We start from the raw sequence: 57,671 nt of genomic DNA on the forward strand, positions 1-57,671 counted from the left end.
TAAGGTTGGCGGACCATCAAAGGTCTCGCCAGATTGTGCGGGATGGGACCGCCTTACTGATACTTGCTTGCGAGCTGGTGATGGCCTGGGTGCTACTTACTTGCGGGCTGCTGATGGAGTTGGCGATAGACTGGGTGCTACTTGCTTGCGGGCTGCTGATGGACTTGCTGATGGGGCTGGTGATAGGCTTGGTGCTACTTGCTTGCGACCTGCTGATGGGCTTGCTCCTATACAAGTATTGGTGAATGTGGACATCTTCTCGGAGGGATTTGATTGCCCGGATGTGGAGTTTGTACAGTTGGCTCGACCAACGTTGTCACTTGCCAAGTATCTGCAGATGGTGGGACGTGGATTGCGAGTAGCTAAGGGGAAGAAGAGCTGCGTAATTATAGATAATGTGGGACTATATCGGGTGTTCGGGTTGCCTTCGCAAGTATGGAACTGGAATGCTATGTTCGAGGGAAAGCTGAAAGTTGGTAAGAAAAAGGAGACTCCGAAGGATAGAGAGTTTTTCCTGATGAACGAGAAGCAAGACGATATTCAGATTCATCCAGACTCGGAAATGATGATGGTGATGAGCCATGAAGAATTGCTCCAAACGATACAGTATCGTGAGTTTGTAGATAGCAAAGGGGAGTTTGCCATCATCAAGCTGCCTGATGGAAAGATGACGGTAGTGAACCGACAAGGAGAACAGGTACTGGAGCCAGGCGATTACTATGACATGAAGCTGTTGGATGGCAACATCCTGTTCTACCGACCTCGCAGAAAGGCGAAATGCTATTATGACCTGTTGGCAAAAGCTGTCATCGACGATGGCACTAACGTAGCAGAAGCTCCCCATGTTGTCAACATAAAAGGATGGGAGTTTATAGAATATAACGACATCTTCATGTCTCGAACCCAAGAAGATTTTTCTCTGCCCTATCATCCTTCACAATATGATTTTCTGAATTATGGGTACTATATGATATTCAGATTCAGACCTTCTGCTCCCGGTTGTCAGGTATGGTACTATTGTGAGGGTGATGAAGGGAAGATGCGCATGAGCAATGAAGAGAGCAGGAATGTATGTTTCCTACGTAATGATTACGAACATGTGTATTGGTTATGTGCAGTCCTGTATGGTGAAAGTATCGTGGTTATGGACAGCAAAGAGGACTACTACCTGGTGGATTCAAATTTGAAGAAGACTTATATAGGATGCAATCATCCAAAAAATGAAAATGAAGATTTGAATTTTGTGATGCCTCGCCTTGGCAAGAAATACTATCATGAGGCGATGTTGCAAAAAAAGGAAATGGAAGCAAACGAGATGCTTCTTTTGCATGAGAAGTCAGAAGCAGGACATGTGGAATTGTACCAAGCAGGAAAGAAATGGGGCGTGAAGGTAGATGGTAAAGTTGTCGTGCCACCCCTCTACTGCAGTATAGCGCAACCTGTTGGTGCCTATTGCGCCTTTGAAGAGATTCCCAGACATTGGGGCGTTATGACATTGAAAGGAAAAGTGATTGTTGATGCCAAATATGAGAAGGTGGAGATTCGTGACAATGGAATCGCCGTGGTAACAGGCATCACGGGTAAAACACAGACAATCAATCTTTTAAAGGTAAAAGAGTAAAAAAGTAAAAAGGTAAAAGAGTAAAAAGGTAAAAAGGATTTTTGCTTTTTGAAATGGCAATGAAGAAGATAAAGTTCAATATGAAGTAAAATAAAAGCCGAAACAGATAGCTGGATATAGCTTCTGGTTCGGCTTTTTTTCTTTATTCTTCCTTTATTTTCCAATCTCTGATAGTTCTCTGGGTACTGTCGAAGCTGATACCGATTTTAACCAGTCGCTTACCTTCAGAATGATAAGGCAACATGTAGCCTTTTTCGTCTATCTGAGCCAAAGCTTCATCAAATCAATGAATTGAGCAGTCCGTCGCGTACCTCTTTGTTTGGGATGCCCAGGGTATATTCCTGAAACATCGGCTCATATTTCTTGATGGTCAGATAGCCACTCTGGTAAAGCAATGGCAAGGCATCTGTCATTTCTTCTGTAGATTGGTCGAAGGAACTCAATACTGTCTCTTGACTCTCTAAAGTAGAAAGATTGACATGATACTTATCAAGAAGTTTCAAGAGGAAGGACGGCGTGCCGGAACCAAACCAGTAAGAAGCAATCTTGCCTGCATTCAGTGCCTTTACCAGGCTGAACGGATTAAAGATATCTTCTGATTTCTTGCTGAAATGATAACCGTCGTAGAATTGCGTCAGCTCTTTCAGACACTCCTCATATGTCATATTCAGTGCTTCACCCATAGCTTCAATGTCCAGTTTCATCTGCGTGGTAAGTTCTGTCTTGCTGATGCCGCAGATGGCTGAATACTGGTCGAACAGACTGATATTGTCGAGGTTGTTGAGTTCGCTGAAAATGCTGAGCTGCGAGAACTTGGTGATACCCGTGATGAAAGTGAACTCCAGATATGGGTCGAGCATCTTCAGAGGACTATAGAAGTTCTGCATGATGCGACGAAGCGGCTGCAGGTTCTCTTTTTCATGCACTACGTCCAGCAAAGGGGCATCATATTCATCAATGATGACAACCGCCTTTTCGCCCGTCTTCTCGTAAGCTTTCTTCACTAGGTCTTTTAGGCGGAGGTTTGCATCCACCTGATGAGTCTTGTAGCCCCAGATGGTCTCCTGCTCTTCAAGCATATCAGCCAGGTATCTTTCCAGTTGCTCTATGCTCATGTGCTTGGCACCGCTCAAGTCGAAATGAAATACAGGATGCTTCACCCAATCCTTTTCATAATCTGCAATGGCTAATCCCTCGAAAAGTTCCTTTCTTCCCTCGAAATAGGCTTGGAGGGTAGAGGCAAAAAGCGATTTGCCGAATCGTCTTGGGCGACTCAGAAAAACATATTTCATCCCTTTTTCTCTAAAATCCACGATGTATTTGGTCTTATCTATATAGAGATAACCTTTCTCGCGGATATCTTCAAAGGTCTGAATTCCTACAGGATATTTATTTACTATTTTTGCCATATTCTTATGCACTTTACGTTTTGCGCTGCTAAGGTACGAAGAAAATCTGAATTAGCCAAGCATAAATGCAAATATTTATTCTGCAACGATTATTGCATTCTAGGTAGCCTGGTTTAGATAAATAAAAAAGCGGAGCGTGATTTCACAACCACACTCCGCGCAAACTTAAACAACCAATAAAAGAAATAGATTGATCGTTCAATTGTTATATCTGATGAAGAGTAGCTCTTGTTAGAGCTTTGTTTTTTTTATCTGTCAGAAATATGTCTTATCTATCTTGAAGACATTGCTGATTAGCGGATGAACAAGAGTTCACGATACTTAGGCAATGTCCAGAGCTCATCGGCTACAGTCAACTCCAACTTATCAATCTGATAACGGATTTCCTCCATCTTTGGAGCTACCGTGTCATGATAAGCTATCGCCTTATCGTGCTCATTCTCAATCTTGTTGGCAACCTTGCGGGCATTTACCAACTCCTCAACACCGGTCTCGATAATCTGAGTGCGCTCGGCAATCTTCTTGATGATATTGATGTTGCGGGCTGTCAACTTCTTGCCTTCCTCGTCGCCGAAGATGTCAATCATGTTCTCCACATTCTTAGCCAACTGGCTCTGATAGTGAGTAGCCACAGGGATGATGTGGTTCATGCTCAAGTCACCCATTACACGAGCCTCAATCTGAATCTTCTTGGTGTAGGTCTCCCATTTCACCTCGTTACGGGCTTCCAACTCGTTCTTCTTCATGACACCCATATCCTCGAACATCTTGATAGTGGCAGGGTCGAGATAACGCTCGAAAATCTTAGGACAGCTCTTCTCGCAGTCCAGACCACGCTTAGCTGCTTCCTCTACCCACTCATCTGAGTAACCATTACCGTCGAAACGGATAGGCTTGCAGGTCTTCAAATCCTGACGAACGATATCGATGATGGCAGATGTCTTGTCCTCACCCTTGGCAATCAACTCATCCACACGCTTCTTGAAGTCGGTCAATGCCTCGGCTACGGCTGTGTTCAATACAATCATTGCTGATGCACAGTTAGCCTCAGAACCTACGGCACGGAACTCGAAACGGTTACCGGTGAAGGCGAATGGTGATGTACGGTTACGGTCGGTGTTATCAATCATCAACTCTGGAATCTCAGGGATATCCAACTTCATGCCCTGCTTGCCAGCTACGGTGAAGAGATCCTTCTTGTCGGCTTTCTCAATGTGCTCGAGAAGGTCGGTCAACTGCTTGCCGAGGAATGAAGAGATGATTGCTGGAGGTGCCTCGTTGGCGCCCAGACGATGCGCATTGGTAGCACTCATGATAGATGCCTTGAGCAAACCGTTGTGCTTGTATACACCCATCAAAGTCTCTGTGATGAAGACTACGAAACGGAGGTTATCCTCTGGTGTCTTGCCAGGACCATGAAGCAGAATGCCGGTATCAGTAGCGAGACTCCAGTTGTTGTGCTTACCGGAACCGTTGATGCCTGCGAATGGCTTCTCATGGAGAAGTACGCGGAAACCATGATGGCGAGCTACCTTCTTCATCAAGCTCATCAGGAGCATATTGTGGTCAACGGCAAGGTTGGTCTCCTCGAAGATAGGTGCCAACTCAAACTGGTTTGGTGCTACCTCGTTGTGACGGGTCTTGCAAGGAATACCGAGTTCAAGAGCCTGGATTTCCAAATCCTTCATGAATGCCTGAACACGCTCTGGGATGGCGCCGAAGTAGTGGTCGTCCATCTGCTGGTTCTTGGCTGAATCGTGACCCATCAGGGTGCGGCCTGTCAGCATCAGGTCAGGACGTGCTGCATACAAACTTTCATCTACCAGGAAGTACTCCTGCTCCCAACCGAGGTTAGAAATAACTTTCTTGACATCTGGGTTGAAGTAGTGGCAAACCTCTGTTGCTGCTACGTTTACAGCGTGCAATGAACGGAGCAATGGAGCTTTATAGTCGAGTGCCTCACCTGTGTAAGAGATGAAGACAGTAGGGATACAGAGTGTATCGTCGATGATAAATACAGGAGATGTAGGATCCCATGCAGAATAACCGCGAGCCTCGAAGGTTGAGCGGATACCGCCAGATGGGAAAGATGATGCATCAGGCTCCTGCTGAACGAGCAACTTGCCTGAAAATTCCTCGATCATACCACCCTTGCCATCATGCTCGATGAAGGCATCGTGCTTCTCGGCAGTACCTTCTGTCAGTGGCTGGAACCAGTGGGTGTAGTGGGTTACGCCATTCTCGTCAGCCCACTGCTTGATGCCTTTGGCTACGGCGTTGGCGATGTTACGGTCGAGACGTGCTCCGTTGTCGATGACGTCTACCAGTTTCTCATAGACATCTGCAGGGAGATACTTGTACATCTTCTGTCGGTTGAATACCTTCTTTCCGAAGAATTCACTTGGTCGCTCGCTAGGAGCGGTTACCTCAACAGGCTTTCTCTTGGAAGCCTCTGAAACAGCTTCAAATCTTAAGTTGCTCATACCTTATATAATTTAAAATTTCTGATTTTCAATGTTTTTATAATCTGTTGGAACGTTTATTTTCCCAGCCATTTGGCAATTCTCTCCATGGCTTCCTTGCAGTCCTCATGCTCTCCGAAGGCGGTAAGACGGATGTAGCCTTCGCCCGAAGGACCGAAGCCGACACCTGGAGTGCAGACTACGCTGGCACCATAAAGCATCTCTTCGAAGAATTTCCAGCTTGGCGTGTTGTTTGGCGTCTTCACCCAGAGATAAGGTGCATTCTCACCGCCATATACTCTCAAGCCGAGTTTCTGGAGTTCTGCTCTCATGAAGTGGGCATTCTCCATATAGTAATTGATGGTTGCCTTAACCTGTTCCTTACCCTCTGGGGTGTAGATGGCTTCGGCAGCACGCTGGCTGATATAGCTTGTACCATTAAACTTGGTGCACTGGCGGCGGTCCCAGATAGGATTCAATGCCACTTCCTCACCTCCCAATGTCTTTGCCTTCAACTCCTTAGGAACGATGGTGTAACCACAACGCACACCGGTGAATCCGGCAGTCTTCGAATAACTGTGGAATTCTATCGCTACCTTTCTGGCTCCACGAATCTCGTAGATAGAATGAGGAATTGATGGGTCGGTGATATATGCCTCGTAGGCTGCATCATAGAGAATGATACTCTCGTTTCTGATGGCATAGTTTACCCATTTTCTGAGTTCCTCTTTCGAGATGACCGTACCCGTTGGGTTGTTTGGATAGCAGAGATAAATCATATCCACACGGTGGTCTGGAATCTGAGGGATGAAGTCGTCGCTCTCATCGCAAGGCATGTAGGTTACGTTACTCCACTTGCCGTTCTCGAAGATTCCCGCTCTACCTATCATCACGTTAGAGTCTATATAAACCGGATAAATCGGGTCGGTAACGCCGATGTTGTTATCCCATCTCAAAATCTCCTGGATATTTCCCGTATCGCTCTTGGCTCCATCGTTTACGAATACCTCGTTGGCGTCGAGATGAATGCCACGTGGCAGAAAGTCGTTCTTGATGATAGCCTCTCGGAGGAAGTCGTAGCCTCGCTCCGGACCGTAGCCTCTGAAAGAAGCCTGCTCAGCCATCTCGTCTACAGCCTTGTGCATCGCCTTGATGACGGCAGGGCAGAGAGGCTGGGTTACGTCTCCGATGCCCAGACTGATTACACGCTGCTTTGGATGTGCAATCTTGTAGGCGTTCACCTTCTTTGCGATGTCGGCAAACAAGTAGTTGTTGGCCAACTTCAGGAAATGTTCATTAACTAATGCCATATTTTGTTTCTCCTTTTATTTGTGGTCATTATCGACCATTTGTTATTTAAGTTTGCGTCTATTTTTAATGTTGAGTGTTGAATGTTGAATGTTGACTTTGTGGGTGTAGTTAAATTCAACATTCAACATTCCACATTCAACACTCCAGAGACTTTGTGGGTGCAGCTAAATTCAACATTCAACATTCCACATTCAACACTCCAGAGACTTTGTTGGTACTGCTAAATTCAACATTCAACATTCAACATTCAACACTCAAACCTCCAACTGGATTTCTCCTTCAAAGGCGAATGCTGCAGGCCCTGTCATGTAAACATGATCATCAGCCTCGCTATATTCTATTTCCAGCGTTCCGCCATCCATCACGATACTGCTTTTTCTGCCGGTACGGTTGGTAAGGGCTGCGGCTACGGCTGTGGCACAGGCTCCTGTTCCGCAAGCCATTGTTATTCCGCTTCCCCTTTCCCAAACTCGTGTCCTTATGGCGTCTGTGTCAGTTACTTGTGCAAATTCTATGTTGCATCTCTGGGGAAATGCCTTGTCTCTTTCCAGAATTTTACCATAGTGGGCGATGTCGATGGTGTCGATGTCATCCACGAAGGTAACGAAATGCGGATTACCCATACATACATAGGTGCCTTCAAATTTTCTGCCGTCAGCTTCGAGCACCGAAGGGCCTAAGAATTGCTCAGGATTTTCAAGTTCGGGTTTCAGCATGTCTACTGTTACCGATTCCACAACTTTCTTATTATCCTGAAGATGAAGTTTCAATATCTTGATACCCGAAAGCGTTTCCAGTCGGATGGTGTCCTTTCGGGTCAATCCTTTTTCGTAAAGATACTTACCGATGCATCGGCTTGCATTGCCGCACATCATCGCTTCTGAACCATCGGCGTTGAAGATACGCATCGAATAATCTGCTCTTCTGCCGTCGTGCGGCTTTCCGATGAGAACCAGTCCGTCGCTTCCTATGCCCGTGTGATAAGCACTCCAGGCAATGGCCGCCTTCTCTGGGTCAGGGATGTCGTATTGTTGGGTATCTACATATATATAATCGTTACCCGCTCCCTGCATCTTTGTAAAATGAACTGTTTCTTTCATCTGCGTTGTTCTTTATGTTTGAATACTCTTCTTTTATCTCTCATGTCTTATCTCTTTTGAGATTTGACTTTTTGCTAGTCTTTCGAATGTTTCGATGACTATTTGTTTGATTTCGGTTGCAAAGGTACGACGATTTGTTGAGATATGCAAGAAAATAGATACAGAAATCTTGATTATTTTTTGCTTTCTTACAATTTGTGTTATAAAAATGCTTTCTGCCTTACAAATTGTAAGGAGAATGCGATAAGCCCGGATAAATTTAAAATATTCAATAAAAAGTAGGAACGAAATGTTTGCTTTTTCTTTAAAATACTGACAAAATGTATTAATTTTGCAGCCGAAAACGAGCATAATGCAAAGGATGACTTGATTTGAATGACAATCAAAGATGGTCCGTTTTCAGTAGAGACAATCAATAAAAGTATTAACACATTATTAATTATTAGGATTTATGAAGAAGATAGAGGCGATTATCCGTAAGTCTAGATTTGAGGATGTCAAGAAGGCGCTTTTAGCAGCAGACATCGAGTGGTTCTCTTATTATAATGTAAGAGGAGAGGGAAAGATGCGCCAGGCCCGCATTTATCGTGGTGTGATGTACGATACGAGCAGCATTGAGCGAGTGCTCCTGAATATTGTAGTTCGTGATAAAAACGTGGAACCAACCATCGCAGCCATCCAGGGAGCTGCACAGACTGGCGAAGTAGGAGATGGCCGAATCTTCGTGATTCCTGTACTGGATACCGTCAGAATCCGAACCGGCGAACGAGGTGATATCGCATTGTATAATGCTGAGAAAGAGGAATAATTTAAAATGTTTAATGTTAAGTGTTGAATGTTGAATTAGGCATTCTTACTTATCTTTTATAAATATTATTTAGTATTCTAATTTAACTATAAGATATATATATGAGCAGTTTATTGTTGACAACACTCGATACGGGTAACACAGCGTGGATGATCATGGCAACCATCTTGGTGCTCTTGATGTCAATCCCAGGTATTGCACTCTTTTATGGCGGTCTGGTTCGCCAGAAGAATATCCTGAGCATTCTGATGCAGACGGTATTCATCGTGGCAGTAGTCAGTCTGATATGGGTAGCCTTCGGATATTCCTGGGCTTTTTCTACGGAATATGCGGATTCGGGCAATCCTCTGGCTTGCGTCATCGGTGGTTTTGATAAATGTTTTCTCCACGGCATCGGCTTGGATGCCATCATGCCTACAGGCATTCCGGAACTCACCTTTGCAATGTTCCAGTGCATGTTCGCCCTTATTACTCCAGCCTTGATTCTCGGTGCTTTTGCCGAGCGTGTGAAGTTCAGCGGATATGTACTTTTCACCATCCTCTGGGTTATCATCGCTTATCTTCCAATGGCCCACTGGGTATGGGGTGGCGGTTTCCTGCAGGAGATGGGAGCCATCGACTTTGCGGGTGGTACCGTGGTTCATATCAATGCCGGTGTAGCTGCTCTGGTCATGGCACTTTGTGTAGGCAAGCGAGATGATTACCGTGCGGGTCATCCTATCACACCTCACAATATCACCTTCGTGTTCATGGGTATGTCATTCCTCTGGTTGGGATGGTTCGGTTTCAATGCCGGTAGCGGATTGGCAGCTGATGGTCTGGCAGCCAATGCCTTCCTCGTAACCCATATCGCAACAGCTGCAGCAGCCACCACCTGGATGCTCATCGACTGGATTGTGAACAAGAAGCCAACTACAGTAGGTGCTTGTACCGGTGCTGTAGCCGGATTGGTAGCCATCACTCCTGCAGCCGGCAGTACCGATATTTTCGGAGCTTTCTGCATCGGTATCATTTCCACCATCGTCTGCTTCTTCATGGTAGCTGTAGTAAAGGAGAAGTTCAAGTATGATGATGCCCTCGATGCCTTTGGTGTTCATGGTATGGGTGGTATTCTGGGATCTATCCTCACCGGTGTCTTCGCCACTCAGTATGTAACAGGAGCCGAAGGTGTACAGGGTGCCCTCTATGGCGACTGGCATCAGCTCTGGATTCAGGTTGTAGCCACCGTGGTAAGCATCATCTACAGCGTAGTAGTTACCTATATTATCTTCAAGGTAGTAGATAAGAGTGTAGGTGTACGTGTAGACAAGCGAGTAGAGGAGGAAGGTCTCGACATCTACGAGCATGGTGAGAGTGCTTATAGCAACTAATTGCGAAATTCGATTATCAGCATAAAATTTAGGTCAATGGTGTTTCATTTTGAGGAATGAAACACCATTTTTTATGAGAAATCCTCAACTTGCACAATGAAATAGCCACAACTTGCACAATGAAAATGCCTCAACTTGCATAATAAAAATGCCTCAACTTGCATAATTTAACGTTTAAAATGCTAGTATTCAGTAACTTTTGATTATCTTTGCAGCGGTGCTTAAAAAATATGATTATGAAGAAATATAAGGCAAGAATAGCAGATAAAATGTTAAGTCGGAGACTTTTGGGGAGTGGTGCCGTTTTGATACAAGGCCCCAAGTGGTGTGGAAAGACGACAACTGCAGAACAGCAAGCAAAAAGCGTTGTGTATATGGATGATCCTGAATACATGGAGCAGAATGTGGAACTTGCAAATCTTTCTCCCAAAAAGTTGCTTTCAGGAGAAGTGCCTCGTCTTATTGATGAATGGCAATTAGCCCCGCAACTTTGGGATGCTGCTCGTTTTGAGGTTGATCATAGAGATGAACTAGGGCAATTCATCTTTACTGGTTCTGCAGTCCCTGTTGATACAAGCAAAATTCACCATTCAGGGACTGGTCGATTTGCATGGTTGACAATGAGAACAATGAGTCTTTCTGAATCTGGCGATTCTACAAATGAAGTCAGTCTTGAAGAATTGTTTGCCAATCCCGTAGCAGATGTTTTTGCAACTAATCCTCTCAACATTGATTCTTTGGCATGGTTGATATGTCGGGGTGGTTGGCCAAAGGCAACGATGGTTAGTAAGGAGGTAGCACTTGATATGGCATATAGATATTATGAAGCCGTGGTGCACTCTGACATTTCTCGTGTAGATAATGTGAGCCGTGATCCGGAAAGAGCAAAAAGAATATTGCGTTCTCTAGCAAGAAACCAATGTGCTCAGATAACGGTAAATACAATCTGTGCTGATTTGGAGAATAATGATGTTGTAGCCACCAATCGCAATACGGTGGCTTCCTATATAGAGGCTTTGAAGAAAATCTTCGTGTTGGAAGATTCCTTAGCATGGAATCCAAATTTGCGAAGTAAAACGGCTATTCGCACTTCGGATACCCGATATTTTTCTGATCCTTCTATTGGTGTTGCAGCTTTAGGTATAGGTCCAAATGATTTGGTGAATGACCTCAGTACGATGGGCTTGTTCTTTGAATCAATGTGTATCAGAGACTTGCGTGTTTATGCCGATGCTATTGATGGAACAGTGTATCATTATCGTGATGGTAATGGTTTGGAGTGTGATGCTGTAGTTCATTTGCGTAATGGGAATTATGGACTGATAGAAGTTAAATTGGGTGGTGAGAAGAACATCGAAGAAGGAGCAAAGAATCTAAAGCTCTTGGCTTCTAAAATCGATGATACGAAAATGAAATCCCCATCTTTCCTTATGGTTCTGACAGGTACATCTCGTTATGCAGTTCGTAGACCTGATGGTGTGTACGTTGTGCCAATTGGTTGTTTGAAAGATTAATCAAAATACAGAATCTTTGTACTCTAGCACCTTGACTGTATGTTTAGTACGGTCGGGGTGCTATCTTTATATAATAAGGTGTAAACCGTTTTTTTACTGTAATCTCCTGATTCTTCTTTCTTTGGGGATAATTTGGGGAAAGTAATCAATTTGCAGTTGGTCTGTGAACGCTGAAGGTTGCTGCTGTTTTGTCGGTGTAAATGTCGGTGTAAAATGTCGGTGCAAATATTGTTTTGGCGGTAATGTGGCGGTAATGCCGATGTAAATGTCGGAGAAAAATGTCGGAGACTTTGTCGGTAACCATGTCGGAGACTTCAAGGGTGGTAAAAAGAGATTTGGCGGTGATGCAAAAAGTGGGTATTCTAAGGCATGAAGGTAAGGGTAATGTCGGTGTTTGTTGTTTACTTGCTAAACTGGCATTTCGATAGGATAAAATGAAATATTAGTATAATAATTCTTAAAGAAAATAACAACGTATAAGTTTTTTTATTAACTTTGTGTGCATAAAACAAATATTTATGAAATTTAAAATAACCTTGAAGATAGATAGAAAATATGGTGACTTGCTGCCCTTTAATTATCAGTATGAGCAGTCTGCTGTCATTTATCGCATATTGGCGCAAGCTGATACGCAATATTCGTCATGGCTCCATGAAAATGGTTATCAATTGAATGGAAGCAAGAGATTTAAGCTATTTTGCTGTTCGCCTTTTATCTTTGAAAAGGTAAGACCTTTGCCGAAAGAAGGATGTCTTAATATCATGGGTGAAAGAGCTACTTGGTACATTAGTTTCATTCCAGAGAAAAGCACCATGGAGTTCATTCAAGGAATATTTGCTCATCAAAGTTTTACCATTGGCAATAGGAAATATCAAGTTGCATTTGATGTTGTTGGAGTAGAGGCTATGCCCATGCCGCCTTTGTCCGGAGTTATGACTTTCCAAGCCTTGTCTCCTATTTGTGTTAAGCTTCATGAAGACAACAAGACTCAATATCTATCTCCTGACAATCCTATGTTCGCTGAAGGTGTATTAAAGGGATTGATGGCGAGATATGAGAGCATTCATGGTCAGCCATTTGATATGGAAGACAAGGAGTTTTCATTTGAATTGATTGATAAAAAGGTCAAGTCAAAGTTGATAACAATAAAAGCCAATACTCCATACGAATCAAGAGTACGTGGATATCTTTGTTCCTTCCGTCTGAAAGCACCTTTAGAGTTGATGAAGATAGCTTATGAAGGAGGAGTCGGAGAACAATGTTCACAGGGATTTGGATTTATTGAAATAAAGAAAGAAACAATATGATAAGAGAATTAATCAATTTTATGAATGACCTTATGTCTGACATTCCTGACATTATGGAATGGAAAAGTCAGCCTGATAAGGGACTTCATGTCTTTATAGATATTGACAGTAAAGGTGTTTGGATTAACAAAGACCTTAAGAAGGGTATTGATTATGATTATTTCGATGGAAAAAATAAAAATATCCGACTATGGGATGATTGTATAAGGTATCAAGAGGCAACCACATATATTACGATGAATAAAGTTAAGAGATTCGATGGGGAAAAGAAAATACATTCTTGTTCTCCTTTCGCAATAGCTTACAACTTTAATTTCAGTGATAAAGATAAACAATCTCATGGCATTAAGACATTTAAAAAGAAAGACAAAACAAACAACGATAAAATAAAAGAAAATAATCAATTAATACGGAATAAACGTTTTGAGGTTGTAAGTGACCGACTAAATGATTATTACGACAACTGTATCCGTGTCTATAATCTAAACATGTTAGAGGCTAACAATAGCCAAACATATAAATATAAAGCGGAGATTGAAGGTTTCTTCGCTTCCTTCAAGGACATCATTTCGTGTTTGAAAAGACTTAAGGCATATAAGCAATTAACGGAAAAGGATTATCTTCATCTGTATCTTAGAAGTGTTCCTATAGAAGAAATTGAAAAAAAACACAAAGAATATATTGAACAGCAAATTTTCAACGGGGAGTTTCTTCCTGATAAAAAACATGGAGTAGTTGAATTTCTTACGGCATACAATAAAAAGAAGCCTTTTTTGAAACATCAAACATGTTATCTTAAGAATGGAATAAGCCAAAGGTTTTCAATCAACGATGCTATAGCTTTATTCTATTTGGACAAGTTGCTTAAACGCAAATCGAAATGTCTCCCTAATCCACTCCCTATCGTGGTGGACCAACGTGAAATAAATACGGCTATCGTGAAAATATTCAACGATAAAAAGGAACCATTATCGTACAGACAGTTGTTAGAAAGCCTCTTTACAAGTACGAATAAAAAATATCTTTCAGATTATTATCTTCTGAACTATTCAAATACAAGGTCAGGGATGGTCTTAAATGATTTTGATTTCGTTCCAATGTTTAGATATGAGCTTGGTCAACCTGTAACCGTGTCTAATGTAACAGATGCTGGTTTTTTTGAAAATAAAGTCTTCAACAAGGATTCCGATATCAATATCAGGACGATATTTGATTTTGAAAGAATTGTGATAAAGATTATATTTAACAATACCTTGGTCAAGATCAAAGATGACGATTACGCATGTTCTTATTTTGGAGATCTTCCTAAGCCAGAGTATATACAAGGAGGTAGCCTGATGGTTAATTTAATCCTCAAATATAGGCAAGCTGTATACGCTTATATATATAAATCTGATTTAAAGGCGATAACCCAGAACATGTTTGAGGACATGATGTTCAATTCAATTCTAACGAACATCAAATCAGAGATAATAAAGAATCGATGTGAATGGAATAATAATATAAAAAGAAAGATAAATTTATGGTTTAGCCTTCAAGGAATGTTTAACCATTTAGACAATAAAAATATGGAAAAAAATGTAACAGAGTTAAGAGACAGAATTAGAGACGTTGCCAATGGCAAGGCAACCCTCAATAGTTCAGAAGAACTTGCCTTTGCTGCTGGTCAACTTGTATCATTCATTATAGACCGTAGCGAAGCAAAGAACAAGACTTATGCCATGCTTGAGCCTTACTTGCAGAAAAGCACTTCGCCTCAACTACAGGATGAAATAGCTCAGTCTATAGCTATTTACAAGCATGATATAAGAGTAAACGACCAACGTAAAGGAAAGTTTGAAAGACTTGCATCAGAGACACTTGCATACGGCAATAATGTAAAAATGAAAACATTGCTTAAGTTCTTTCTTGCTGGTTGTTTCAGTCCTTGCGTGATATATGAGACAAATAACAATACAACTAATAAATAAAATATGTATAATATGGCAGAGTTCAAAAAAAGAGTGTATGGTTGCGCAATTGTGAAAGCCATCAATTCAAATTACAATGCAGATTTCTCAGGACAGCCTCGCACACTTCCTGACGGAATCGTGTATGCAACAGACAAAGCTTTCAAGTATTCTATCAAAAAATATTTGAAGGATGCTTATGAAAATGTTGATGTATAATCCGCAAAACGAAATGTTACCGTTTCACAAAACGAAATGTTCCGAAACGCAAAACGAAGCGTCTTCGTTATAGATGTCCTCCTGAACCATACTCAAATAGCGTTAGAACGGATTTCTTTTCCTATTCTAACGCTATTATATTAGAAAACCAACAAATAAACACTAGCATATGATGTAAAAACATCAAAGAAACCTGCTACCTCAGCCCGATCTCGTATTATGATACGTTTAGAGTTCTCTTGCAAGAACTTCTTGGGCTATCTGCTTGGCTTGTATTCTCCAGGCCTGATAAGCATCGAACTCTGCTTCGTGGCTCTTATCTCCATCTCCTCGATTGGCCAAGATTGCCTCTACCTGATTCTGGCTGTATTTGGTTCGTACCAAACCTGCCGTGAAATCACCATAAGTAGCAGACTTTGCCTTAATCTTGGTAGAACCATCGGCTTCATCACCTTCGTAACTGAAGGCGGTTTTACCCGAATCTGAAACTTCAGATTTTGTATCTGAAGTACCGGAAGTCTCGGGATGATAGTTTTCTACTTTCTGCTCACCAATGTAAAGCAGGAAATGGTCATCGTCAAATCTGACGTAACTTTTGCGAGATAAATATACCTTTTTCATCGTTAAGTAAATTTATAAAACTTCTTTTTAAACTTGTTGTGCAGTTCTGCGACAACGGTGGAGAATGGAAGTTCATCACGACAGAAGTCATTTAGGGCTTGATCTATGAGAATCTTGGAACCTGTATATAGATAGTGCTCTACAGTTTGCCAGACCTCGCTCTCTCCTTCAAAATGGTCGATGATACGATAGCGCAGTGAGAGACGTTTCTTAGGCATCTCTTTGCTGACCAAATGAGTGCTGCCATCGGCAGCGGTCTCTTCTACCTGTACGACCTCTTTTTCTATGACAGAGTCGTCAACCTTGTAATCAATCACTTGGATGAGGAATTTGTTCTCATCCTGTCCCTCATGGCAGATAATGTCCTCAATGGACTGCTGCTGTGATTTTTGCATTCCCTCGAAAGGCACACGAGATTTGCGAGCCTTAACGAGTTTTCCGAATCTTTCCATACCGATTTTTTTATATAAGTTTTTTGAATTGGCGTGAATTCCTAACCCAAGGCGTGAAGCTGCCTTGAGCTCTATTTGTCTTTGTGTAAACCCATGTTTGCGAAGATTAGCCACCTGCTTGCAGAGATCATGCTTAAACCGTTTTCGCAAGAGTGCGTGGTCGGAATAGATGACCTGCCCACAAAAATCTATACCATCGCAAGTTCGATGGATTCCCCACGACTTGTTTATTGAGAGATGCCAATCACGAGCTAGGTGCATGACAGCTAACTCCGCCATCAGACGCAGGAAAACTTTGTCTTCATGGAGAATATAGATGTTATCCATGAAACGATAATAATGATGGAGTCCATGGCGGCAGAACTTTTCGAAACGCTCATTAAGAAAGCTGACCCCCCACATAGTAGTTGAGCCTGTTGCTGAGTGCGACAGGTAACAAGCATGTCGCTCACATAGCGAGCTTGCCAATAGTGGAATTTTTCAGGGTCGTCGATGATATCGAAGCATCTGAGTGCCAGATAGTCGAAGCGGGCGAGAAAGAGCTGCCCCAGTAGCTGGGCTAGTTTTACTCCAAGTACGATTCCTGGGTTGAACGAGTCAACTACCTCATCTATAAAGGAGAGGAGTTTTCTGTCTTTAATCTTGCGGCGATATTCACTCTTGAGCAAGTTGTGATCTATACACTGAAAATAGTGGTGAATATCAATAGGAAGGCAATAAAATGTATCTTGCTGTGGAGAGTTGAATATATCTCTCTTAATAAGATTGTAGAAATAATGAGTGCCCTTGCCCTTAGAGCCTGCAGGGCAATGGTAGTAGATGGTGTTACGTATATCATCCTCTACAGGATTGAGGGCTGCGTGTTGCATGACATGATCTATGACTGGCAACTTGTTAAGCTGGCGATGCTTCGGGTATTCTATATCCTTAGATACATACCCTGATGTATGCCAAGTCTGGGCTGCATATGCTTCAAGCATACGCTCTATGTTATGATCTAGATTGGCATCAAATTTCTGCACACCCCTGCGAGACATCTTTTGTCGGGCATAATTATAGAAAGCCCGACGAAAGTTGTCATTTGTCTCGACTTGTGGAGAAATGTTACCAAATCTTTTCATAAGCGGTGTAATGTCTGTGTAATTGTGTGAAACTGTGTAATGTCTGTTGTCTGCTATTTTTTTATCCTATAACCTTCGACCGGATGACCCTATTGTCATCATCTACCAGCTAGATGAACTATGTGTATGTTTCGCCATGGGGCGAGGTCTGACCCTGTTGTCTCGAACGGAGAGCAAACACCCCGTATTGAGATATGTTAAAGTTGAGAGCGGCGCCGTAGTTCACGTTGGCATTCGAGACATCATTGTTATCGTTGAGCGTCGAAAGACCGCATTGACCACCATTGTTAACACTACCACCACGAAGGCAGAGACGGAAACCAGCACCTAGGGTCACAACCTGGTATTATTATGAATACCGCTGCAAAGATACTAAAAATAATCGGTATGGAAGTATGTCAAAGAACTTTTTTCTAAAATTTTTTATCGCCGACCGCCAAAGGCGGTTATTGAAGCGAGCAGAGCTCGCTGGGTGCTTCGGCTTCGCCGTGTGTACTCAGGTCTCTTATGTACACCCAGTAATCTTATGTACACCCAGCAAACTCATGAAATCTTTAGGCCGCCACGTACACTGGTTCGACTGGCCACTCCTCTACTGCTTCGCAGAGAGCGGCGCCGAAGTTCACGTAGGCACTCGAGACATCACCGTCATCGTAGAGCGACGAAAGACCGCAAGGACCACCATCGTGAACACTACCACCACGAAGGCAGAGACGGAAACCGCTTGTTGCGCCAGACGTATTCCAATAATAAGCACACCAGTAGGTAGTCTGGCTGCCTCCGACGGCCGTTGGAAAATTCTCCAGGTTGTCCATGGAGAGCATGGTCGCCCATCCTTCACCTTTTTTGATGGAGGTGCTGTAGGCCTTCATACCCGTCTCGTTGCCGATTGTCCATGTGCCATAGATAGATGGTGCCACGAGGTGGGTGACTGTCGTATCTTCGTTGACCCTTACGAACTCATCATCCATATGATACCAGAGATGACCGTAAGAGTTTTTAAGACCGAAGAAGGAGTTGACCTTGGCCGCATACCAGGTAGAGCCGTCATCGTTGAGTACATTGACGGTAGTCTCTCCGCAGCTATCGCCCAGGTCGAGACCGGCATCCATCGGGACGATCGGGCGGCAGCCGTTGTAGCTATTCCACGCACTCCAGTCTTTTTGTGTCACGCCAGGACCAAGACCACCCTGATAGAGTCCGTTTGCATCTCGCTTTGTGTTGACTGCCGCCTGTGCGTAGTGGGTGCCGAAGATAACCCCGAAGAGCGCAGCGGTCACGGCGAAGTGGCGCATCGAGGAACAGAGCCACCCCGTGCCGTTCTTTCTGGCCGCAGCTCGCCAGTACTCTGTGCTTTGGTTGCAGGCTGGCTTGCCGAGGAACGAGCGGTTGGTGTTGTCGAGGGTGGCATCGTTATTGCCACCTCTGTAGTCTGCGCCTGTATTAAGGAAGCTAACCAGACGACCTGTGCTGCGCTCTAAAGTGGCATGGCCAGAAGCAGAACGTGATCCGATAGGGATTGTGTAGTTATATTCACCTTTGATTGGAGTAAGTCCAACCTTCATATAGAACAAGCGGCCTACGGTCTTGAATACCAGATAGAACTTACGGTTCCATCCCCACTGGTAATGTCCCTCTGATCCGTCTAACTTTGCAGCCTCTCCTGTGGCATATTTGTGATGATCTTTGGAGTCGAGTTTTCGGCGGCTATGGTCATTCTTGACCAGGTAGCAACCGAGACCAAGCTGAATTGGCAGCTCTCTCAAGAGCTCAAGCGATCCCACATAGGTTGCTGCCTGAGGGGTTGCGTTGTCTAGATTCCAGACACGCCCGCACCAAAGATTCTGTCCCATATCTACAGCGTCTTTGAGCGACATCTGCTGTGCCGTGCCCGTCTTTCTATCGTAGACCTCAATCTGTTTGTCTGTCGAGGAAGTGTCGGCAGCAGGGAGGTCTGCCACCTGCTGCGCCCCGTCGAAGGCTGCGATGATAGCCTTGACCTTAGCCTCTTCTTCTGATGTTAATGCCATAATTAAACTGTATTTAATTGATTAAACAATGTGATTTAAATGATGCGTAATGATGAGCCCACCTTGCGTAGCTTTCCCGATGCCGACAGGCGAAGGCGTGGCTGGTGTATAGTGATGCTCACCTCTTGCCAAAGCGGTGTGTTGGCTGTGGGGATGACCCAGAACTTGGTCGTGCCCTCGCCCTTGACGATGAGGTTGCCGCTTGGGTCTGCCACCAGCGAGTCGCCCTCGGCACGCTGGAAGAGCACGCTCTGAGGGAGGTAGCTCGGTATGAGTTGGGCTGTGATGCGCTGTGCCACCTTGTTGCGTAGGCTTATCTCCGGGAGATAGGTCAGGTTCATACGCGATGGTGCGATGAAGCCTGTGGCTATCTGACCTGCCAATCCATCCATTTGTGCAATCTTGGCATCGGCTCGTTTGGCGGCAGCATCTGCCTCAGTAGCCTTTGTCTCAGCTAGAGCTGCTTGTGCTGCTGCAGCTGTAGCCTGCTCTTGTGCAGTATTGGCTGCACTCTGAGCGAGATTTGCTGCCTTGTTGGCATCGTCGGCTGCACTCTGTGCCTTGATGGTTGGTGTCTTATCGAGCCATCTGCGCCATTTGGTGTTTGTATCCGAAGGAGTTGTTGTGTTACCATCCTCCAGTGACGCATAGACTCCTGTAGATGTATGAACTATATCCCCTTCATCGTAGCCTCTAACAGTCTGTCCATCCTCTTCATATGAGTAGTCCGACTTCCAGGTACCTTGATCGGTGAAGGCGACATTACCAACAACAATGATATTTGTATTATCTGCCATATTTATTAAACTTTAATGACTAACTTGTTTCTGCGCTTGACAACATGTTCTGCGACATGGCTTCCGTAATCAATCATAAGTAACTTGTTACGATGCTGGCGGAATGACGGATACATAGCGCCGCCTCGAGCAATGACACCCGTATCGACATATTCATGCTTGGAGAGGTCCCATTGCCACCAGTTTCCGTTGCTTCCCATTTTGGGTGGATGATCGTTCATTTCCTTAGCGAGGTCGGTCTGCGTCTTTGAGTTGGTAATGGCGGCGGAGGTATCCTGCTGTCGCTTGGTTTCTGCCGTCTTGCGTGCCGTCTCGTTATTATTGCGAGTAGTTTCGGCGTTCTGACGTGCGGCTTCGTTGCTATTACGAGTACTTTCAGCCTTCACTCGGTCAGCTTCGCCATGCGTTACCTTGGTATAAGCCGCGGCAAGAGCTTCCAGGTCTGGGTCTATATCGGTATAGGCTACTACCTGAGACCACGTTTTGCCATTATCATAGCTCACCTCGATACCCATCGTGCCGCCACGAAACTGAGGGGTCTTTCCCTCGGCTACTACACCGAGATCTTCGCCACCTATCTCCCAATGGCCGTTGCCGTTGATTGCTGGCTTAATACCTGCGATCAGATAAGCCCTTGCGAACTCGGCAGGTATCTTAACCTGCGAGCCGTTAGCCACGTAGATCCAGAAGAAGTCGGTACTCACCACTAGGCGAGACGCCGTATTCAGCTGGCTGGCTACGTCGTTGATGTTTACTGCTGCCATAATACTATTCTGGTTTTATCTGCTTCATAACTCCTTCGCCTGCAGCCGGGGTAAGCAGTTGCTCGGCTACACGACTTATGATTTCCTTCTCGCTATCGTCAATCTCCACCTCGCCCTGCGTTTCGTAGAGTTTATGGGCGAGCACGGAGCAGGCTAATCCCTGCCCGCGCTCATAGATGACGTTAGCTATCTCCTTGCGCATATCCATTACTGCGCATTGTGTCTTACTGAGGTCAGTAAAGACCTCTACTCTTTCTAAATTAATTTTCATCTGTCTTTTCTTTTTTACATGACTCCGTATGCGAGCCATATTCCCTTGTTTAAAACTGCGTTCTTCGAAACGACCTGCCATCGTGGGCAATATACAAGAATACAAGAGCCGTATGCGCTGAAAAAATCTGTATCAAATCCACTCCTGGTGTAGCGTCTACCCTTGTTGTAGATGTAGGTCTCATACCTCTTTCCGCTCTTGTCGTAGCAGTACCCTGGCTTGACTTTAAAGGAGTAATCTCCGACCGCTTCTCTCGAAAGCATGACAAAGTGCCCCTCGTCGTACCATTGCATGTCTGGTAACGCGAATTCTACCCAATCACCGTTTTCGCTTGAGTCGCTTATGTAACTTACCACATTCTCGTCTCTGCTGATGGTGTAGGTCTTAGTTGTGATGATTTTCGTGTTGAGTGCAAATCCTTTGATGCAGCCTCCGAGAATTTGCAATGCCACGTTTCTGTCTGCGTTCTTTGCCGACAGCAACATTGCGATGTTCTGTCCGAGATTGCTGTACTCAAACCATCTGCTTTTGTTTTCGTTCTCGAATCGTGCCACGGCTCTCAGTCCACTCGATGCTGGAAGCAAGTTGCCTCCGATTCCTGCAAATGCTCCTGCGTTGTCGTTTCTAAGGATGATGTAGGCATCGTTGTTGAAGTTACTGTCGTTTGTCAGTCCATTTCCGCTGATGGTGAATCCTGCGATTTTACCACTGCTGATTGTAACGTTGTTGAAGATTCCGCTTGTTGCAGTAATCTTACCCGTAATATCCGCATCGGTCGTCTTGAACTTGCCGCCCCTAGTGATTGAAGTAGTAGCCTTGCTGCCTTCAGTACCGCCTATCCAGAACGCATAATCCGCATCATCCTTCACCCACCGGAACGAGCCAAAGATATTGTTGCCCTCTATCAGGTTGAACTGCTGGCCCTGAGCAAACTTCAGAACCGCATTCTTTCCCACGATAAGAGGACAATACATAGGACCGGCATCGCTCAGTTTTACCCATAGCTTATTGTTGTTAGAGCCAACTGCTGAAGGGTCGAAGGAACTGCCCGTAGCTGTATGCGTAACGTTACATTGGTAGACAGACCAGCCATCGTTAGCATTATTATCCTCGATGTAAATCAGGTCGATATACTTCTGTTCCAGGGTCAGGGCAGAATCATTATGATACGTTGCCCCGCTCTTCCATCCTTCGGAATTCCGGACGATACAACCGTTCTTACCCATCTTTCCGGCTTCGGCAAAGTTGGCTACCACAACAGGCTGGCTCCAATCATCCTGAACAGAGTCAGTACCATGTTTTCCTGCACGAACAGACTCCCAGATAAACCGGTTCGTAGACGATACAGTCAGCCGTTTTGCCGTCCATCCTCCCTGTAGGATACCATTTGTACGGTAAGGCTTGGCGGGCACTGCCGTATCGTTAGCGGTAGCGATGTAGGCGTGCTCCATAACGATGGACTCAGCCTGCATCGGCATCGCCTTGCTCCAGGTTATGTTGCCTGCAGCATCTACGGTTCCGTCGGTACGCCATAAACTCTCAGTAAGAGCTATCATCGATTGCCAGGCAAAGAGACCATAGTCGCCGTAGCTGTCTGTACCGCCATCCTTGAAATATCCAACGAAGAAATAATATTCTCCTGCATCAGGCATGGATAATTTAGCAACATAACTCTGACCATCGCCGCTTACTGCATAGGTATGCTCCGATCTGTTGATATATTCGCTATCTTCCTTTATCTGCCTGCCCTCGCTGTTGATAACCTCAGACGGCAGATAGAGACGAGAGATACATACCAGGTCCCAGTTGGTTTCAGAGTAAGACTTCAGCATTACTCTGAGATAGCTATCCCGGAAATGGTTGACAACCTTAATACGACGTATGCACTTGCCGTTGTTACCCAGAGAGGAAGGAGTCTTATAGAAAGTTTTCTTCTGCTTGATGCCATCTAACAGAATTTCGCTTTCTTCTGTTCCCCATGCGCTAGTAGTACTGCTGTTGTAGCGGTCGACAATCTCATCTGTTGTAATCTTACCACCCAGCACGATACTCTTACCGCCAGTAGCAGGAGCCTTCTTCGTCCAGCCGTGGCCAATATTATCCTGCGCTTTATCATATTCGGCAAGCGTTTTCAGGAAAGGAAGATCTGATGGTTCTGAAGCTGAAGACTGATAGCCTACGATAAGACCATCGCCATCCTTCGCTTTATAACCTCCGCATGAAAAGTTTATAACTTCGTCCCCATCCGTAAACCATGTGATTTTCATTATCCACAGCCACGGAGTTTCATCGTTTAAGGTAATTTCGCTAAAGTCTTTACTACCATAGTCTCTGAATAATGCCGGACTCAGGTTTACTTCAGAACTATTTCCAGCATAATACCAGGTTTCGATGCTTGAAATGCTCTTCGGGTAACGGTTGAAGAGCTTAGGTTCAGAGAAACTGCCATCCGCTCCTACCTCTCCCGTCTTGTATGCTACATATACATACTGCTTCTCCCGAGTCGGCTCCATCGGATCATCCTGCCACCCCATAGGCTGCAAAACGCCATTCCGACGATAAGGCTGTGTAATGAAATTCGATTCAGACTGATCAGAGAGATAATAGATATACTCATATCCATCACCATCTGCACCACAGGTGAGTATCGGAACGCTTTCTTTATCCAGCACATTTCCGGAAGCATCGTATAGAGCGAACACTACCTGACGGGCATCACTCTGCACAGATACCTCTGCGCCTATCTCTATGTCGGTATCAGGAGTATCAGTAGTTCCATGCTTCAGATGATACCCTGCCGGTAATTCTGTCAGCTTATATCTCTTGTCGTCGGATGATGTTGCCCATATATCGCATGAGATACTTTCTGTACTCATATTACCCTGATTGTCTATAATCACGCTATCGGCAGATGGTATCAGCTCGTAGATTACGGTATCAGACGATTTCAAAATGGTAAGCTCTCGGGTATACTCGTAGCTGGCTCCAGCATATTTGCCCACAACCGTGATATTCATCTTCGTAATCTGGTCAAGCGTATCGGCAGTAAGATTATCAGCATCAATGGTGATTATCTTTGCCTTGCCGTCAATGCTCATCGAAGTCTTTAAACCTGCTACACTAGAGATATTGAGCGAGGATATCGCCCATGGTTCGTTATGATACATGAGGGAAACCTTGGTCTTGATAGGGAAACCTATATACTTACCGGCTCTGGTATTCCATGCCACCGATGCACTCTCATTGCTCAGGTCGCACACCATAAAAGGAAGGCTGTCATGCTGAATGCGGATAGGCATCTGCACCGTTTTCGAGGTCTTTCCCTCCAGTTCTACGACGATGGTCACCATCGCATCCGACATTTTGCGCATAGCTGCGTAATCGAATTCGGTATCATCTGCAGTACCGGCAACACCATCCTTAATATTATTGATACCCTTGATAAAGACGGTAGAGTTCTTTACCTCTACATCGCAATCCTCGCTTATCACATGCAGGCGATAATGACCTTCAGTCACGTCCTCGCTGTTCGCATCTTCCTCAAGGAGAATATCCATACCCTTGCGTACAAAGACAGCCGTCGAGATACGGTACTGCTTGGTTGCCTTCCCCTCGTCCTGAGTATAGAGACCATTAATAACATTACCCATATCATCCACCGTGATGACACTCTGATACTGAGAGAGACTCACATCATAAGCCTTCGCCTCGTTCTTCAGATCATCAAGACCGAGGATATCACCCAGATACTCCACGTTGCCGCCGAAGTATACATTATCCTGCACGAAGATACCATTGCCTGAAGGGTGGATATACGATCCGTCTCTTCGCTGGATAGCAAGCCCCTCGAGCCATCCATAACGACATACGCGGTTCTGAGGATATATTTCCCAGTTGCATACGCCATCCAGAACCTCGATATAGCTGTTTCCCCTTGAGGAGAAATACATGCTGCTCTGGCGCTTGTCATCGACGAAACTACCATACTGAGCAAAATCCATATAGGCACAAGGATCCGGAGTCGCCTCCGAACGTTTACCATATTCGAACACGAACTTACCCTTCTCGCTAGTGATGATTTTCTTCACATAAAAGTAAGTAGTGAAAAAACCTTTATGCAGAACGAAATTGCAATCATCCAGCGCACCTTCAGTATTTTTATCCGCACCATGGACGTTATCTATATCGGCATAGATACCGCGGCAGATATCTCCCACCTGCAGAGATCCGTAATCGTTTCCCTCCAGATGAAGAGAGATGATGTGTTTCTTGGTATCTACACTCTCGATGGTTCCATAGCCGTTGGTATTCCATTGCTCCGCTTTGGTTACAGAGATTTCGTTGAAGACGAACTTAGGAGCAGAGATGAACTGACGGACGAACAGGCTGTTCATTTCTGCGTCACCATTATTATCGATACTTGCGCCGGAACCATAAGCTCCGGAAACGAAATTGTATGTCATGAAGGCATAGAGTTTCGCCAATCCCTTGGCAGATATCTGGCTCTTTCCATCTCCAAGCTGCAACCCTTTCAGCAGAGTTATCACATCCTCGAAGGTAATCTTACCTTTAGCCGTATCGTCTATATCCTTGCGAATGTATCTCTGTAAGACCTCTGCTTCTTCGTCAAGTTCTCCCGCCTTGTCGGCGTACTTTGCACGATCAGCTGTATTAGCCGTATTGGCGCGCATTGCCAGATCCGCAGACTCCGCCTTCTTAGCCTTACCGGCTCTAGCTGCATAATCAGCTTCAGACACATACTCACCTCCATAGCCAGCCGCTCCGGAACTATTGCCAGTTCCGGAATTTCCTTTGGGTTTAACTATGATTTTTGTTTCTATCATACGACTTTATAATATTGTTAGAATATAATTAGAATATCTCTTTAATCGTCATCTGAGCAGTGCCACTGGTTAGATTATAGCTGATACCTTGTACATGAAAGGTCTTGCCGATCGCAGGATGTCGATACAAATCGAATGGAGAAACATTACCGTGCTCATCCATCAGATTTTGTTCCATAACGACTCTTGGTTCATGCCATTCCTGCCAATAATCATTAACATAATGCTGTTCCGGCTTTGCCAGCTCACCGTTGCTACGATTATAAATACCCAGCAAACTCAACTCCGTAACAACATTCAGCGGTGCAGAAAGACTAATACCATTCTTTACACCAAGCGTCTTGCATTCTTCAGATGTCAAAGCGGTAGTAATTTTTATCTCGAGATCATCCTTGGTATTTACAAAATCTTCTTTCGTGTCACTCAGATATATCAGATCGTTCTCCGCGCCATCGCTGCCAACTTTTCCATGATCGCTTACAACCTTTATCTCAAGCTCTTCCAATAAGATGTCGCTCACATGGGAGAGAATCGGCTTCGTATTGCTCGACCACTTGGTATGCCGGAAGGCTGTAGGATGTCGCCGGGTAATCTCTTCCCACACACTGTTGACGGGGCCGAGGATAATGAACTTAACAGCACCATGTACCTTGTCGGTCATGCGAACCGGAATGGCGGTCCCATCCGCATCCACACTATCTGTATATCTCAGATTATTCTGTATGGAAAACTCCGTACCAATGATTTTATCCCCAATCTTAGGGTCGAAACCAACAGAAAAACTCTGCTGATAATATTCATCATCAGAAGAGCATTCCTCCCTGGTCTTATACTTCATCCAGACATAATCAGACAGCTGCCCGTTACCTGTCCCTGCCACCTTGTCGCTTCCTAGAAACTGCCCTGGACGTTTTTCGACTACGCATTTATCACCTATTATCAACATACACTGAATCACGCCGACCTTCGATAATTTGTCCGTACTGTCACCGAACGCACTATATTTGAATTCAAACTCCTGCGGACCTTCACCCGTAAATGGCATAAATCCACCATCATTCTTCTTATCCATAGCGTCATCTGACACTACCTCGTTTCTCCAGCTCTTCGTTTTCCAATATCTGCGCGTGTAATAGCGGCCGTCTCCGTTATTGCGACTTGGCACAGTCTGATGCCAGACATAAATCTCGTTAGGTTTGCCAATTATACCAGATACCCAAGGCTTATTTTTTAGGTTATAATAATTAGCAGTCATCCTCATTAGTGGATTCATTACCATTTTCCCTGAAATCACAATATAATTGGTTGTATTTCCGTCGCTTGGCGAGAACACACCGCCAACTTCATTGCCTACATATTCTGCGCATGGTATCGCCTCTAAGAGGTCCGAGTCATTAGGATAGAATTCGCTTTCTCCATCCTTGCCATTGCCATTTACGCTTATTACTAGATAATCGGTCATGGATATTTTTGACACGAGCGAATTGTCCTGTCCGCCACTCGTCTTCTTAACACTACCAACAGATAGCAGCATCGAGGCGCCTGGCACAGTTCCCAGATAGTTTACGGCATCCTGTTGATTTGAACCCTGGCATAAGTCCTTTACAAGATCTTTTTTCTTAGCTCCATAGAAGCGCCAGTCCTGACATTTCCTTACTTGGACATACCAATCGACCACCGAACCAGCATCATAACTAGTACCACCATGCCCCACCAGTTCGGAAAATCCATTATAGGCTCTTTTACCCTCACCATCGGAAGCATACTCTGTCATATACTTCTGCATGCCGAGAAACGCATTACACAACGCATCACTATCGAGTGGACTTTTGACGACATTCTCCATTTCTTTCACATCAGCTGTCAGCTTGAGTTGATTGTACGTCTCCGCTACGCTAATTTGCGTATCACAGTCTGCTACGATAGATGTAGTAATATCTAATATCTTAGGATCGATGAACAAATTATCGACACCCTTGAGATTATGCCACTGGTGAGATTTACCGCTCCTGATAGTCTCCCAGGAGAACAGATAGAGACTTAATCCATCCTGTCTTATATGGAGATTGAGATATCTCAGAATCTCAGTCAATACATCCTCCTGAGTCCAGACATCATCCTCCTCATCACCCAGAAAGAGAAGCTCCGAAATACTAATATCCTGTAGTATGGAATACTGTTTGTCCTTTTCCGCGGCCACATATTTGCTACCATCATAGTATAATGGCTTATCATGACCGCCGAGAATATCAATACCATCCATCACACCATTCAGTATATCCATCACGATATCATGGAAGGTACGCTGCTGCGCCTCTGCCTTTACCTTATTATATAGTACTAAAGGCGAACCGACATTCTTATATTTTGAATACTGAAGGGCTGAGAGTGCATCCACACAAGTCAGTTCTACTTCATCCTCACACTCATTATATCCCTGCGAGAAAGTCTGAGGCTCGATATATCCGGCAAATAGGCATTTTGTTCCCCGATAGATATTCACCACAGCATCCCTACATGACCCCGAGAAAAATTCTTTTATATAGTTCTTACAGAGCAAGCGGATAGAAGCCTGTGAACAGAGTAGATGGTCGAACGTATCATTCACCTGCGAGGTAATTTCCACTGGGTCATCAGAGAAGGTGATTCCACTACCATCGCCGCCTATCTCCACTTTCTCCGATCGGTCTCCTCGAATAAGAATATAAACGGAGATTTTCTCTTCTAGCCTGTTATAATAATAACCGTGTATATACATAACCTACTAATGCTTTTATAATAATGTTATAATACTATTATCTGATACGGATATTACTCCGCTTGCGATTACTTCTTGTCTCATTCGCTACAGAGCCTACAATATCTCTTCCCCGCAGGCGCAGGTTGATATCTATCGGTGTCTGGTCGTTCTCGACAAGGATACCCTGCAAGCGACTTGTAGAAGCCTTTACTCCCGGAGCAAATCCATCAGAGATTCCAGAACCAACCTGAGCAGCAGCTCCGTAGAGGGATGCGCCATTGGCGATTGCAAAAAGCCTAGCCTGCTGTGCTGCATTCAGGATCATCTCTCCCGAATTAACACGAACCAGGATATTATCACCGCTTTTCTGATTACCTCCAACAATACCACCTGTAGCAAACTTGCTTATCATACCAATAATGCTAGCCAACTGTGCTGCACCTGTAATACCGAAGGCAAGCCAGTCTATCCAGGTCTTGGTAGAGGTCATCGCTTGTGCGAAGGAAAGAACAATCTGACCTACAGCGGCCATCATTATACCAGCCTTGGCTGCCGCACTGTCGGAACCAAGTTGCTGCATGGCGCTTCCAAGCGCTGCACAGCTCTCTCCGGCTACTGCAAGTCCTTTGGCTGTAGAATTAGAGATTCCATTAATGGTATGCAGCTGCTGCTGGACGTTCTGAAAACTCGAGAGATCGATATTACCGAGAGATTGCAATTTCCCCAGATCTTCTAGTCCTTCAACTTTAATCTCTATTGGTTTTAGCTTGAGATGGTCAATTTGCCCATCTATATCCGATAATATATCTTCAGCCTTTTTCTTAACCTCGATATCAGGAACACTTTCGATACCTAGCCTTACCTTCAGCATTCCTAGCTCCCTTTGCTTTCCTTCCATGATCTTCTGAAGACTCTTGGCGGCAGCTTCATCAGCCGAAGCATTGATTTTCTTCTGCAATTCCCTAATTTCCTCCTCATAGAAATCAATACTACCCTCTAGAGCCTTCTCCTTCACTTCCGGCTTCGTTGTAGTTGTCGCTCCGCCTTTTGTTGTATTGCCGGAAGATGATGGTGGAGGAGTCGAACTATACCCGGCAGTATGCTTGAAGCTTATTTTCTGTCCATTCTTGACGATGGACTCCATTTGCTTTTTCACATTCTGCTGCCGACGGTAAAGCGAAGTCATCTTTCTGTTAGCATCATCAAGCTGGCTAGTACCCTCGATTTCAACCCTTTGCTTAATAGGAATAATCTTGCCGTCACCAGCATCTATCTGACCTACTGTCTTGGTTTTAGTTTTATTTTTCTTGCTATATTTCTTCAGCTTCCCGTTTTCATCATATTTAATATCGTGCTGCTGCTTGATCAGGTCTGCTGCCTGGTTAGCAAGTTCCCTCAATCTAATCTCATTGATCATCTGGTTACAGTACGCCTCAGAATTTGCGGTAAGAGCCTGATACCATTGTGATACGGTCGAATAATAGCCCATGACCTCCCCATACTTGCTATTCATCTGCTGCACCAGAGTCTTCTCCTGTTCCTTGCTACCCTTGAAATCTTTGAGCTTGGCGATATTCAGCGACATTTCACTACGTACGGATGATATCTGCTGAGCAGTTTGCTCGTGCGCCTGCTTAGCCTTCTCTTCTGCTTGCGATAGGTTATCCACACTACTTGCTGCCTGGTCATTGCTAGCAGACAGATGATTAATCACTTCTGTAAGAGCAGCAATAGCTATTCCAACACCAGCTGTTATATATAAGCTTCTAATTGCTAGTCTTAAGGTTTCAGCGCTTACAGCTGCACCTGTAAAAGCAGCAGACGCCACCTTACAGATAGGACTAAACATAGCTACAATCGCAGAAGTAACCTTGGACGTAACTCCAAGATTAGTAATAGTTCTAGTCAGAGTCCAAGCTGCATTGGTAGTAATAATCAGCTGAGACGCAAAATTTGCGTACGGAAGAGTATTACCAATACTTCCCTGTATTACGTCTGTGAATTCACCAAGTTTATTGTTCAGAAGTTGAATCTTAGCGCTTCCTGTACTACCCATGATATCAAAGGACTTGCTAACCGTTCCTGCGCTGTTTTGCATTTCTGTAGCATTACTTCTGAATTTATCTGCCAGATTACCTACCAAAGGAGTGATAGCACGAAGGCTTTCCGCACTACCGAAAAGTTTGCCGTAGATTTCCTGTTCCAACATACCGCTCGATGCAGAGAATCGCTTTACGTCTGCACTAAGAGACTCAAGGAATTGTTGCATTCCACCAGCCGCCTTAATAGCCGCTGCATCAAACTGAATACCCATTTGCTGGGCCATTTCTGTAGCTTCGCTCGAAGGTTTAATAAGAGCCGTAAAAATAGCGGCAAGCTGAGTACTAACCTCTGCGGTATTTCCACTTACGTTGGTAAGAGTAGCGAATGAAGCCATCAGCTCATCTATCGACACTCCTAACGTCGAAGCTTGAGCCGTAACACGCGGCAAGGCTTGCGCCATCTGTTCGAACGAGGTAACACCGTTCTTTGCGGTTAACTGTATCTTGTCCTGTATCTCTCCAGCATCACTCCATTCCAGTCCGTAATTCTTGATAATGTTAGAAGTAACCTTTACCACTTCTCCTAGATTGGCAATACCTCCCACAGAGGATTTTGCCGAAGAACGGAGATAATCAATCCAGTTGTCTTCCGGAACTCCATTCGAGATAACCTGATAAAGACCGCCTGCAAGTTCATCACGCGCAATTGGTATTTCCTCGGCAAGTTCTGCTACCTGTTGCTTCATTGCCGCAAATTCCTTTCCGCTCTTACCAGCCATGGTATTAGCCGCAGCCATGGCCGCTCCAAAAGTCCGGCTTTCCGCTGTAACCTGATTAAGGTCACCCACCATCTGCTGGAAGGCATCAGTAACATTTCTCCACGCCTCCGTAATCTGATTGGTATTAATAAGCTTACCCTTCAAATCTTCTGTGGCTTCATTGACACTATTCACCACGTGTCTCAGGTTATCTACAGCAGTTGTGGCAACAACCACTCTATCTTTACCGTCTATATTGAGCCGAATGTTAAATTTTACCTCATTAGCCATTTTTGCGATATTTAATTTGGATTATTGCGTCTTTTTTATTATATTTGCAGCGTGTTTAAAATAAAACGAAAATTATGAAATACGAAGTAAAACCCAACACAACAAGAACCGCTATTGGTTTGATTTCCGTACTGAGCTTTCTGTTCGGTATGTATTTTTGCGACTTAGCCATGAGACATGGTTCGCCTTCATGGTTAGCAGAAGCCATGGTTTGGTGTCTCGCTGTCTTTTTCGTATCTCTTCTACTTTGGGGATTCATGACAATAAAAGACGACAATATCTAAGCTAATGTAATCCAGCCCTCTTTGCTGCTATCTTGTATCTTTTCATGATTTCCTCACGACTGAGTTCCTCTTTCGCTTCTGGAATCTCAGTCTGCACTTCCTTATCCCAGGCAAACTGCATAATATCTCTAGCCTTGAGCTTATCCTTCGAGTAGGGTTGCAGGATGCACAGGCATTGCATTCTTACCCGTTCCCACTTGCCACGTTCCGCAGCATCTACAGCATCATGCCAAGCTTCATACGCTGCATAGTATTCAGATGGGGTGCATCGGCAAAAGTCATCCATGCTCATCCCCATACACCCCATAGCTATACCCAGAAGATGTTCCACATCCACCGGATCATCATTGCCCGATTCGGAATTTACTGTTCCTTCTCGCTTTTTTTTTCATTCGCTTCAGCTATTGCGGAATTCCACTTAGCCATATCTGCCGGAGACACTAAGTCGCAGAACATCGTGAAGTCAATGGAGAATTCAATGTTATCGGCTCGGCAGGCGCTCGATACGCAGCACCACATAAGCGTTAACAGTTCTTCCATATCCTCCCAGTTCATCTGACTGACATCCTTACCGACAGTGCGTTTGAACTGGAGCATCGCTCCCATAGTGAGGCGACAAGGAAACTCCATGTCACCAACTTTAATCATGATTTTATTCATCCGTTTCAGATTCTAAAGACGTTTCACTTACGGCCGAAACCGGGGATTCGTCATTCCCGGCATCATCGGTATTCAGTCATTCGGTTGCTGTCCCCTGCAAGCCTGCGCCGATTTTTTCAACCTTACCACAATTCTCAAGCTGTACACTGTACTTCGCATCCTCACCAGCCTGCGCATCGAGATCGAGCGAGGTAATGATGTATTTACCCTTGTACTGTCCGGCAGTCTTGCCTTCACGGCCATCACCTTCTCGAGCAGAATAGGTTCCCTCGACAGGAGTTCCTGCCAGCTGGAGATCCTTCAGCTGATCATAGGTAGGCATTTCTGCATTACTACCCGTCAGCACGACACCATCAGCGCTGATACTCTCAGAGAAGCTCTTTACATACTTCTCCTTCCACTTGCCTGCGGAAGCTTCCTTTGTTACACGCTCGCCAGTCTCTGTGCTGGTTGTAATCTTGCACCCGGTACTGTAACCCAATGCCTTACCCCCAACTGAAAGAATAAGGTCTGTTCCGTCTAATACGTTACCCATATTTTTTTCTGATTAAATAGATTAAAAACAAGCAGGTCATAATACCTGCGATAATAAAAAACAAATCCAGGCAAACGCCGTTAGGAGGCTTTTTCTGCTCCGTTCTATTATTATTGCTGTACGACATTTCCATCTGTCTGCTAAGCAGACTTACCTGGTTTCGTAAGGAGTCTCGCTCACTCTCATACCGAAGGCACAGCTGCTGCAAGCTGTCACACGATGCCTCTACGATGATCGTTGGCATTTCGCCACCGTCATTCGGCTGTACGTACGCCTTCACGTTAGCACGGCCATGCTTACCATTATAGCTTGCGCCCTGCGGCAGAGAGAGAAGATTATTCATCGGAATGCTCAACCGAACCGTGTCGCTCGCTATCGGCTGGGACCACATCGCCATTGTCTTCACCTGGCTTACCATCTGACTCAGACTTTGGCTTGCACTGTCGGCGCTTTGTACGCTTTGCACCAGGTTCTGTTCCTTCCTGGTCGTCTTCGTCGTGGCGCAGCTCACCACTGACAGGGCAGCTAGCACGATGAGGACAAAGCTGAATAGCCTCAATAGCCCGCGTGAGCCTATTAAGTGCATAGCGGGTGCGGGCGTTCTCCTTGTTGAGTTCCTCGATAGCCTTTGCATTATCTTCTGCTGCATCATTCAGTTCTTTTTGTTTTGCCAGGAGCTCCTTGCTCACGTCGCCATACATCTCCTTGAAGGTGTCATGTATGCGCTTCGCCTGCTCAGCCTCCTTCACCTTTCGATTGGCTATCCAGGCGATGGCAGTACCAATGCCGCCCGGTAGGATAGCCCACTGCAGTATGTTTAGTATGATGTCTGTCATCGCCTTTCAAACCTTTCTTAACCTAATAAACTATCAACTATTACTGAAAAAATCTACACTTGCCTGATACCTAACGAGCGAAGCCATTCCTGGACATCAAAAGACGGGCAGGCTTTCCTTGGATTCAACTCGTTATGTCCAACAATACGGATTTGAGGGAAGCGGTTGTGGAAGTTTCTCACATAATCGGCAAGAGCCTTCTTCTGCTCCAGGGTGCGGGTGTCGAGCGGTTTACCGTTGTACTTGCTCACACCTCCTGCATAGACAACATGCCGGCTCACGGCATTATAGCCAGCAGCACCATTGGTAATCTCCCATGGGTCCACCTCCGCATCCTCGTTGTTATCCACCAGGCGCTCTATGCTGCCATCCAGATGCACAAGATCAGTATAGCCCACCTGCTTCCATCCTCTGCCGCCCTTGGCTGGAGGGTCGCAGTGCCAGTGCCGGATGTCGGCGGCTGTCACCTCCCGACCTTCCGGCGTAGCAGTGCAGTGGATTACCAGATATTTCATTTTTGCCATCGGTTAACCTGCGTTATAGCCTGAACGGATTACGCCGCCAGCGTCTTCCTTCATAGGCAGACAGATGAAATAATGACGGTATGAGATGAGATTGCGCTGCTGCTGTGGATCGTTCTCTGCGGCGCTATAATACATCTTGGTGCTACCTGTAGCCTTGAACACACGAGGCACGTAGAATGCGAATGAGCATTGGAACTCGCCAGCCTTAGGCACTGCACCCAGCGCATTTTTCTTGCCTGTGATGCTATAGGTAGGGTTGGCGCCGAACTCGTAGATATCGAAACCGTACAACTTACCGACCTTGCCGTCATTGCGGTCAACGTTGTACTGCTCCTTGAAAGTCTGCTCCGTCTCGAGCAGGTCGTTCACGTGATCAGTACAGAGCACAAGTCGGCGGTTGGTTGGAGGAACACCCAGTTCATCAAGCTTTCGCTTCAGATTCACCAGATCGTTCATACAGAGCTTAACTCGCTTGGTCACAGGATCCACGGCGCCAGACGTTACCAATACAGGAGTCTTGGCGGTGTCCTCATTGGCACAGAGCGCATGGGCAGCCTTGGCATACTTGGTGTCATTGATTGCGTTGGCGCAACTCTCCTTGACACGAGCCATCTTGGGGTAACTCAGTGCATACAATTCGTCGTCGGTAACAGGAACAACCTTTGTCTGGAATTTATCGAGAGAGAAGGTCTTGTCTCCATCCTCGAGTTCCTGGACTTCGATAGGATATGTCTTGTTATTAACCAGCACCTGAGGGTCCGCACCGACATCCACCATATGAATTACATCATTATCCACGACAGAACTCTGGTCTGGCACGCCTACAAGCCAAGAAGCATCCAGGTAGGCACGCAGAGCCCTGATAAGCTCTCCAGTCCATACTTCTTTAAGAACGCCTGCGTAAGCAGACCCCTTTGGCATAAACGTTCCTGCTGCGATAGCAACAAGGGAGGCAACAGCTGCACCCCAGAATGGATTATATCCCAACAAGAGTGCAATGAGAGCACCCATAATTGCATTGAACAACAATGCGGAAAACACTTTAATCAATTTATTCATAATTATAAAATATTTTTATGTTACCTTGAAATTAAGCTGGTTCGAATCCGTACTCAGCCTTGTAGAGGCGAACGAACTCATCAGGATGATTGTCGTGCAGATCCATCATTTTGCCGGATGGAACGGCACTCAGCTTCTCGTACTTGGAGAAGTCTGTTTCCTCTGCCACGATTTGACCAGTATCGGTACGGTGCAACTGTGCGGAGAGCTTACCCTGTGGCTGCATAGCCGACAAGGTCAACTTCAATGTGTCAATACCTACCTTTTTGCCAAGCTCGACAAAATGGTTCTTCATACTGGCATCGATACGCTTCTCGCTTACGGCCTGATCCACGGCGGCTGTAATACCGGCAAGAGCAAGCGCCTCCTGCGCCGCCTTCAACTCGTCAACCTGCTTCTGGAGTGCTGCTGCACCCTCGGCCTTCAACTTCAACTCACTAACCTTCTGCAAGACGGTAGCTTCGTCAGCTGTTTCGCTAAGCCCCAGCTGAAGGGCTAAAGTTTTCAATTCCATTTCTACTTCTTTTTTAAGAGGATTAATATTACTATTTAACAAAGGCAGGAAAGTACTTCCGTTCTCTTCGCCTTTCATCAACGGCAACTGTTCTCCATCCGGAGAGTATAACACGATGGCGTTATCATTGCCACCGATATCAACGGCACTCACCTCGAAGAGGCGGCTCTTGGTAATTGTCTGCGCAGTCTGTCCTTCCAGCACAAGACTCTTATCATCGGAAGTCTCCAAAATCTGCAAGTTGGCGCTTACCATGCGCATCGACCCGAACTCATACTGTTTCTTCAGTCGCTGGCTCAGCTCAGTGGCTCCGTCAAACTCGATTTCTCCAGTCAGCTCTCCGTTTTCCACCTTCAGGTTCTTCACCAGCCCGACTACACCTTGACTGCGGTCATGCATATACAGTAATACAGGATTGCGCTCGTACTGTGTCAGGTCAATACCTGATGTAATGATGCGCGTACCATAGCAGTTCACGCTCTCATCGCTAATTCTAACTTTCTTTCCCATTTGCGATTCGTTTTTGAATTTCGACTGCAATATTACGAACTTTCCACGAACCCTCCAAAAAACGCTGCAATCGTTTCATAAAGGTATGCAATTATTTCATACTTTTTTGGCAGACTCCCTAAAAAATGCCAATTTTGCAGTGGGTTTCAACATAGCCCGCCATTTTATTCACATTAAAACACAGTTATAACATGACAAAAGCAGAATTAGAAAAGAAGAAAAAGCTCGCCAGAACATTATATATGGCAGGCAAGGATCAGAACGAGATAGCAGACCAGATAGACATCTCCCGTCAGACTCTCTCTAAATGGGCCAACCAGGAAGGATGGAAGGAGCAGCGGGCTGCCACAAGCGTGACCCGCCCGGAGCTGGTAAACAAGCTGCTCCATAGCATCGACACCCTCATTACCGATGTCAATGCTTCCGGTGACGCTGCGAAGATTGCCGGACTGGGTGACAAGCTGGCTAAAATGTCAGCCGTTATAGAGAAGCTTGACAAGAAGGCTAACGTAGTAGATGCCATCGAGGTATTTATGGCATTCAGCAAATGGATGCAGTTCCGGGCACAGAATGATCCGAATATCACACCGGAACTCCTCAAGACATTTAATTATTACCAGGATCTCTTCATCTCCGACAAGATGCAGAACGGTTTTTCCTGCGATCTTTAATACATATATATAATGGCAACACTAGCAGAAAAGAAAAAGGCCATAGAGGAATGGAAGGAGCACTGCAAGCAGATTGCGGCGCTCACAGATACATCGCTCATGGCTCCAGAAGGCAAGAGCGAGAAGGAAGCTCGCATCCACAGGCTACAGCAGAACTATGCTGCTTTCTGCGAGTATTACTTTCCTCACTTCCTGCAACTCAAGGACAAGACTACCGGAAAGGTGATCCGTACTATCCACAATGCGCCATTCCACAACCAGGCGGCAAGCAAGGTCAAGCGCACCGCTAACCTGAAGGCTGTATTCATGTGGCCGCGCGGTCATGCCAAGAGTACCCACATGGATGTATTCACCCCCTTGTGGCTCATGTTCCAGCCGCTACGCCTGATAAACTTCATGGTAGTAGTCGGCAAGAGTGAAGATGCCGCCTGCCGCCTCCTTGGTGATATCCAGGCAGAACTGGAGTACAACGATCGCCTCAAGCGTGACTTCGGAGAACAGAAGCCTGCCGGAGGAGACTGGACCGACGGAGAATTCAAGGCGAACTGCGGTGTCAAGTTCCTGGCATGCGGTCGCGGTCAGAGTCCCCGAGGTCTCCGTGATAGGGAAGCCCGCCCTGATTACATCGTCATCGATGACCTTGATGACGATGAGCTCTGCAAGAACGAAAAACGAGTTCGTGAACTTACATCCTGGGTAAAGTCTGCCCTCTTCGGTTCTCTCGATGTAGGCCGCGGCCGTTTCATCATGGTCGGCAACCTGATTTCCAAGAACTCCGTACTCTATAACATCGCCAATACCAAAGGTGTTTTCTTGAGTAAGGTGTATGCCGTAGATAAGAACGGAGAACCGACATGGAAGGAGAAATGGACACGGGAGGAGGTAGATGCTTACCGGGAATTCGTTGGTTACAGGGATTGGAATAAGGAGATGATGCATAACCCTATCATCGACGGTTCTATCTTCCGTCACGAATGGATCAAGTATAAGCGTATGCCTAAACTCACCAAGTATGATGCCCTGGTCTGCTATACAGACCCATCCTGGAAATCCACGACAGCCAACGACTACAAGGCATGCAGGCTCTGGGGTAAGCTGGGCAGCGAACTTCACCTGATAGACTGCTTCGTGCGCCAGGCCACCACCGGAGAGATGGTAAGGTGGCAATATAACCTCTATGAAAGGGCCATGGAGCAGGGAACCAGTATCCAGTTTTATATGGAAGCAAACCTGATGCAGGATACAGCTCTCGACGAATTCTACAAAGAGGGAGAGCTTCGGGGTTATCAGCTTCCGATATCTGCTGATAACCGGAAAAAGCCCGATAAGCTACAACGTATCGAGAGTGTCGCCCCTTTATGGGAACGAGGTCTGGTGTTCTACAATGAGAACCTTAAAGACTCAGAGGATATGCAGGTGGGAATCGAGCAGACGCTGGCTCTGGAACATGGAAGCAGGGCACACGATGACGCTCCTGATGCTGACGAAGGAGCCATCTTCATCCTTCAGCGACAAGGACGCGTCGATGCTTTTAAGCCACGCATAGGCAAGCGGAGATCTCCTAAAAATGGTTGGTAATTAAAAAGTATTTTATATGTTTATTACTCAAGAAGATTTCAAGGTGGTGGCTTCTGAAGCCGCACTCAAGGTCATCACCCAGGCAGACGACGCTAACGCCGACAATGCCATTCAGGAAGCGGTGGAAGAGATAGCAGGCTATCTCCGTCCTAAATATGACTGCGACAAGGTCTTCTCCGCCATAGGAAATGACCGCAACCGACAGATAGTGATGTATGCAGCGGATATTGCTCTCTATAATATGATTGCAGCACAACCGCAGAGAATGGGCAGCGATGTGCGCAAGGAACGCTACGAGCGTGCCATCAAGTGGCTAGAAGGGGTTGCGGCTGGAAAAATAGTTCCGGACCTGCCTGTAGCCACAGACGAGGCTACAGGTGAGGCTAACACTAATGGCGTTAAGTGGGGAAACGGACCAAACCGTCACTCCTGGTAATCCGTATTCAAGTTTAATATTCAAAAAATAAAGCAAGATGAATCTATTTGACAAGACATTACAGGGCATCTACGACATCCGGCGTGCCGTCAAGGGTGAGCCACGGCTGCTGCATACCAAGTTCGGCGACATCATCCTCGCCGACAAGACAACCCGCAGAAATGCCCAGCATATCATATCCAAGCTTCAGCGCACCACCGAAGCTCTTACCAAGAGTGATATCCAGAAATGGCGCAAGGCTTGGCAGCAGGCTATCAGCATAGAGAGTCCAAACAGACAGATGCTCTACGATATCTACAGAGATACCGCCACGGATGCCCATGTTACCGGATGTATTGGCCAGCGCACAGGCTTCGTCCTTTCCAAGTCTTTTAACATCGAAGACAAAAGCGGCAAGCCTTGTGATGAACTCAAGCATTATTTCGACCAGGAATGGTTCTACGAACTCTGCCGCCTCATTCTTGATTCTATCTATTACGGGCATTCCCTGATAGAACTGGGAGATATCAGGAAGGATGGAGACGGATGTCCCTGCTACTCGGAAGTAAAGCTTATCGACCGTAAATTCGTAATTCCGGAACATCATCGTGTAGTTACAGACCTCGGACAGGATTGGACTACGGGAATAGACTATAGGGAGCCGGAATGGTACAACAACCTTATCGAGGCAGGAAAGCCCGACGACCTCGGTCTCTATCTCAAGGCTGCACTCCACGCCATCCCGAAAAAGAACGTTCTCGCAGCATGGGATGTCTTCAGCGAGGTTTTCGGAATGCCTATGCGAGTAGCCAAGACTGCTTCCAGAGATAAGGCAGACCAGCAGCGCATCGAAGAAATGCTCAAGGGCATGGATATCGCTCCATGGGCATTATTCCCCGAAGGAACGGATATTCAAATCATCGAAAGCACCAAGAGCGATGCGTTCAACGTCTATGACAAGCGTGTGGACCGTTCCAACAGCGAAATCTCCAAGCTTATCATTGGGCAAACTATGACTATCGAGGATGGCAGCTCCTTATCCCAGAGTCAGACTCACCTCAAAGTGTTTGAAAACCTGGTCGAGAGCGATGCGAAGATGCTGGCAAGCATTATCAATAATCAGCTCATACCCCGCATGATCCGTCACGGATATCCGCTTAAAGGCTATCATTTTTCATGGGATGAAAGCGTTGATTATACACCGGAACAGCAGATGGAATACGAGAAAATGATCTCCGACCGTTACGAAGTAGATCCTAAGTATTTCGCAGACAAATACAACATGCCTGTAGGAGAACGCATACAGCAGCCTGGACTGCAACTCTCCAGACCTTTTTTCGACTAAGCCCCGATGACTACAAGGGGCTGCACAGCCGATACGAAGCCATCATTGGCAAAATGAATATTCAACTCACATCAGCCGACGAAAAAAAACTGAGATACCAGGAAATATCCTCCCGTTTCGACAAGCTGATGAAAGCGCTCTTCCGTCAGCACGGCGCGCACCTGGATATCAATATCCTGTCAAGCAACGAGGCCATGGATTTTATACAGGAACATACCGATATCCTGGATTCCAGTTTCGAGAAGGTGGAAATGACCGACAAAATGCGCGAGCGGTTAACCCGTTCCAACTATATCTTCTCCGGCATGAAAACCTTCCACGAGCTTAACGAGGCATTCCCTAGCTTGCTTGATGAGAATGGAGATAGAAAACCGTTCGAACGCTTTTTGAATGATGTACGAAAGATTAACGAGACTTACAACAGGAACTATCTTCGGGCAGAATACGGCTTCGTGCAGTCTTCTGCTACCATGGCTGCCAAATGGGAACGCTTTGCCGAGGATGGTGACGAATACTATCTCCAGTACAGAACAGCCCATGATGACAAGGTACGACCGGAGCATGCTGCTCTCGATAGAGTAACACTACCGATGAGTGACCCTTTCTGGGAGAGCTACTACCCTCCAAATGGATGGAACTGCCGCTGTACGGTGGTCCAGGTTCTCAAATGGAAGTATGATGCCACACCTCATGGTGAAGCGATGGACAGAGGAAAAGAAGCCTTAGACGGAGAGCGCTTTAATATTTTCCGGTTCAATAGCGGAAAGCAGGGTAAGGCGGTTCCTGACTACAATCCTTACACCATCAAGAAGTGTAATAGCTGCGATGTAGCGAAAGGCAAGAACGTCAATCTGGCACTTCCGCACAATCAGTTGTGCGAAGCATGCAGAAGGCTGCACAAATGCGCTATGGACGCTGAGGCATCACGGCTCTGTACCGAGAAGAAAGGTTATATAAAAGAGTCCACCAACTTCACAAAGTCTTCCAATTCCTTGCAAACAGGAAAGTATTTTCAGACTAGAGACTCTCTAGAACTTGGTCTCAAGCATGCCCGTACGATAGAAGAAATCAACGCCTTCAAGTGGATAGCTAGCCATCTGGACCAACTCTCTTTCATACGTTTCAGCCCACTAGGAGAAGTAAAGGATATGACATCCGAAAAAGACATCAAGAATGTAGAGAAGAAGAGAAAAAGAGGCGCCACTGGTTACAATGAGTACGAGATACATATTGACGGCGAAGTCTGGAAGCTGAAAACAGAAATAAGGAAAAATAGTAGGGAAACACTCTACATAGCATTCAAAAAGAAATAACCCCAGCGTTTCCTGCGGTCCTTCACATGGGCCATTAGGAAACACCAGGGTTATCCGGATGCAAAGATACAACAAATATTTTAAACTAGCAAGAAAATGAGAAAAAAAATCAAAATGGCGAGTGTCATCACGACACCCGCCATTTTCTTTGTAAATATGAAAAACATTTCTAATATTAGATCGCTCGTCTTCGCATATAAGCGCCTAAAAACATAATAAAAAAATAAATTAACAACATAATTTTCTATAACTTACAGAACCTAATATAATAGTATATATGAATTGAAAGAAATTTATCTCGCCGTGCTCCAGGACTTGAGATACTTTACCCTGAAAACATCAATGTTCTCGTACAACTCTTCATGGCTCCCATTGGATAGAGTCTGCCTAGGATAATACCCGTCAAACGATTTGCTTCTAATGCCTTCCAGCGCCTGCCAGATCTTGTCAGTCAACTGCCAAGCCTCTATAGGCGCATTCTCACTCCAGTCTATTACCGTATGCAGTTTGATATCCCCGTTTCCTCGGAGAGCGCCCTGCATCGTTGTCCAGTCAATCGCTCCTAACTCTATGAATACTGCCGGACGCTGCCATGGCTCGTCCTGATCTGCATAAACTACATTTTCATTCCACAGGTCCACATGTTTCACCTCGGGAATGTTTTTCAGCTGCTCCACGAGTGCAGCGTATAATTCTTGTCTTGGATCCATATCTTGTTTATTTAAATTTGAAGTCGTTCTCAAAATAAGAAGTAAGGTTGTCTTCTATAATGCGCCTCACGTCTTCCTCCACCTCGGGGCTCATGCCCAGGAATTGACGTTTAGGAATCTTGATAACCTTTCCTTCCTTCATCAGAGCCATCGCTTTCCAGAACTCTGCTTCCGTTCCGAGCTGTCGGTTCTTCTTATTGTTGCGAAGCTCGCCGTTTTCCTTCCTGCCAAAACCGCCTTGTGCTTCATTATATTTAGCCCAGAAGTATCTTTTCATCCTGGCAGTAACCTTTATTTCCCCTCCTTCATTATGGATGGCAGCATAAGGAAGATCGCTATAGAAAGTAATGCTGCTTTCATCACTTCTACTGCTGATGCTTTTTCTCAGCGCTCCTGTATCAACGAGAATATGACCGCCGGGGCGAAGCGGGCTTCTTCTTCTCGCCCAGGCTTTGGTAAAGAAAGCCTGTCTCTCAAAGTTCTGATCAAACTCATCACCGATACCTATTCTAATATCCTTCAGAATGCGGCCTATTACCGTCCTCAGTTCTTTCTCTGTTGCCATAGCCGTCGTTATCTATGAAATTCAGGAACAGCTCCTCTTGATGAGGAATCTCGTTACGAGGATCTGCGCTCGCATTCAGAACATTGTAGAACTGGCGCTCCGAGATGGCATACACCGGGTACACGTAACGCCGCCAGATCTCCCTATTAGGGACTCCCAGCTTGGCATAGCGATCAAAGATGCGGTTAATCTCCGTTACCCGCTTCTGATAACTCAATCCACGGTTGTTTCTACATTTTCCGTTCCTCATCGAGGGCTGTTCCTTTCTTTCAACTTAAAACATTATAACAATAAATAATCTAACTTTAGATGCGGCAGAAGCTTGGCTCTATGCGGCGCCAGACTCCCGTCTCCTTGTCGCGCTTCCAGAAGTAATAGTTGGTTGCATTCTTCTGCACTACATTGCTCTCCTGGAAGAGTTTCATGATTTCCGAGTACTCCGGATCATTGAACTTGTCCTCCAGCTCATAGAGCTTGGAGATGCTCTTGTAATCGAGATCTCCTGCCTGGTTACGCTCCAGCAGCGTCATTGCCAGCTGGTACATCGGATCATCGGTTCCCTTCTCGCTCTTCTTCATGTAATCCTTCAGAAAAGCTACCAGGCGCTCCGCTGCGAGGTCGGCACGCTCATCGAATCCCTTCACGCTGTTGCAGCTGATCTGCAAACGGAAATCACCATCAGTGATCGTGTAGTTCTTCTGCTCATCGGTTTTCACCTGGCCGTACTCTCTCATCAGCTTGACGAAGGCAGAAGATTCTTCTCTCAGCCACTCCTTGAAGCCCTTGACGTCTGCGGTAACGTTGATGAGCATACCTTCAACCTTGTGCATAAATTCGCCTCGCAAGCCCTCGTAGGCATCACGCTTGTTGATGCGCTCGTTCTTTGCCTCGGCATTCAACTGAGCCAGAAGAGATGCCTTCTGTTCTTCTGAAAGCTGACTGATGTCAACTGGGGAGCTGCCCTGCTTTGTAGCCGCCTGCTCCTGTTCCTGTTTGTTCTGTTTCATTTTCAATAAACATTAAATTTATATGATTAATATTAATACCTTCCTGCTGTTTCAGTCCTCCCTTTCGCTTGATGGCTCTCAGCTTCACGCTCAGCTGCTCCAGTTCCGACACTGTAATCAGGGCAAAATCCTTACCCATAATCCTCGGATGACGACAGAACTCGTTAATGCGGTTCCAGTCCTTGGTGTCTACCCCGAGTTCCTGCATCAGGTGCAGGCAGATGCTTCGCCAGTGCTTGCGCTGGTCACCATAACCAAGCATGTTCTCCAATGCCTTGCAGCATTCCTTATACTCCTGCGCCCTCATCTCACGAAGATGTGTTGTGCGCCCATTCGTGTATTGGCTCACGATAGCCGCCTTAGCCTCTTCGTCATCGCCGTGCTTTGGCAACTTATTAAACGAGGCGTAGAAACGATGGTAGTTTGCAATCGGTCGTGCCATAAACTTCCCTCCTTGTTAATCTGCAATCGGTAGATCATAAGCCGAGACTCAGCTTATAGTCCTGATAATGCTCTCGCGCTTCATGCAGGGCGTTAGGCAACGCTTGCGCAACCTCAATCTCCTTCAATATCGGGATATCATCCAGACAGAGATATAGCCCGCTCTCAAACTCCCTTACCTGTAATCGGTGCATCGCCTCACGTCTTACTTCCTTCTCACGCTTCAGCACCTGCTGGCGATGATACTCCTCAGTGGTCTTTTTCCACCATTTCTTAATCGAATAAATAATCTTTTTCATGTTCTAATGAATTGTTTATGGGTTTATAATTCTGTCGCAGAAGCACCTTTCTACACACTATCGAGCAGATAATCATCACTGTCCAGATATTCATTCTTCAGTGCATCTGCATTCATATCGCAGAGCTTGGAAGCAAGCTCGTCATACATCATTGCCTGGTCAGGATAACTGAAATCCTTAGTCTTTTTCTTGATGTAGGCGATGATATCTTCTACTGTTTCATCCATGTTTCTTCGGCTTTTTGTAAGTTACATTTTGATACCCATGCCATTTTATGATTCTCGTTGCCCACATCAGACTCTTGGTTGTAACGACATAGCTACCGGGAGTCTTTGTTGATCTGCGCACGCTCAAATCGCAGGAGTAGTTGCATTCCATCCAGTCATCCAATACCGAGCTGCATTGTTCCTTGCTCAGCAGCAGGTAGATGATGTCACCTTTCTCGTAATCCTCGAGAGATTCATTCACTTCACTCATAAGCTTTCAAATTACAGATTATTACTAGCCTGGATAAGTCCGTCCTCCCATACCTTGAAGGTAGCTCCGGCTTCTCCAATGAATCGGCCTTGGCAGACTGCCTCATAGCCAACGACTCTTACTTTCACGCCCGCCATGTATTTCAGTCTGACGGCAGGCTTACCCAGTGGCTGGCTCTTTGCTTCCTGCGAGATGAAGATAAAACTCTTCTTCGGGAACTCTTCCACCAGGGCTTCCACCTGTGCATATTCCCAATGTGAGTACTGGAACGAATCCACGATGATGAACTTAGGACCCTTGTGCTGCTTGAGCATCTTTTTCAGGTTCTCCAGATCTGAATCGATGCAGACTCTGAATCTGCCCTGTTCTTCCTCCATGTGAAAACGCTGGATGCGTTCCTTGAAACTCATGCTTACCTTCTCCTCGAAGGAGCAGTAGAGTACTATTCCGTATTCACAGAGCTTCTTGGCAAGTTGCATCACGAACGAGCTCTTGCCGCCAGCCGACGGACCCGAGATAAACCAGGTGTCATACATATCCGGCTGGCCGAAGCACCGTTCCCACTCTCCACCCCAGGGAATAGGCTTATAAGTCATCTTCAGTATTTCCCTGGGGCTGTATGCCCGCTTAGCCATGACTGGCCTCCCCGGAAGCTTCAGCAGCGTTCTCTGCCGCTATCTTCAGCTTCTCTATCTCGGTATATACTCGTCTCAGCCCGCCCTGTGTTTTTCTTACGATGGTAGGAATATCCGCATCGGCTGGAGCATTCACCTTGGCAACGATGGAAGCCTGCTTCATCAGGAACTTCTCGCGCTCCTTGCCGTCATCAGGAGTCACCTTAGAGAATCTGCCTCCGTAGCGGCTCAGCATCTCGGTATATCCCACTTTCTTGCAGTCGATGCTGCGGTTTATCTTCTCCTTCAGACCATCGGCGCCCATCATATACCATCCACAGCAATGCTCCGTAGCGTTCCACAGCGCCTTCAGCTCCAGGAAGGCTTCATACTGCAAGTCTCCTGCCTCGTCGAGGATGATAAGCGGGTTGTTCAGGGTGCGGAGATAATATACCAGGTCTTCATACACATCGCTGTAGGTTCCCTTGTTGTCAGTACCAAACTCGGTGGCTATCTTACGGATCAGTCTGCGCTTGGTCTTCACCTGCGAGCAGTCGATATAAACGGCATTCTCGTGGCAGCCGATGTAGTATTTGGCAGAGTAGGTCTTGCCGATGTTCGGTTCATCGCAGAGAATCATACTCAGAGAAGAGAGCTGCGCAAGCTCCAGCTGCTTCTGGATGAACAGGAAGGTGAAGGTGTTGGCAGGCTTCCATTCTATCTCGTGACGGAGGTTTACACCCAAGCGACGGGCGATGCGCACCCAGTTGGCATCAGACAGAGCTTTATCGAAGGCGCCCTGTTTCACCATGCTATACACCGAAGTGGAAATCCCGAGGGATGTAGCGTGCTTGGCATCCGAAGGATAATTGGCGCGGTTCTGTGCAATCGCAGCCAGAATCTTTTTCTTTTGTTCTGTTGTAATCATATTCGTTTATTGTTATAAGTTTATTCTAAGTTGATTCTTACGCCTGCTCGAACGCCATCGCTATTGCTAATGCATCCTCGTCTTCTTCGGCTATTGGAGATGCGCCTTGTAGTACGACAGGGTCTTCTCCCGGTATCTTCGGGCTATCTTCTCGTACCCCTTCATCAGCGTACGGCGGGCAGTCTCCCCAGGATGATCCAAATCCCTGCGCATTCTCACAATCACTCTGCCGCCCGATTTCAGTTTCACACCGAACTCCAGCTTTACCAGCTGTCTGTACTCCGAAATCGCTATCGGGAACATCGGATGTATAAATATCCATCCCAGTCGGCTTCGCAGCGAGCTCTTCAACCTCTTTCTGTTGTTCTTCTTCATAATCCTTGCTATTGTGTATTCCCAACCTAGGAACCAGGTTCCTGTTGGTGTAGTTCATAAATTCCTTGACCTTCTTCTGCTGATGATAGAACTTCTTCTTGTCCTCCTCGGTCTGTTCTGCCATCACTCTGTTGTAGGTTTCCACCCGCTCTACCTGGTCGATGAATCTGTCTCCCTGGAAGATGAACACATCCTGCGGCTTTCCGTCCTCATCCGGCAGATAGTAAGCGGTAACCTTGTAATTATTGGGAGCCAGGCGCTCCAGTACGTCCGGCTTGCTCAGCCACCAGTCTTCATAGGCCACTCTTACCGTAGAATTGCGTCTTACAGAGGTCTCAACCTTCTCGCCGATATATCGGGCAAGGGTGATGGCATCAAACGGACGCAGGTTCGGATTGATATGCTCCATCAGAACATCCCATCTTGTCATACCAGGGTATTTCTTCTGATTAGGGTGCAGCGTATGGTTCCACTCGTAGTTGTCACGGCGGTCATCCGCCACAAGCTCATCGAATGAGTAATACTGCTTGTCTTCCCAGGTATCATTACCCGCATCGCTTATCTTCTTAGATTCCACTCTGTATTTCCACTTGCCATAGAATCGGCCGATACCTACGTGGTTGCGGTGGATGATACGGCGCTTCTTGGCTCCGTTAAGGCTCTCAGCCTGCTTCTCCTGTGAATTAAGAGGCGCACAGTAGCGTACATAGCTGAATACCGTTCCTTCCTGGAGCAGGGTGTACTTATATTCAGACATCAGGTGGTTCTCCACCTCAATACCTGCCGGAATACCCCAGCCATACTTGGCTATCAGCCTGAACATATCCCTGAAGCATTCTTTCACCAGATTCTGATCCTTGTCCCTGGAATAGCTGGCGCCCAGCACGCACTGGCTCACCGAGTCGTAAGCATAGTAGGCTTTCACCCTCAGTTTCGTATCCTTCAGCTTGCGGGTCAGATCCACGTCATCCATGGTTATCTGGCTCAGCGAGTATTCACCCGAATGGCGGTGCATGTGAGGCATACTCTCGTGCATGAAGGCACTCCAGCTCAACTGACTCTTATCCCAAATAAGCCTGTTCTTCGGCTTATTCAGGATGTTTCTGATGGTACTGTCGCTCAAACTCTTCGGATTTCCATCCTTATCACAGAAATCTTCCGGGTCAAACAGCTCTCCAGTCTGAACATCATAAACATCAAGCTCGCCGCATACGAAGGAGTCATACAGTTCCTTTACCTGGGAGTTATAAGGCTTATTAGGAAGGCATTGCAGGCCGATGACCAGCTTCTCAGTCTTCACGTCAACCTTTCTGGTGTTCTGATTACCGAACTTGCCACTAATCAGTACGCCGTAGCCGCCAGCCTTATACTCATTCACCTTCTTTCGGAATCTCAGTGTCGATTCGGGTAGGGTATGATGATAGGTTTCCTTCAATACCTTGATGGTACTTGCCATCATTTCCCAGTCGTAGCGTTCACCCATCAGCTTGCGGTAGGCAGAGGCTCGTTCGTAGAGCTTGATGCAGGTATTGAGCACTGAGGCATTCACCACATACTCCTGGATCTTCTCTGCCGACAGGTCCAAGCCCGTCTGCTGTCTGCTCTGGAAGTAGCACATGGCGTGCTGATCTACCTCATAATTGGAAGTTATCCATCCTCGTAGCCTTACTTCGGGACCTCCGGGGAACTCTACTTCCACCGCCTTGCGGTATTTGGTAGGCAAGCTGTCTACGGCAATGAGAGCCGTGCAGCCGCTTGCGCCACCGCCTCGACGTACCACATTTAATCTCTTGCGATTCACCGCAGAGTCGTAGCAACTCTTGCTCATGATGCCCGTTCCAACAAGTTCTGTCGCAGATATGCAAAGTGTATTGCCGTAATATTCCATAACTATAACCTTTCTTTATTCTTCGCTGGTGAAATAATCCCAGTTCCTGCCCATGTAGATACCTATACAGATACTCACGATGGCAGTAATTAGATACCAAGTAATGTCCATAACCCTATCCTCCAACTCTAAATCCACGTTCCAGACGTTCTCTCATACCAGGATTGCCGATGATTTCGGCATCCTTCTGCTTCCACCTTGCTGCCATAATCTGAAGCGAAGGCATCTCACGAACCAAGACATTGTCCGCAGATACCATTTCCTTACCCTTGAAGAAGATGGTAGCATTACCCGTCTTCTTGTCGAACTCCAGTACCGCTCCGTTGGAGAAGTATTGTCTGAAGCTTCCTTCATGGTCGAAAAGCAAGGTGTCACCCTTTTCGGCAACTACCGTCTCCACGCCACCGTTGATTTTGGCGTACTGGCGGATGCGCTTTGCCTTGTCGCTCATGCCCCGCTTAGGGTCGAAGGTGAGAGCAAGCCAGATAGCTTGGTCTGACACCTTGAAGGTCTTGCGTATTCCTTCGCGTACCTCCGTGCTTACGTCTATTGCTCTTTTCATATTCTAACAATATTATAATTTTATTCTAATGGTGGAGGAAGACGGAGTCGAACCGCCATACATTCCAGCTACCTCCAAGTTGCCGGGAAACGTTGCCCGGCTCGTTGTTAATCCTGATTCTTTCTACCCTTTGAAAACTAAACTTATGGCAAACATTAAGTCTTTTTCGCTCAAAATGCTTATCTTTGCACCAAAATTCATGTTTCACTTATTAATTTATCACTTATGGCACTTTACGTATTAGAGTTCCAGGCAGAGTTCCAAACGGTACTCCCGGAAGAAGAGTTGAAAAGAAAGCTCTATCCTGTGCACTTAATGCTCGACGGCGTAACGGAAACATTTTCCCGCAACATCGGCATACCAAAGTACTCCTGCTCAGGAGAAGAACTTTGTGTGCCTGGTCTATCGGCATTCCGGTATTCTGCCGTGATGCAAATGGGCAAGTCTCGCCTCGATATCTTAGATCGACTTCTTCTATCTTTCCAGCCTCTTCTAAGAGAGTTATTACCTTCATGCACTCTGAGATGGAATTTAAAAGAATTACACTTTTCGTCTTAGCTTCTTTTTTCATCTTAATCTCTTTTTATCAGGAGGAGAACCTATTATTCTCCTCCATTGGTTAAACACTCTATTTCTTCTCAACCTTATAGCCCTTACCTCGAAGGTAAGTCGCTACATACTCATCATCACCCACATCTTCGAGCACATCGAAGAGATATCCCTTCACATAGTCTGCAACTGCGCTTGATGATGCAAGCTCGATGTTCTTGGAGATAAACTCCACTTTCTTTGTTCTACCAAGACCATTGAAGGCCTTCTCTACATTTTCCATCATTATTGTTTTTTAAGTTTATAAATTTGCCCAGCTCGCGCTTTTTTAGTATCTTTGGCGCGGTGTTTATCTTAAACACGGTGCAAAGATAGTGATTTCTCACGAAACTACCAAATAATTTCGTGACTTTTTTCGTTTAGATATTAAAATTATGGCAAAAATCGCAACTATTCACGACAGAATTAAGCTTTTAGTAGAGAAAAAGGCAGGGAATACGAACACAGTATTCGCCCAAACACTGGGCGTAAGTGAGGCTAATATCCGTGGCTACATAAGGGGAGTCGTACCAAAAGCCGATGTTTTAGCAAAAATCGTGAGTACTTACGATGATATTAATCCTACTTGGCTCTTGACAGGCGAGGGAAACATGCTCAAAACGAGTACTTCCGGCGCTGATGAAGCACCATACCCTGACGAAAAGGAGAGAAAAATGAAGAAATCAGAGAAAAATAGCGAATGTTCTTCTCGGATTCAAAAACTACCAGAGGGAAGTATGGTGGGCATCCCACTCATACCTACCAGTGCAATGGCAGGAGCATTCACTTCCGACGTATCTATAATGGAGTACGAATGCGAGCACTATATCATACCAGACTTCAAGGGCGCCGATTTCCTTATCAGGGTAAAAGGCGATTCCATGCAGCCTACATACTACTCTGGCGACCTCGTGGCTTGTCAGAAGATACCGATGAATGACATCTTCTTCCAATGGAACAAGACCTATGTTCTCGACACCAACCAGGGACCAATCATCAAGCGAGTACTACCGGGTAAGGATGATGATCATATCTGCATCGTCTCCGATAATGAGAAATACCCGCCATTCGAACTGGAGAAATCATACCTCCACGCCATCGCTCTCGTCAGAGGCATCATCCGTCTGGAGTAACCCCGTTTCATACCCACCTCCAGGATGCGTATCATTTTCCCGGCTCCGGGAAGATGGTACACCCCCAAAAAGTACCCCTAGTGTGTTCCCCCTCCCCCTGGAAGGCGCTAAAATAGGCTAAAAAGCCCCTATATACTATATATAATAAGGTGTAAGCGCCAAAAACCGAAGTCGAAAAAGGGTATGTTTCCTGCACATAAAGTGGCAAAGTGGTAGTTTTCCTACCCAAGCTATCGTTATGAGTTTTACCCCACTTTTGCAAGTCCAGTTTTTGAAAAATGCAAGTCCAGTTTGCAAGTCCACTTGCAAGTCCACTACCCAAAATCGACCATTTTTGGCACAAAAAAGGGGAGCCCGAAAGCTCCCCGAATACCCATAAATTACCCTCTAAAAGCATACAGGCTTATAATGTCGTTCCAATACGCCCAAAACACCCTAAAAATGGCGTTCTAAGCCCTTATTCCTTCTCGGGTGATACATTACTCATCCGGCCACCCGAAATAAGCGTAGATTGCTTAATTACAGCGCGTTTCGTCATTACCGTACCATTTCCACCAAGCCCTGCATGCAGCAGATAGCTCCTGGTCGCGCCAACCTCTTCAGCCGTCAATACGGTGTATATTGCCGTGATGGAGCTGAAATAGAAGTCTTTTCGTCCTTCATGCTTGCCCACCATCAGGTGAACGTGTACTACTTTTGCCATATTTCTATCGTTTTAAGTCCTACATCAGGAGCCACGCACCGCAAAGCGCATCGCCCTCATTATCGGCTGCAAATATACCAAATAATTGTTATATGGAATAAAATTGCATCTTAATTATTCCTAAAACCCAAATTTTTCTTCGCAACAAGACACTAAAAAACGGCCGTTAAGCCGCTCTAATCCTTCGCCGTTTCCATCTATCCATCGCCTTGCAGACAAGCCATCCTGCACGCCTCAGAAGCCTCTCAGCCTCTCTGATGTAAAGCAGATGCAATCCGATGTAAACTTTTCCCTCGTTCTATGTAAACCAGTCTCTCTGATAATTCAACCAAAATTCAACCAATGTAAACGTTTCGTTTTACACCCTCTTTTTCCCTTCATCTATCTAACTATCTCTATTCTAGGTTCTTCCATCATTTTCGGGCTCTCTCTTAAATATACGCTTCGTTTTGTGCCCTCTAGATGTTTTCTACATGAAGACCCTTAACGATAATCTGAATCCAAGGTCTTTGGATGAAAGATACGAGAATCTGTTTGGACCTATATCTGAGGAAGAGGCGAAAAATAAGAAAAAAGAAGTTGCCAAGAACCTCTTATCATGTCTTGATGTCAAGTTGTTTGGTGCAACATTTGCAGGTTGTACCAACGTTTCTGTTCATGGACCGGTACAAATAAATCATGGCATGAACATTTGGAAAGACAATTATATCTATACTGAACAGATTACATCGCCTTTTAGTAATAAAGCTAGTAATAAGGCTAGTAAAAAGGATGAAGATACCGACACCGAAAAAAGTATGACTACGATAGGCCGACAGTCAAGACTTGAAGAAGGTCATTACCTTCATCATTTCTCTATTAATCCAGGCAATCTGGATGATATCTCTGAAATTGTAGGTGAAGGTGCAAAGTTAAGTTCCGCAGATATAGACAAGCTGAAAGTTGGTATGCGCTGTGGAGTAACATGGTATGATTCTGCGTCCAAAGCAGGATGTGAGAACGAGATGCTTGTCTGGGTAGAACTCAAGGAAGGTTCAAAGTTGGTTCTTCCCAGCTTTGCAACACTTATTAACTTGGAGGAAGAGAAAAAGAATGGGAAATGTGTGTACGATTTTGAGGCATTAACAAACAAACTCGAAGATATCAAATCCTCCGTTGAGAGTGTGGAGGTTTACTATAATAAGCAAACCTGCAATTTGAAGAATCTGACCGAAGAAGTCAAACAATACGATATTTAATATGAATTCAAATCAAAAGCTAATATCGTTTGATTTGAAGGCAGAGATGGGTTTCTTCAAGAAGCCTGATATCAACGATGGTATCTATCTGACTTACAATATGCTGCACAAACCGGCATTATTGGGGATACTTGGTGCCATCGTTGGCCTTAAGGGACATGAAAAAGAAGGTGTCTTGCCAGAATATTACTGTAAATTCCGAGATTTGAAAGTGGCCGTACAACCATTGGCAAGTGACAATGGTAACTATACAAAAGAGGTTATCACTTATAATAATGGTACTGGATTTGCGAGTAATGAAGCTGGAGGTAATCTGATAGTCAAAGAGCAGACCCTTCTCAAGCCTTCTTATAGGTGTTACCTGCTTTTAAATACAAATGATGAAACGGAAAAGCGGCTTTATGAAAACATAATGTCTTATAGAGCCGAATACATTCCTTATATGGGTAAGAACGAATTTGGTGTCTGGTGGATCAATCCAACAGAATACTCTGAATTTAAAGCTTTCCATTTCAACAGGGATTTTAAGATATCATCTCTTTTTCGTAAGAATGAAGCGGTAAGTAAATATATTGTAAAATCATCATTGTCCTTGTTCGCAAAGCGTGATGAAAAACCTACGTTCATATATTTTGAGAAGTTGCCAGTAGGATTCAACGAAGAACTCTTTCAATATGATTATGCAGATTTTGTATATTCAAATATTTTATTCAGTAAAGAATTGACGGTTGACAGCTCTGCTGCATTCTTTGATATAGGTGATTCACAGATAATACAAATGATATAAATAATATAAATGATATGATTGGTAGATTATACGATAAGGCCTTTTTTGGCAACTTGATCAAAAATGCGGATATTTACTATTCACATGTATCCAATGATAACAAATCCGTTCGTGAGAAATTGGTTGATCACTGCGTACTCACGATGAAATATGCAAAAAGTATTGCTGCATCAAATGGTTTGGATGGCATTATAAAAGGTCTTATCGAAAAATCTACAATTGGGCCTTGTGATGCTAGACTCCACCAAATGGTTTATCAATTATTTTGGGACGCAATAGCTTACCATGATTTAGGGAAGTTGAATGACCAGTTTCAAAAGAACAAGATGAAGAACAATCAAAAACTGAAGATAGTTCTTCATAATTTTGGCTCAAACCATTCACTTATAAGTGCCTACCTATATCTTGCCATTTCTGTTTTCAACCTGTTAGATAAGAACATTACAGAGAATGACGAGATTGTCTTTCTTTGTAATATCGCCTTGTTTATGAGCTACTCTATTGCAAAGCACCATAGTAGCGAATTGGGAGAGTGTGAGAATATGGACTTTTGGACAAATATTAAATCCAGTGATCTAAGTCCATACATATCATTTCTAAATATAAATATGTCAGAGGACAAGTTGGAAAAGCTTAATAATTTCTTGTCCGGAATAGACGATGCATTTTATTATTTTAATGACTTGTCGAAACTTGCAGACCACAATTATCCTGTTTATGCACTTGTAAGACTTTGTTACTCTTTGTTGACGGCATCAGACTATCTTGCTACCGCTCACTTTATGAATAATTGGAAAGGCATTCATGCTGGTAAAGGATTCATTAATAGTGTGCTTAGAGATAAGATTATTTATAATGTTCATAACAGCAAAGTCTACAATCACAAAGTATTTGATTATGTGGACAAAGGTATAGTACCGAAGCATGATGTCAACCAGAGATGCAACGAGAGTCTTAACAACCTAAGGTGCGATTTGGCGTATGATGTTGTAACAAATATACGCCATCACCTTGGGGAAAGGCTTTTCTACATAGATGCACCGACTGGGGCAGGAAAGACCAATGTGTCCATGTTGGCTTTAGGAGAATTGCTGGATGCAGATTCTTCCATTAAGAACATTTTCTATGTTTTCCCTTTCACAACACTGATTACACAAACATATGAATCGCTTAAGGAAACCCTTGGTCTTGAAGACGATGAAATAGCAGAGATTCATTCAAAAGCTCCAGTAAAAAGTTCGGATGGAAAATATGAGAATGAAGATCAGTATCTTAATTATCTGGATCAGATGTTTATGGACTATCCCATAACATTAATGTCCCATATCAAATTTTTCAATGTCCTAAAGACAAATGTAAAGGAAAGCAATTATCTTATTCATCGGTTAGCCAATTCTGTAGTTATTATAGATGAGCTTCAATCGTATCCACCGAGAATGTGGAATAAGATTATTTGCCTTATTTCATGGTATGCTCAATATTTCAATATGAAGTTTATCCTAATGTCAGCCACGCTTCCAAAAATTGGAAAATTATTGATGGCTAATGATAGGCAAGACCCATTTACCTATTTAGTACCAGACAGAGACAAATATTTTAGAAATCCCAATTTTTGCAACAGGGTATCTTTTGATTACTCTCTTCTTGAAAAGGAAAGACCAAATGATGACACAAAGGAAGCATACTTGAAAGAACTTTTTAATGTCGTGGAAGAAAAATCGTATCAATATTCTACCGAAAACAAAGACAATGTGAATGGGGTCTTTACAATAGTCGAGTTTATTACCAAAAGAACAGCTAATACTTTTTATTCTCTTGCAAAAGAAGTAAACGGCTTTTTTGATAATATTGTTATTCTATCTGGGACAATTCTAGAACCAAGACGTAGAATGATAATATCTTCTTTGAAGTCAAGATGTTATAGAAATAGTAAATTGCTGCTTATCACCACACAAGTTGTAGAAGCAGGAGTGGACATAGACATGGATCTCGGATTTAAAGACAAGTCGCTAATTGACAGTGAAGAACAACTGGCTGGTCGAATTAATCGTAATTGCAATAAGGACAATTGTAAACTCTATTTGTTTGATTGCGACTCCGAAAAATCACTTTACGGTAAGGATGAGCGATATGAAATTATGACAAAATCGAATGCAGACTCAACAGCATATAAAGAAATACTTGCGAATAAGAATTTTGACAAGTTGTATGACATGATCATGAGTAAGATAAAGCAGCAGAATAAATCTGCTTATATTCAGAATATCCATGATTTTTATGAAGCAATTAAGTCTTTAAATTTTCCTGAAATAAATCGGTCTATTTGCCTTATTGATCAAAAAAACGTAACAGTTTTTGTTCCGTTACAGATACCTTCTTCTATGTTGGGAAATGTGGTTGCTATAGCTAATGAGTTTGGGCTATTAGACAATGATAATATTGACGGACGTAAGGTATGGGATTTCTTTGAGGAGTTAGTAACTGCACCTGATGAAGACTTTATAAAAAACAAAATCAAGATGAAACAAATACTCAGCTTAATGAGTCAGTTCTCATTTTGTATCTATCCTTATGGTAAAGATTATGACATAATTCATACGTTTGGTTACGAAAAATATGGATTTCTTTATCTTAACAGTTGGGAAGATCTTTATTCCTTCGATGAAGGCATTAATACGGATAAGTTTACTGATACTAATTTTTTGTGAGTTTTATATGAGAATTTCAGGCACATTTATAAACTATTATTTCGTATGTCATAGGGAACTATGGCTGTTTGCCAATAGCATCAACATGGAACAAGAATCTGACTTAGTCTATGAAGGAAAGCTGGTGCATGAATCAAGTTATCCGCAACGTACATCAAAGTATGAGGAAGTGGAGATTGATGGTATCAAAGTGGATTACTATGATGCCAAGAACAAGGTCATCCATGAGATAAAGAAATCTAATAAGGTGGATAAAGCTCATGAATGGCAACTGAAATATTACATGTATGTTTTCGAGCAACATGGAATTGATGGCGTGAAGGGCATCTTGGAATATCCTCTTTTGAGAAAGACAAAAGAAGTAATCTTGACAGATGTCGATAGAGATGACATTCAGGTTATATCTAAAGACATTATTAAGATAATCTCTCAAGATGTTTGCCCGTCTAAAGTTAAGAAAGGCATCTGTAAGAATTGTAGTTATTTCGATTTTTGTTATATAAACGAGTTGGAGGAAGAAGAATGAAAAGAAGTTTCTATCTGTTCAATCCAGGCATCATGGAACGCAGAGATAATACGCTGAAGTTCACGCCTGTTATCGTA

56 protein-coding genes and 1 pseudogene (1 of these 57 running past the window's edge) are annotated in these 57,671 nt (G+C 44.9%); 19 read left to right on the top strand and 38 right to left on the bottom strand.

Annotated features, from left to right (window positions below):
• Positions 1-1,621 (top strand): helicase-related protein (locus F7D47_RS03085; RefSeq protein ID WP_367383777.1); only part of this gene is annotated, 1,621 nt, incomplete at its 5' end.
• Between the two features lie 142 nt (positions 1,622-1,763).
• Here F7D47_RS03085 and F7D47_RS14695 read toward each other — a convergent pair.
• The 5 genes from F7D47_RS14695 to dapF all read right to left on the bottom strand — a co-directional run bounded on the left by F7D47_RS14695 (position 1,764) and on the right by dapF (position 7,903).
• A complete protein-coding gene (locus F7D47_RS14695; protein WP_228113350.1) occupies positions 1,764-1,892 on the bottom strand; it encodes a PD-(D/E)XK nuclease domain-containing protein in 129 nt (42 codons plus the stop codon).
• A gap of 7 nt (positions 1,893-1,899) precedes the next feature.
• A complete protein-coding gene (locus F7D47_RS03090; RefSeq protein WP_194252583.1) occupies positions 1,900-3,030 on the bottom strand; it encodes an ATP-binding protein in 1,131 nt (376 codons plus the stop codon).
• A gap of 293 nt (positions 3,031-3,323) precedes the next feature.
• Complete coding sequence (locus F7D47_RS03095) at positions 3,324-5,513, bottom strand: glutamine synthetase III family protein (RefSeq protein WP_022120370.1); 2,190 nt, start codon at positions 5,511-5,513, stop codon at positions 3,324-3,326.
• 56 nt (positions 5,514-5,569) lie between these two features.
• Positions 5,570-6,802, bottom strand: coding sequence for an LL-diaminopimelate aminotransferase (locus F7D47_RS03100; protein WP_153084858.1), 1,233 nt, complete (start codon positions 6,800-6,802; stop codon positions 5,570-5,572).
• A gap of 255 nt (positions 6,803-7,057) precedes the next feature.
• Positions 7,058-7,903 carry a diaminopimelate epimerase gene (gene dapF / locus F7D47_RS03105; protein ID WP_153084859.1) on the bottom strand — a complete coding sequence of 282 codons (846 nt, stop codon included), beginning with the start codon at positions 7,901-7,903 and terminating at the stop codon, positions 7,058-7,060.
• 451 nt (positions 7,904-8,354) lie between these two features.
• On the opposite strand from dapF, the gene F7D47_RS03110 reads away from it, so the two are divergent.
• From F7D47_RS03110 to F7D47_RS03135, 6 genes are all read left to right on the top strand, one after another.
• Complete coding sequence (locus F7D47_RS03110) at positions 8,355-8,711, top strand: P-II family nitrogen regulator (RefSeq protein WP_006849503.1); 357 nt, start codon at positions 8,355-8,357, stop codon at positions 8,709-8,711.
• Between the two features lie 101 nt (positions 8,712-8,812).
• Complete coding sequence (locus tag F7D47_RS03115; protein ID WP_153084860.1) at positions 8,813-10,081, top strand: ammonium transporter; 1,269 nt, start codon at positions 8,813-8,815, stop codon at positions 10,079-10,081.
• 236 nt (positions 10,082-10,317) lie between these two features.
• On the top strand, positions 10,318-11,595 hold the full coding sequence (locus tag F7D47_RS03120; protein WP_153084861.1) for an ATP-binding protein: 1,278 nt from the start codon (positions 10,318-10,320) through the stop codon (positions 11,593-11,595).
• Positions 11,596-12,113: 518 nt separating this feature from the next.
• Complete coding sequence (gene cas6, locus F7D47_RS03125; protein ID WP_153084862.1) at positions 12,114-12,902, top strand: CRISPR-associated endoribonuclease Cas6; 789 nt, start codon at positions 12,114-12,116, stop codon at positions 12,900-12,902.
• Positions 12,899-14,872, top strand: coding sequence for a hypothetical protein (locus tag F7D47_RS03130; protein WP_153084863.1), 1,974 nt, complete (start codon positions 12,899-12,901; stop codon positions 14,870-14,872). Before cas6 ends, F7D47_RS03130 begins: the two co-directional genes overlap by 4 nt.
• A 12-nt stretch (positions 14,873-14,884) precedes the next feature.
• Positions 14,885-15,070 (top strand): type I CRISPR-associated protein Cas7, encoded by a 186-nt coding sequence (locus tag F7D47_RS03135; RefSeq protein WP_228113351.1) that lies wholly within the window; start codon positions 14,885-14,887, stop codon positions 15,068-15,070.
• Positions 15,071-15,298: 228 nt separating this feature from the next.
• On the opposite strand, the gene F7D47_RS03140 is transcribed toward F7D47_RS03135, so the two are convergent.
• The 11 genes from F7D47_RS03140 to F7D47_RS03190 form a co-directional block, all read right to left on the bottom strand.
• Positions 15,299-15,691, bottom strand: coding sequence for a hypothetical protein (locus tag F7D47_RS03140; RefSeq protein WP_153084864.1), 393 nt, complete (start codon positions 15,689-15,691; stop codon positions 15,299-15,301).
• 2 nt (positions 15,692-15,693) lie between these two features.
• On the bottom strand, positions 15,694-16,143 hold the full coding sequence (locus tag F7D47_RS03145; protein ID WP_153084865.1) for a hypothetical protein: 450 nt from the start codon (positions 16,141-16,143) through the stop codon (positions 15,694-15,696).
• 278 nt (positions 16,144-16,421) lie between these two features.
• Positions 16,422-17,123, bottom strand: a complete 702-nt coding sequence (locus F7D47_RS03150; protein ID WP_153084866.1) for a hypothetical protein — start codon at positions 17,121-17,123, stop codon at positions 16,422-16,424.
• Positions 17,124-17,382: 259 nt separating this feature from the next.
• Positions 17,383-17,601, bottom strand: coding sequence for a hypothetical protein (locus F7D47_RS03155; RefSeq protein WP_119228516.1), 219 nt, complete (start codon positions 17,599-17,601; stop codon positions 17,383-17,385).
• 217 nt (positions 17,602-17,818) lie between these two features.
• Positions 17,819-19,294, bottom strand: coding sequence for a hypothetical protein (locus tag F7D47_RS03160; RefSeq protein ID WP_153084867.1), 1,476 nt, complete (start codon positions 19,292-19,294; stop codon positions 17,819-17,821).
• Positions 19,295-19,329: 35 nt separating this feature from the next.
• Positions 19,330-20,091, bottom strand: a complete 762-nt coding sequence (locus F7D47_RS03165; RefSeq protein WP_153084868.1) for a hypothetical protein — start codon at positions 20,089-20,091, stop codon at positions 19,330-19,332.
• Between the two features lie 5 nt (positions 20,092-20,096).
• Complete coding sequence (locus tag F7D47_RS03170; protein WP_153084869.1) at positions 20,097-20,855, bottom strand: hypothetical protein; 759 nt, start codon at positions 20,853-20,855, stop codon at positions 20,097-20,099.
• Between the two features lie 4 nt (positions 20,856-20,859).
• Entirely contained in the window at positions 20,860-21,126 is a 267-nt protein-coding gene (locus F7D47_RS03175) for a hypothetical protein (RefSeq protein ID WP_119228513.1), read from the bottom strand.
• Between the two features lie 14 nt (positions 21,127-21,140).
• A complete protein-coding gene (locus tag F7D47_RS03180; RefSeq protein WP_153084870.1) occupies positions 21,141-25,970 on the bottom strand; it encodes a hypothetical protein in 4,830 nt (1,609 codons plus the stop codon).
• 28 nt (positions 25,971-25,998) lie between these two features.
• Complete coding sequence (locus F7D47_RS03185) at positions 25,999-28,644, bottom strand: hypothetical protein (protein ID WP_228113352.1); 2,646 nt, start codon at positions 28,642-28,644, stop codon at positions 25,999-26,001.
• 121 nt (positions 28,645-28,765) lie between these two features.
• On the bottom strand, positions 28,766-31,801 hold the full coding sequence (locus F7D47_RS03190) for a phage tail tape measure protein (protein ID WP_153084872.1): 3,036 nt from the start codon (positions 31,799-31,801) through the stop codon (positions 28,766-28,768).
• Between the two features lie 74 nt (positions 31,802-31,875).
• Between F7D47_RS03190 and F7D47_RS03195 the strand changes: the two genes are divergently transcribed.
• Positions 31,876-32,085, top strand: a complete 210-nt coding sequence (locus F7D47_RS03195; RefSeq protein ID WP_119235724.1) for a hypothetical protein — start codon at positions 31,876-31,878, stop codon at positions 32,083-32,085.
• 1 nt (position 32,086) lies between these two features.
• Here the strand turns inward: F7D47_RS03195 and F7D47_RS03200 are convergent, their stop codons facing one another.
• The 7 genes from F7D47_RS03200 to F7D47_RS03230 form a co-directional block, all read right to left on the bottom strand.
• The gene (locus tag F7D47_RS03200) at positions 32,087-32,416 is read right to left on the bottom strand and encodes a hypothetical protein (protein WP_153084873.1); all 330 of its coding nucleotides are present in this window, start codon (positions 32,414-32,416) and stop codon (positions 32,087-32,089) included.
• A 32-nt stretch (positions 32,417-32,448) separates the two neighbouring features.
• Positions 32,449-32,733 carry a hypothetical protein gene (locus tag F7D47_RS03205; protein WP_153098431.1) on the bottom strand — a complete coding sequence of 95 codons (285 nt, stop codon included), beginning with the start codon at positions 32,731-32,733 and terminating at the stop codon, positions 32,449-32,451.
• An 88-nt stretch (positions 32,734-32,821) separates the two neighbouring features.
• Positions 32,822-33,280, bottom strand: a complete 459-nt coding sequence (locus tag F7D47_RS03210; protein ID WP_153084875.1) for a phage tail tube protein — start codon at positions 33,278-33,280, stop codon at positions 32,822-32,824.
• Positions 33,281-33,615: 335 nt separating this feature from the next.
• Positions 33,616-34,116: a hypothetical protein gene (locus F7D47_RS03215; protein WP_119235719.1), complete on the bottom strand. Its 501-nt coding sequence runs from the start codon at positions 34,114-34,116 to the stop codon at positions 33,616-33,618.
• A gap of 53 nt (positions 34,117-34,169) precedes the next feature.
• Positions 34,170-34,640, bottom strand: a complete 471-nt coding sequence (locus F7D47_RS03220) for an N-acetylmuramoyl-L-alanine amidase (RefSeq protein WP_153084877.1) — start codon at positions 34,638-34,640, stop codon at positions 34,170-34,172.
• 3 nt (positions 34,641-34,643) lie between these two features.
• The gene (locus F7D47_RS03225) at positions 34,644-35,561 is read right to left on the bottom strand and encodes a phage major capsid protein (RefSeq protein WP_437181616.1); all 918 of its coding nucleotides are present in this window, start codon (positions 35,559-35,561) and stop codon (positions 34,644-34,646) included.
• 169 nt (positions 35,562-35,730) lie between these two features.
• Positions 35,731-36,723: a phage protease gene (locus tag F7D47_RS03230; RefSeq protein WP_153084879.1), complete on the bottom strand. Its 993-nt coding sequence runs from the start codon at positions 36,721-36,723 to the stop codon at positions 35,731-35,733.
• A gap of 191 nt (positions 36,724-36,914) precedes the next feature.
• Here F7D47_RS03230 and F7D47_RS03235 point away from each other — a divergent pair, with 191 nt between their 5' ends.
• The 5 genes from F7D47_RS03235 to F7D47_RS03255 are packed head-to-tail and all read left to right on the top strand — an operon-like array spanning position 36,915 to position 42,045.
• Entirely contained in the window at positions 36,915-37,394 is a 480-nt protein-coding gene (locus F7D47_RS03235) for a terminase gpP N-terminus-related DNA-binding protein (RefSeq protein ID WP_153084880.1), read from the top strand.
• Positions 37,395-37,406: 12 nt separating this feature from the next.
• Positions 37,407-38,972 carry a hypothetical protein gene (locus F7D47_RS03240; RefSeq protein WP_153084881.1) on the top strand — a complete coding sequence of 522 codons (1,566 nt, stop codon included), beginning with the start codon at positions 37,407-37,409 and terminating at the stop codon, positions 38,970-38,972.
• Positions 38,973-38,988: 16 nt separating this feature from the next.
• A complete protein-coding gene (locus F7D47_RS03245; RefSeq protein ID WP_119235716.1) occupies positions 38,989-39,408 on the top strand; it encodes a phage protein Gp36 family protein in 420 nt (139 codons plus the stop codon).
• A gap of 37 nt (positions 39,409-39,445) precedes the next feature.
• Positions 39,446-40,732, top strand: a complete 1,287-nt coding sequence (locus tag F7D47_RS03250) for a phage portal protein family protein (RefSeq protein WP_119235715.1) — start codon at positions 39,446-39,448, stop codon at positions 40,730-40,732.
• Between the two features lie 53 nt (positions 40,733-40,785).
• The gene (locus F7D47_RS03255; RefSeq protein ID WP_153084882.1) at positions 40,786-42,045 is read left to right on the top strand and encodes a phage head morphogenesis protein; all 1,260 of its coding nucleotides are present in this window, start codon (positions 40,786-40,788) and stop codon (positions 42,043-42,045) included.
• A gap of 293 nt (positions 42,046-42,338) precedes the next feature.
• Here F7D47_RS03255 and F7D47_RS03260 read toward each other — a convergent pair whose 3' ends face one another.
• The 14 genes from F7D47_RS03260 to F7D47_RS03325 form a co-directional block, all read right to left on the bottom strand.
• Positions 42,339-42,755: a hypothetical protein gene (locus F7D47_RS03260; protein WP_153084883.1), complete on the bottom strand. Its 417-nt coding sequence runs from the start codon at positions 42,753-42,755 to the stop codon at positions 42,339-42,341.
• Between the two features lie 7 nt (positions 42,756-42,762).
• Positions 42,763-43,320, bottom strand: a complete 558-nt coding sequence (locus tag F7D47_RS03265; RefSeq protein WP_153084884.1) for a phage virion morphogenesis protein — start codon at positions 43,318-43,320, stop codon at positions 42,763-42,765.
• On the bottom strand, positions 43,265-43,570 hold the full coding sequence (locus tag F7D47_RS03270) for a hypothetical protein (protein WP_153084885.1): 306 nt from the start codon (positions 43,568-43,570) through the stop codon (positions 43,265-43,267). Before F7D47_RS03270 ends, F7D47_RS03265 begins: the two co-directional genes overlap by 56 nt.
• Positions 43,571-43,625: 55 nt before the next feature.
• Positions 43,626-44,327 (bottom strand): DUF3164 family protein, encoded by a 702-nt coding sequence (locus F7D47_RS03275; protein ID WP_153084886.1) that lies wholly within the window; start codon positions 44,325-44,327, stop codon positions 43,626-43,628.
• Positions 44,266-44,769, bottom strand: coding sequence for a hypothetical protein (locus tag F7D47_RS03280; RefSeq protein WP_153084887.1), 504 nt, complete (start codon positions 44,767-44,769; stop codon positions 44,266-44,268). The genes F7D47_RS03275 and F7D47_RS03280 overlap by 62 nt, the downstream gene beginning before the upstream one ends.
• Before the next feature lie 34 nt (positions 44,770-44,803).
• On the bottom strand, positions 44,804-45,067 hold the full coding sequence (locus F7D47_RS03285) for a hypothetical protein (RefSeq protein ID WP_119235709.1): 264 nt from the start codon (positions 45,065-45,067) through the stop codon (positions 44,804-44,806).
• A gap of 50 nt (positions 45,068-45,117) precedes the next feature.
• Positions 45,118-45,294 carry a hypothetical protein gene (locus F7D47_RS03290; RefSeq protein WP_153084888.1) on the bottom strand — a complete coding sequence of 59 codons (177 nt, stop codon included), beginning with the start codon at positions 45,292-45,294 and terminating at the stop codon, positions 45,118-45,120.
• The gene (locus F7D47_RS03295; RefSeq protein ID WP_153084889.1) at positions 45,287-45,544 is read right to left on the bottom strand and encodes a hypothetical protein; all 258 of its coding nucleotides are present in this window, start codon (positions 45,542-45,544) and stop codon (positions 45,287-45,289) included. The genes F7D47_RS03290 and F7D47_RS03295 overlap by 8 nt, the downstream gene beginning before the upstream one ends.
• Positions 45,545-45,555: 11 nt before the next feature.
• The gene (locus F7D47_RS03300; protein WP_153084890.1) at positions 45,556-46,179 is read right to left on the bottom strand and encodes an AAA family ATPase; all 624 of its coding nucleotides are present in this window, start codon (positions 46,177-46,179) and stop codon (positions 45,556-45,558) included.
• On the bottom strand, positions 46,172-47,086 hold the full coding sequence (locus F7D47_RS03305; RefSeq protein ID WP_153084891.1) for an AAA family ATPase: 915 nt from the start codon (positions 47,084-47,086) through the stop codon (positions 46,172-46,174). The genes F7D47_RS03300 and F7D47_RS03305 overlap by 8 nt, the downstream gene beginning before the upstream one ends.
• Before the next feature lie 37 nt (positions 47,087-47,123).
• Complete coding sequence (locus F7D47_RS03310; RefSeq protein ID WP_153084892.1) at positions 47,124-49,349, bottom strand: hypothetical protein; 2,226 nt, start codon at positions 49,347-49,349, stop codon at positions 47,124-47,126.
• 115 nt (positions 49,350-49,464) lie between these two features.
• Complete coding sequence (locus F7D47_RS03315) at positions 49,465-49,911, bottom strand: hypothetical protein (protein WP_153084893.1); 447 nt, start codon at positions 49,909-49,911, stop codon at positions 49,465-49,467.
• Between the two features lie 223 nt (positions 49,912-50,134).
• Positions 50,135-50,482: a hypothetical protein gene (locus F7D47_RS03320; RefSeq protein WP_153084894.1), complete on the bottom strand. Its 348-nt coding sequence runs from the start codon at positions 50,480-50,482 to the stop codon at positions 50,135-50,137.
• A 57-nt stretch (positions 50,483-50,539) separates the two neighbouring features.
• Positions 50,540-50,746, bottom strand: coding sequence for a hypothetical protein (locus tag F7D47_RS03325; RefSeq protein ID WP_228113353.1), 207 nt, complete (start codon positions 50,744-50,746; stop codon positions 50,540-50,542).
• Between the two features lie 148 nt (positions 50,747-50,894).
• Between F7D47_RS03325 and F7D47_RS03330 the strand changes: the two genes are divergently transcribed.
• On the top strand, positions 50,895-51,632 hold the full coding sequence (locus F7D47_RS03330) for a S24 family peptidase (RefSeq protein ID WP_153084895.1): 738 nt from the start codon (positions 50,895-50,897) through the stop codon (positions 51,630-51,632).
• Positions 51,633-52,089: 457 nt separating this feature from the next.
• Here F7D47_RS03330 and F7D47_RS03335 read toward each other — a convergent pair whose 3' ends face one another.
• Positions 52,090-52,335, bottom strand: a complete 246-nt coding sequence (locus F7D47_RS03335; protein WP_153084896.1) for a hypothetical protein — start codon at positions 52,333-52,335, stop codon at positions 52,090-52,092.
• A gap of 473 nt (positions 52,336-52,808) precedes the next feature.
• On the opposite strand from F7D47_RS03335, the gene F7D47_RS03340 reads away from it, so the two are divergent.
• From F7D47_RS03340 to cas1b, 5 genes and pseudogenes are all read left to right on the top strand, one after another.
• Positions 52,809-53,573, top strand: a complete 765-nt coding sequence (locus tag F7D47_RS03340) for a type I CRISPR-associated protein Cas7 (protein WP_153084897.1) — start codon at positions 52,809-52,811, stop codon at positions 53,571-53,573.
• Between the two features lies 1 nt (position 53,574).
• Positions 53,575-54,360 carry a type I-B CRISPR-associated protein Cas5b gene (cas5b, locus tag F7D47_RS03345; RefSeq protein WP_153084898.1) on the top strand — a complete coding sequence of 262 codons (786 nt, stop codon included), beginning with the start codon at positions 53,575-53,577 and terminating at the stop codon, positions 54,358-54,360.
• Positions 54,361-54,374: 14 nt separating this feature from the next.
• Positions 54,375-57,068: a CRISPR-associated helicase Cas3' gene (gene cas3, locus F7D47_RS03350; RefSeq protein ID WP_153084899.1), complete on the top strand. Its 2,694-nt coding sequence runs from the start codon at positions 54,375-54,377 to the stop codon at positions 57,066-57,068.
• Between the two features lie 7 nt (positions 57,069-57,075).
• Complete coding sequence (gene cas4 / locus F7D47_RS03355) at positions 57,076-57,594, top strand: CRISPR-associated protein Cas4 (RefSeq protein WP_153084900.1); 519 nt, start codon at positions 57,076-57,078, stop codon at positions 57,592-57,594.
• Positions 57,591-57,671 (top strand): annotated as a pseudogene (gene cas1b, locus F7D47_RS03360) (type I-B CRISPR-associated endonuclease Cas1b); it runs 936 nt beyond the window's last position. Before cas4 ends, cas1b begins: the two are co-directional and overlap by 4 nt.

The organism is Segatella copri (assembly GCF_009494835.1).
Taxonomy (GTDB): Bacteria; Bacteroidota; Bacteroidia; order Bacteroidales; family Bacteroidaceae; genus Prevotella; species Prevotella copri_F.

Excerpts from the sequence above, each read along its gene's own strand:
- F7D47_RS03120 (WP_153084861.1), top strand. The coding sequence starts at position 10,318 with ATGAAGAAATATAAGGCAAGAATAGCAGATAAAATGTTAAGTCGGAGA.
- F7D47_RS03255 (WP_153084882.1), top strand. The coding sequence starts at position 40,786 with ATGAATATTCAACTCACATCAGCCGACGAAAAAAAACTGAGATACCAG.
- F7D47_RS03340 (WP_153084897.1), top strand. The coding sequence starts at position 52,809 with ATGAAGACCCTTAACGATAATCTGAATCCAAGGTCTTTGGATGAAAGA.
- F7D47_RS03245 (WP_119235716.1), top strand. The coding sequence starts at position 38,989 with ATGTTTATTACTCAAGAAGATTTCAAGGTGGTGGCTTCTGAAGCCGCA.
- cas3 (WP_153084899.1), top strand. The coding sequence starts at position 54,375 with ATGATTGGTAGATTATACGATAAGGCCTTTTTTGGCAACTTGATCAAA.
- F7D47_RS03230 (WP_153084879.1), bottom strand. The coding sequence starts at position 36,723 with ATGGGAAAGAAAGTTAGAATTAGCGATGAGAGCGTGAACTGCTATGGT.
- cas4 (WP_153084900.1), top strand. The coding sequence starts at position 57,076 with ATGAGAATTTCAGGCACATTTATAAACTATTATTTCGTATGTCATAGG.
- F7D47_RS03265 (WP_153084884.1), bottom strand. The coding sequence starts at position 43,320 with ATGGCAACAGAGAAAGAACTGAGGACGGTAATAGGCCGCATTCTGAAG.
- F7D47_RS03300 (WP_153084890.1), bottom strand. The coding sequence starts at position 46,179 with ATGGCTAAGCGGGCATACAGCCCCAGGGAAATACTGAAGATGACTTAT.
- F7D47_RS03215 (WP_119235719.1), bottom strand. The coding sequence starts at position 34,116 with ATGACAGACATCATACTAAACATACTGCAGTGGGCTATCCTACCGGGC.
- F7D47_RS03240 (WP_153084881.1), top strand. The coding sequence starts at position 37,407 with ATGGCAACACTAGCAGAAAAGAAAAAGGCCATAGAGGAATGGAAGGAG.
- F7D47_RS03335 (WP_153084896.1), bottom strand. The coding sequence starts at position 52,335 with ATGGCAAAAGTAGTACACGTTCACCTGATGGTGGGCAAGCATGAAGGA.
- F7D47_RS03275 (WP_153084886.1), bottom strand. The coding sequence starts at position 44,327 with ATGAAACAGAACAAACAGGAACAGGAGCAGGCGGCTACAAAGCAGGGC.
- F7D47_RS03090 (WP_194252583.1), bottom strand. The coding sequence starts at position 3,030 with ATGGCAAAAATAGTAAATAAATATCCTGTAGGAATTCAGACCTTTGAA.
- F7D47_RS03130 (WP_153084863.1), top strand. The coding sequence starts at position 12,899 with ATGATAAGAGAATTAATCAATTTTATGAATGACCTTATGTCTGACATT.
- F7D47_RS03235 (WP_153084880.1), top strand. The coding sequence starts at position 36,915 with ATGACAAAAGCAGAATTAGAAAAGAAGAAAAAGCTCGCCAGAACATTA.
- F7D47_RS03290 (WP_153084888.1), bottom strand. The coding sequence starts at position 45,294 with ATGGATGAAACAGTAGAAGATATCATCGCCTACATCAAGAAAAAGACT.
- F7D47_RS03260 (WP_153084883.1), bottom strand. The coding sequence starts at position 42,755 with ATGGATCCAAGACAAGAATTATACGCTGCACTCGTGGAGCAGCTGAAA.
- F7D47_RS03225 (WP_437181616.1), bottom strand. The coding sequence starts at position 35,561 with ATGCCAAAGGGGTCTGCTTACGCAGGCGTTCTTAAAGAAGTATGGACT.
- F7D47_RS03310 (WP_153084892.1), bottom strand. The coding sequence starts at position 49,349 with ATGGAATATTACGGCAATACACTTTGCATATCTGCGACAGAACTTGTT.
- F7D47_RS03195 (WP_119235724.1), top strand. The coding sequence starts at position 31,876 with ATGAAATACGAAGTAAAACCCAACACAACAAGAACCGCTATTGGTTTG.
- F7D47_RS03180 (WP_153084870.1), bottom strand. The coding sequence starts at position 25,970 with ATGATAGAAACAAAAATCATAGTTAAACCCAAAGGAAATTCCGGAACT.
- F7D47_RS03295 (WP_153084889.1), bottom strand. The coding sequence starts at position 45,544 with ATGAGTGAAGTGAATGAATCTCTCGAGGATTACGAGAAAGGTGACATC.
- F7D47_RS03205 (WP_153098431.1), bottom strand. The coding sequence starts at position 32,733 with ATGATTAAAGTTGGTGACATGGAGTTTCCTTGTCGCCTCACTATGGGA.
- F7D47_RS03325 (WP_228113353.1), bottom strand. The coding sequence starts at position 50,746 with ATGATGGAAAATGTAGAGAAGGCCTTCAATGGTCTTGGTAGAACAAAG.
- F7D47_RS03170 (WP_153084869.1), bottom strand. The coding sequence starts at position 20,855 with ATGGCAGCAGTAAACATCAACGACGTAGCCAGCCAGCTGAATACGGCG.
- F7D47_RS03320 (WP_153084894.1), bottom strand. The coding sequence starts at position 50,482 with ATGAAAAAAGAAGCTAAGACGAAAAGTGTAATTCTTTTAAATTCCATC.
- F7D47_RS03220 (WP_153084877.1), bottom strand. The coding sequence starts at position 34,640 with ATGGCAAAAATGAAATATCTGGTAATCCACTGCACTGCTACGCCGGAA.
- F7D47_RS03190 (WP_153084872.1), bottom strand. The coding sequence starts at position 31,801 with ATGGCTAATGAGGTAAAATTTAACATTCGGCTCAATATAGACGGTAAA.
- F7D47_RS03165 (WP_153084868.1), bottom strand. The coding sequence starts at position 20,091 with ATGGCAGATAATACAAATATCATTGTTGTTGGTAATGTCGCCTTCACC.
- F7D47_RS03135 (WP_228113351.1), top strand. The coding sequence starts at position 14,885 with ATGGCAGAGTTCAAAAAAAGAGTGTATGGTTGCGCAATTGTGAAAGCC.
- F7D47_RS03285 (WP_119235709.1), bottom strand. The coding sequence starts at position 45,067 with ATGAAAAAGATTATTTATTCGATTAAGAAATGGTGGAAAAAGACCACT.
- F7D47_RS03145 (WP_153084865.1), bottom strand. The coding sequence starts at position 16,143 with ATGGAAAGATTCGGAAAACTCGTTAAGGCTCGCAAATCTCGTGTGCCT.
- cas6 (WP_153084862.1), top strand. The coding sequence starts at position 12,114 with ATGAAATTTAAAATAACCTTGAAGATAGATAGAAAATATGGTGACTTG.
- F7D47_RS03210 (WP_153084875.1), bottom strand. The coding sequence starts at position 33,280 with ATGGGTAACGTATTAGACGGAACAGACCTTATTCTTTCAGTTGGGGGT.
- F7D47_RS03140 (WP_153084864.1), bottom strand. The coding sequence starts at position 15,691 with ATGAAAAAGGTATATTTATCTCGCAAAAGTTACGTCAGATTTGACGAT.
- F7D47_RS03305 (WP_153084891.1), bottom strand. The coding sequence starts at position 47,086 with ATGATTACAACAGAACAAAAGAAAAAGATTCTGGCTGCGATTGCACAG.
- F7D47_RS03250 (WP_119235715.1), top strand. The coding sequence starts at position 39,446 with ATGAATCTATTTGACAAGACATTACAGGGCATCTACGACATCCGGCGT.
- F7D47_RS03110 (WP_006849503.1), top strand. The coding sequence starts at position 8,355 with ATGAAGAAGATAGAGGCGATTATCCGTAAGTCTAGATTTGAGGATGTC.
- cas5b (WP_153084898.1), top strand. The coding sequence starts at position 53,575 with ATGAATTCAAATCAAAAGCTAATATCGTTTGATTTGAAGGCAGAGATG.
- F7D47_RS03100 (WP_153084858.1), bottom strand. The coding sequence starts at position 6,802 with ATGGCATTAGTTAATGAACATTTCCTGAAGTTGGCCAACAACTACTTG.
- F7D47_RS03330 (WP_153084895.1), top strand. The coding sequence starts at position 50,895 with ATGGCAAAAATCGCAACTATTCACGACAGAATTAAGCTTTTAGTAGAG.
- dapF (WP_153084859.1), bottom strand. The coding sequence starts at position 7,903 with ATGAAAGAAACAGTTCATTTTACAAAGATGCAGGGAGCGGGTAACGAT.
- F7D47_RS03150 (WP_153084866.1), bottom strand. The coding sequence starts at position 17,123 with ATGCTTGAAGCATATGCAGCCCAGACTTGGCATACATCAGGGTATGTA.
- F7D47_RS03315 (WP_153084893.1), bottom strand. The coding sequence starts at position 49,911 with ATGAAAAGAGCAATAGACGTAAGCACGGAGGTACGCGAAGGAATACGC.
- F7D47_RS03280 (WP_153084887.1), bottom strand. The coding sequence starts at position 44,769 with ATGGCACGACCGATTGCAAACTACCATCGTTTCTACGCCTCGTTTAAT.
- F7D47_RS03095 (WP_022120370.1), bottom strand. The coding sequence starts at position 5,513 with ATGAGCAACTTAAGATTTGAAGCTGTTTCAGAGGCTTCCAAGAGAAAG.
- F7D47_RS03175 (WP_119228513.1), bottom strand. The coding sequence starts at position 21,126 with ATGAAAATTAATTTAGAAAGAGTAGAGGTCTTTACTGACCTCAGTAAG.
- F7D47_RS03270 (WP_153084885.1), bottom strand. The coding sequence starts at position 43,570 with ATGAGGAACGGAAAATGTAGAAACAACCGTGGATTGAGTTATCAGAAG.
- F7D47_RS03160 (WP_153084867.1), bottom strand. The coding sequence starts at position 19,294 with ATGGCATTAACATCAGAAGAAGAGGCTAAGGTCAAGGCTATCATCGCA.
- F7D47_RS03115 (WP_153084860.1), top strand. The coding sequence starts at position 8,813 with ATGAGCAGTTTATTGTTGACAACACTCGATACGGGTAACACAGCGTGG.